Source organism: Roseburia intestinalis L1-82 (assembly GCF_900537995.1).
GTDB lineage: Bacteria > Bacillota > Clostridia > Lachnospirales > Lachnospiraceae > Roseburia > Roseburia intestinalis.
This window is the reverse complement of the sequence record NZ_LR027880.1, coordinates 1,634,388-1,692,058: the sequence shown is the minus strand read 5'-3', so window position 1 is coordinate 1,692,058 and position 57,671 is coordinate 1,634,388. Positions and strand designations below refer to the sequence as shown.

Here is a 57,671-nt window from a genome sequence, read left to right as displayed (position 1 = left end):
AGCGATTATTATAAATTCTTTCCAGTTTTCCGTCAAATAAATTTCTGTGTAAACATCTCTTTACTGATCCATTGAATCTCGCATTTTGTACATTTTTTGGCACATACTGACAATATATATCCACTTGCGGGATCATAGCTTTGCAGATACCATTCTCCCGTCTGCCCCGCTTTTAAAAATTTAACCTGATCCTGCAGTACACAAAACGATGCAAGATCCAATGCTATCCCTTTTCCAACCGCTTTGATATAACTTTCTTTTCTTGTCCATAACTCTGTAAAATAACAGTCTGCTTTTTTCATTTTTCCCTTTTGTAATGCCAGATATTCCTCCGGACAGAAAAAACGTTCTGCCACTTTCATCTGTCCTTTCCGGATCTGTTCCACATCAATTCCAACTTCTTCATCTGAAAAAACACCTGCCACATATCTTCCCGAATGTGACAGGTTAAAATGTATACCGGTTTTTCCATTTAATACCGGTTTTCCTTTCTCTCCGAATCTAAGATACATCTGCTGCATTTTCCCTGGTAACAGACTGATTCCATATTCCCTCAGGGCATACTCTAACAATAATCCTGCTGCTAAAGATCTGCACCGGTCTTCTTTTTTTTTCAATTGCATTATTTTATTTTTCCGGTCTTCCGTGATAAAAGGCAGCATCTGTGCAAATATCTTTTCATCCCCAAATGGAACAATATCCGTCATATAAATCTTCACGCGTCTTATTCTCCCTCGATCCGGATAATGCTTCTAAGATGTTCTCTTTCCCTGGACAATTCCTCATATACCGGCATCAGTCCATCATTTATTCCGGCACGAAGCGGCTCTACAATTTTTTCGACCGTATCAAACATCGGTGTGATTCCCATATTGGCAAAGACACCTTTTAAAGTATGTGCACAGTCAAACGCCTTTTTTCTCTCATCTTCTGCAAGTGCCTCTTTTAATCCATCAAAAGCCTCGTCCTCTGCCACCATCGGAAGGCAGCTTTTATATAATTCCTCATCTCCTAAAAAACGCTCTAAAGCTCCATCTAAATCGCATCCCCATGCTCTTAATTTTTCCAATACCTCACACATTTTTCTATCATTCCTCCGATTGTTCTTTTTCCTGTTCCATCTCCCTGTCTTTCGTTTTTCCGGATAATAACAGCCTGTATTTTTCTAATTCCCATTCCAGTTGTTTTGGTTCTGTCACATTTAAGAAAACACCATATATGATATGTTTATTTCCTACAATTCCTACATCATACAGCTTTAATGATATAAAAATTTCTTCTCCTGCTTCATTCTTCCTGGAAAATTCACATTGTGTTTCACGTCCTTTATCTGCTGTATAAAAAAAGGCATCCAGAATACGTTTATGATATCGTTTTGGAATTCCCTGAAAAATATCTTTTTTCTGACTGATATTCTGATATCCAAACACCTCATAATACGCATTATTTACGCGTATTATCTCAATCTGTTCTTTGCCGTACTCATAGACAGCCACACCCTGTTTCGCATTTAAAAAGAGTGACTCCAGCTGGGAGGCCGGCGTCCACAGGCTATCTATGTCAACTAAGCGTTCTGTCTCTTTCTTTCTCTCCGCATGCGGCCTGTCAAACTGCAGTTTTTCGTATTCTTCCACAGGCATCGGTTTTGCAAAATAATATCCCTGTACATATTCACAGCCAATACTCCGCAAAAATTCCACCTGTTCGATCCGTTCCACGCCTTCCGCAACAACCGGCATATTCAGCCATTTTGCCATACGGATCACTGCCGCCATGATATTTTCTCCGCGTCCTTCCCTGTCATCACCGGCAAAAAACTTCATGTCCATCTTTAAAACATCAACCACAATATCCTTTAAAACATTTAAAGAAGAATAACCACTTCCAAAATCGTCCATCAGAATGTAAAATCCCTCTTCGCGCAAACGCTGCATCATATCCTGCACTGCTTTGGGATTTGTATTGTATGCGCTCTCTGTCAGTTCTACCTGAAACAGTCTGCGTGGAATCCGGTAACTGTCCACCAGATTGCAGATCACATTCACGATATCTTTGTTGTAAAGACTGACCCTCGAAAGATTGACGGATATCGGAAGCGGATTCTTTCCTTCATCCATCCACTTTCTAAGCTGGATGCAGGTCTGCTCCCACACATAATAATCCAGCTTTGTGATAAATCCATTCCGTTCAAATACCGGTATAAACTCTCCCGGTGAAATCATTCCCCGTTCCGGATGTTTCCAGCGAACCAGCGCCTCCGCTCCTGCGATCTGATTATCGCTGAGCCCGTATTTTGGCTGATAGAATACAACAAATTCATGATTTTCCAGTGCACTTTTCATGCTGTTTACGATCCGCTGTTCCTTCTCGATCTCCTGGCTCATCTGCCGTGTATAAAATGCATAGTTACGGATATAATTGCCTTTGCAGTGCTTTGCCGCAAGGTTGGCACGATCGTACATGTGATCCGGTGTTATTTTCTTTCCAGCGATCAGGTAAACACCAAATATCGGTACGATATCAAAATCAAGCGGGTATCTGCTTAAGATATCACGCATTTTATCAAAACTTTCGACCAGTTCTTTTGTATTTTCATAGGATACGCAGAAGCAGAATATATCCGCATCCATCCTGCCAAAGGTAACGTCACTGCGGTTTCTGACTGCACATATCAAAAGGTCTGCAATATATTTCAGCAGCATGTCCCCTGCACTCATTCCAAAGAAAGAATTGATCAGCTGGAACTTTTCAATATCCATCCGCACAAAAGCAAAATGCCGGTCCGGATATCGCTCTAACATAGCAGATGTCGCCTGAAACATATTGGTCTTATTATAGATGCCGGTAAGGATATCATATTCTGCACGGTACTTTAATGCTTTGCTGATATTCTGACTGCTGCTGCCAATCACATTCTTCAGCCGGAACCGGACAACATCCACATCATACGGTTTCCGGATAAAATCCCACGCTCCCATGCCCAGGCATTTAATCTCTGTCTCAATGTCAATCTCCATCGTAAGTACAATGACAGGTATTGCCTGATACATCTGCGCTTTATGATACCGTTCCAGAAAATAATACCCGTCATACTCCGGCATAACGATATCTAAAAGTACCGCCGTTATCTCCGTGCTTCGTTCATAAAGAATCTCAAATGCTTCCTTGCCATTTTCTGCCTCTATCACCTCGTACGTACCGCTCAAAATTCTTTTCATCATGACACGTTCGACCTGTTTATCATCTACGACTAATACCTTGCTCTTTTCAGACATATTCTCACCTATCCGCCCCCCAAAAAATCCCATAAAAAAAACCTGACTTTATCATAGCAAAGTCAGAGTTTCTTTTCAATAGTCATCATTTAACCTTCTGCAAAAAAAAGGTCTATTTTTCCACAAAGGCAGATATCTGTCGAAGATGCGCCAACCTGAATTTCATACGTTCCATTTACCGGAACCGGCATCTTTTTGTCTGTGTCATAACGGGAAAAATCTCTTTCCTCCAAAATAACACAGATCCTCTTTGTTTCCCCGGCATCAAGCCTGACTTTTTCAAACGCTTTCAGTTCATGAACCGGTCTGTCTTTTTTCTGTTCCGGTGCCACATAAATCTGAACGGTCTCTTTCCCTGCATGTTCTCCTGTATTGGTTACCGAACAGGAAACTTTCACGGTCTGTCTGCCATTTTCCTGCTGCCGTATAATTTCAAGATCATTATAGGTAAATGCCGTATAGGAAAGTCCATGACCAAACGGGAACAGGACATCTGTTTTTTTTGTGTCATAATAACGGTAACCGACCATCACACCTTCCCTGTACTCCACACGGTCTTTCTTTCCAAATGTTCCGATCGTATGTGCCGGACACTGCGACGCATCACGGATAAATGTTTCTGCCAGCTTTCCGGATGGATTTACTTTTCCAGACAAGATCTCTGCCAGGGCTGTTCCCCCTTCCATACCGGCATAGTAGCTCCAGAGGATTGCTTTTGCCTTTTCTGCCCACGGCATCTCAACCGGTGCACCTGCATACATGCAGACCACCGTATCCGGCACGGCCTTTAGCAGAGCATCGATTACTTCATCCTGCCCGTATGGCAGTTTCATGTTCACGCGGTCAAGTCCCTCCACATCAAAATCGTGGTTCAGTCCGCCCACAAAAATAACAATGTCACTTGCTTTTGCCAGCGCAACTGCTTCCGCTAAGGCTTCCTGCTGTTTTTCATCCAGTGTTCTTCCACTTACAGTGCTTTCCTTTTCGGTATTCTCTGCAGTCTCCGTGCTCGCCGCCTGCCAGTTGATCTCAGATGTCTCTTTCTTATCCGGAATCACATAGCCCGGTGCGTAAGAAACTTTCACATTTCCACCAAGTAACTTTTTGATTCCCATAAGCGGTGAAATCTCATACAGTGCCTTGATTTCTGCACTTCCTCCTCCGTTTGAATGGATTGCAGCGGCATTTACACCGATCACGGCAACCTTACAGCCGGATTCTGCCTGAAGCGGCAATACCTGATCTTCATTTTTCAGTAAAATCATGGACTCGCGCGCCACATCGAGCACTGCCCTGCGGTGTTCCTCCGTATTGTATGCGCCTGTCTTACGATGTTTTCTCTCCGGTCCGATCATTTTTAAACGCAGCATCATGCGGAGGATATTGCGCACTTTCTCATCCACCAGCGATTCTTCGATTTCTCCATCCTTCACTGCTTTTAACAGAGGATCTGCCATGTACTGTTCGTCGAACTGATACTTGACATCCATCTCAAGATCCAGCCCGGACTCTGCCGCCAGTTTCGTATCATGCACAGCACCCCAGTCGGAGATTACCACGCCGTCAAATGCCCAGTCTTTCCGCAGTTTTTCATTGAGCAGGGATTTACTCATACAGCAGTGCTCACCGTTTAACAGATTATAGGCTCCCATCAGAGCAAGGGTGTGTCCCTTTTCTACCGCCGCTTGAAATCCCGGAAAATAAATTTCTTCCAGTGCTGCCTCATCGATGATTGTATCCACCCAGAGTCTTTCAGTTTCCTGTGAGTTTGCCGCAAAATGCTTCACGCATGCCGCAACATCGTTTTCCTGGATTCCCTCGATCATCGGTACAACCAGTTCTTCGATGAGTCCCGGATCTTCGCTCATATATTCAAAATTCCTGCCACAGAGCGGACTTCGTTTGATGTTGATGCCTGGAGCTAAGATCACATCTTTGCCCCTGCCTCTTGCCTCCTCACCCAGCACTTTTCCGGCTTTCTTTGCCAGATCACGGTTCCAGGTGGATGCAATGGCGCTGTTGCACGGAAGATAAGTCACATAATCTTCCGTTGTCCCGACATTCCGCCATTCATTGTCCGCAAATTCTGCTCGCACTCCCATCGGTCCATCCGACATATAGAGCGGTGGGATGGAAAGCCGCTCCACTCCTTCGGTGCGGAATAAACCCGCACCGTGGATCATACCGATCTTTTCTTCTAAAGTCAGCTCTTTTAAAATTTCTTCAATGTATGTTTCCTGCATTAAAATACAACCTCAGCCTTGCCGTCCCCGTTGAACTCTACGATGACATTTTCTCCATCCTGTGTATAGGATGCACCATTTACCTGCTTTGGAACACCGACATTCATCAATGCCACTTTGGATGCCTTTTTGCTCTCCACTGTGATTTCATAAGAAGTTCCATTCTTCACAACGCCTGCAGATGCTTCCTTTTCATTTTCTGTTCCATAGACAACAGTCTCCGCTTTAATGCCATCCTTCAATGCATAAGCACGGAATGTCACTCCGTCCGCATAATCATAAACCGCATTGTCATTTCTTGCACCCATAGCCACGATGCTGCCCTCTTTGACATAGAGAGGAATGCTTAAATAACCATGTTTTTCTGTATACCATTTACCGCCCTCTTTGACTTCTCCGGTCAGTAAGGATGTCCAGGTTCCCTCCGGCAGATAGTACTCTGCGATGCTGTCATCACGGAAGATTGGTGCAGCCAGTAAGGAATCACCTAACATATACTGGGTTGCCAGGTAAGCACAGTTCTTGTCCTCGGTAAATTCAAGCACCATGCTCCGCATCATCGGGATACCGGTCTTTGATGTCTCGATCGCATTGCGGTACAGATACGGCATTAAGGATGCCTTAAGCTGTGCGAAATAACGTACCACATCTACTGCTTCCTCATCATATGCCCACGGCACACGGTAAGAAGTAGATCCGTGCAGTCTTGAATGGGAAGAAAGCAGTCCGAATGCACACCATCTCTTATAGACGTCCGGTGTGGATGTACTCTCAAATCCTCCGATATCATGGCTCCAGTATCCAAAACCGGAACTTGTCAGTGACAGGCCTCCGCGAAGGCTCTCCTCCATGGATTCATAATCAGACCAGCAGTCACCGCCCCAGTGAACCGGGAACTTCTGTCCGCCTGCAGTTGCAGAACGTGCAAAAAGAACAGCCTCTTTTTCACCTTTTTTCTTCTTTAATACGTTAAATACCACCTTATTGTAAAGGTATGTATAGTAGTTGTGCATCTTGACCGGATCAGAACCGTCGTAATATACCGCATCTGTCGGGATTCTCTCACCAAAGTCGGTCTTGAAGCAGTCAACACCCATATCGAGCAGTGCCTCTAACTTTTTGCTGTACCACTCGCAGGCTGCAGGGTTAGTAAAGTCCACAATGGCAAGTCCCGGCTGCCACATATCCCACTGCCATACATCGCCATTTGGACGTTTTAAGAAGTAACCGCCCTCGACACCCTCTTTGAACATGGAGGACTCCTGTCCCACATAGCTGTTGATCCAGACACAGATCTTTAATCCTTTTGCTTTCAGACGTTTTAACATGCCCTCCGGGTCCGGGAATACTCTTGAATCCCAGGTAAAATCACACCAGTTGAAATCTTTCATCCAGAAGCAGTCAAAATGGAATACGGATAACGGGATCTTGCGGTCAAACATTCCATCGACAAAACTGTTGACTGTCATTTCATCATAGTTTGTCGTAAAGGATGTGGACAGCCAGAGACCGAATGTCCACGGTGCCGGAAGTGACGGTTTTCCAGTAATGTCTGTATATCGCATCAGCACCTCTTTCATCGTCGGTCCGTTGATCAGGAAATAGTCAAGGTTTTCACCCGGCACGGAAAATTCAACCTTGGTTACCATCTCTGTTGCAACTTCAAAGGACACGCGCTCCGGATGGTTTACAAACACACCGTATCCTTTATTGGAAATATAAAACGGGATATTTTTATAAGACTGCTCTGTGGAAGTACCGCCGTCCTCGTTCCAGATATCCACGCTCTGTCCATTTTTTACAAACGCAGAAAAACGCTCGCCAAGTCCATAGATCAGCTCGCCAACGGAAAGTGATAACTGCTCTCTCATATAAGCATCTTCCGGTCCTTTATCATAGGCAAAACCTTTCCAGTCGGTCTTCATGTATGCAAGATCTCTCCATCCGCTTGCAGTGATTTTCTCCTCACCGCGGTAAAATGTGAGTGCTCCGTTCTCTTTCTGCACTTCCAGACGCAGTGTACCGCTTGAAATGACCAGTTTGTCCTCCGTATCTTCTGCCTTTAAATGTCCGCTCTCCGCAGGTGCGATCTCAAATGACGGTGCCTTTTTCTGCACGCCCATGTGATGATAAGTCTGAACCCTAAGCACTTCCTCATACGGTGCTGAAATCACGATCGTGAGGTTGATTCCGCCAAGGGTATCGCCGCGCTGTGTGATCTTGCTTGTCGGCGCACAGATCGTCACCTGATCTTTCTCGATTTTTGAAAAATATACTTCTGCCGGAGAAAAGCACTCGCAGCGCTCTTTCTGCAGCCAGCATCCATTACTGAATTTCATATGATAATCCTCCCTGTTTTCCGAAGGAAAATGCGACTGCTATCAGGCGCAGAGGATTTTCCTCCCTGTAATTATCTCATTTTGTCTCATCTTACTATACCCACCCTGCAAAAAATACCCTCTAAATTGTACATAAAACACTCGATAAATTTGACAAACAAAACGTTCGCATTTATACTTACGTTTAGTACTTTTATCATTGGAACAGGAAGGTTATTTTTATGTATCGCGTTTTAATTGCAGATGATGAATCCATTATCCGGGAAGGTATCAAATGTCTGTTCGACTGGGAATCTCTCGGCTATACGATCGCCGGAGAAGCTGCAAACGGTGAGACGGCCTATCAGCAGATTCTTGCCTTACAGCCGGATATCGTTCTCTTAGACATCCGCATGTCGGGAATGTTAGGGCTTGACGTTATCCGGGAGGCAAGAGCACAGGGTTTTACCGGAAAAGTCATTATCTTAAGCGGTTACTCTGATTTCAAATATGCGCAGGAAGCCATCCGTTACGGAGTGCAGTATTATCTGACAAAGCCGATCGACGAGGATGAACTTGAGGAGATTCTTCGTTCGATCAAAGAAAACTTAGACAAGGCTGCTGCAACTGCAAATACCCGGGAACATTACCGTGAAAAGGCAAGAGAGACCATCATCCGCGATCTTTTAACGAATGATATCGATCTTTCCCACATAAATACAACAGATCTCCATCTGACAGCAGACACCTATCAGGTTGTGATCTATGAGAAATACAGTCACAATACTGCAGATGCCTCCTATCGTTTTTCGGATCTTCTGCGCGTGACGAATCAGGATAATAACTCCTACGATAACATTACGCTGCAGTATCATGAGGTTATTTTGCTGAAAGGCACTTTTGCCATTCAAAAGTTTAACGATTTTCTGGAGCGTTACCAGAGAGAACGGCGTCCACAGGAGAATTCTCCTCTTGACAGTCTCTTTATTACATATGGTGCGCGCGTGTCAGACCTGTCGGAAGTCTATATTTCCTATATTCAGGCGAAACAGCTCTTAGAACGCCGTTTCTTCTGCGAGCAGGAACAGCACACGATCGGTTATGCCGAACTGCCGGACCCGGACAGTTTAAAATCCATCTTAAACGACGCTTTTTTAAACCGTTACGCTACCAGCCTGTTTGAATATCTTCAGGCATTCAACCGCAATATGTTAGCGGAGACTTTGACACAGCTTACCAATGAACTTTACCATGCTGCAGATTCGATTGATTCCATACGGCTTTTCCTGACAGACCTTTATCTGCAGATCAAGGAACAGGCAAACCGGCTTTACAATGGTGCAAATATCCCGTTTCCGAGCAATGCGGATATCATCCGTCTGATCGAAGAAAAATATTATCTCTACGAGATCATCCTGTACTTCACGGAACAGTTTGAGATGATCATGTCCTCGATCGGTAACTCTTCCCGTGAAAGCGTGCTGGATGATATTCTGCACTACATCAACCACAACTATGCAAGCAATATCACATTAGAAAATATTGCACCGCTGTTTGGTTACAACAGCTCCTATCTCGGAAAGATTTTCCGCAAAAAGATGGGTGAAAACTTCAACTCATACGTCGACCATGTCCGCATCAAACACTCGATGGAGCTTCTCTGTTCCTCAGAGTTAAAAGTTTATGCGATCGCAGAAAAAGTCGGTTACCGGAATGTCGATTATTTCCATATCAAGTTCAAAAAATACGTTGGAAAAAGCCCGGCAGAATACCGGAAAGAACATAAAAATGAATAAACTTTCATAAAAACTGCCGCCTCCGGGTGAATATATGTACCCTTTTCTCTGTAAGTTCAGAAAAAGGGGGACATATCACCGTGAGGCGGCAGTTTTTATTTATAAGATCCGGGTGTCAAATAGTGTTTTCCGGTTTTTCGATTGGCAAATGGCACCGCAGTGCCTGTCATTTTAAGAAATCATACTGTGACATATAAAGTTTGTAATACTCACCCTTCTGTTCCATCAGTGCGTCATGATTTCCACGCTCTAAAATATCGCCTTTGTCTACATATAAGATGCAGTCGGCATTTTTGATTGTGGAGAGCCTGTGTGCAATGATAAAGGACGTTCTTCCTTTCAAAAGCTCATTTAATCCCTTCTGTAAAAGCAGTTCCGTCTCGGTATCAATGCTTGACGTCGCCTCATCTAAAATCAGGATCTTCGGATCGGCAAGCAATGCCCGCGCAAAGGAAATGAGCTGCCGCTGTCCGGCGGATAGCCTGCTTCCTCTCTCATTGACTTGTGTCTTATATCCGTTTTCCATTTCCATAATAAAATCATGGGCGCAGACTGTTTTTGCGGCACGGATGACTTCCTCGTCCGTCGCACTGCGGTTGCCATAGCGGATATTATCCATGATCGTCCCCGCAAAAATAAAGCTGTCCTGCATCATGATTCCCATCTGGGTGCGCAGTGAATGAAGTGTCACCTTCGAGATATCAATGCCATCGATCGTGATTTTCCCGGAATCCACATTGTAAAAACGGCTGATGAGATTTACGATCGTGGATTTTCCTGCCCCGGTCGGACCGACGATCGCATAAGTTTCACCCGGTTCTGCCGTAAAATTAATATCTTCCAGAATCTTCTGCCCCGGCTCATAACCAAAGGACACATGGGAAAACTTCACTTCTCCTGCCACCTCCGGCATCGGGATTGCATCCGGCTCATCCCTGACACCCACCGGCTCATCGATCGTCTCAAAAATCCTCTCAAGATAAGAGATTGCTGTCAAAAGAGAATTGTAAAATCCGGCAAGTGTGTTGATTGGTGCCCAGAAACGCCCAATGTACGCGGTAAATGCGATCAGAACACCGACGGTCAGTGTCATATCCGGTGCTAAAATCCAACGGACACCCAGCACATAGATCAGTGCCGTCGTAAATGTCGAAATAATATCCACGCTCGGTCCCATCGTAAAGTTAAACATTACCGCACGCATCCAGGATTTCCGGTAATTTTTACTTAGGTTATTAAAGATTCCGGTATTCTCATTTTCCCTTACAAAAGACTGCGTCACACGGATTCCATTGATACTCTCCGCAATGTACGCATTTAAGTTTGACTGTTTGTTGCTCTGGATCTGCCATGCCCTGCGCTGTTTTTTCTTGATTAAGATAATCACAAATGCAAGAACCGGCAATCCGCACAGACAGATCAGCGTCAGCCGGACATCGAGTGCAAACATAAACATCAGGATAAAGATCAGGTTGCACAGATCTGTGAATGTGTTGACAATACCATTGCTCAAAAGATCACTTAGGCTGTTCACATAATTGACCACACGCACCTGAATTTTTCCATGTGGTCTGTCATCATAATAGGAAAATGGAAGTTCCTGCAGATGACAGAAAATATCATAGCGGATGTCATGTACGATATTCTGCCCGATCACACTCATGGTCTTGATCTTGATCCGCAGGGAAATACCCGAATAAAGTGCGATCAGCAATGTCGCAATACTGTAAAATGTGATCGATTTCATATCTTTTTCCGGGATGCTGTGATCCATCACATTCTGGAAAAAGATCGGGATCGCCATGGTAAGTGCCGAGGAAGAAAGCATCAGAAGAATAACGCCTGCCATCTTCTTTTTGTAGGGAGCAATGTAACCTGCAAGACGTTTGAGCTGGTTTACATCAAAACTGTCCTCTAATATCTCATCCATATCATATCTGTTTCTTGCCATCTTATTTCTCCCCCTTTCCGTTTAAAATTTCCTGTGGGATCTCACCATACTGGTTATGGAAAGCTGTCGCATAATAACCGCCTGCTGCCACCAATTCCTCATGGGTTCCCTGTTCAATGATACGTCCGTTATCCATGACAAGGATCAGATCTGCATCTCTAATGGAAGAAATGCGGTACGCAATGACAAAGATCGTGCACTTGTTATCTAATTTCTTCAACTGGCTCTGGATATAACTCTCCGTCTCCATATCGACCGCCGATGTCGTATCGTCAAGAATCAGAATCGACGGATCTTTCAGCAGTGCCCTCGCAAGGGAGATACGCTGTTTCTGTCCGCCGGAAAGTCCGACACCGCGCTCACCCACAATCGTATCATATCCATCCGAAAGTGCCTGGATAAAATGATTGGCATCCGCCATGATCGCAGCCTGTTTGACTTCTTCGAACGAACAATTCGGCCTTCCGTATGCGATATTTCCTTCGATCGTATCCGAAAAAAGGAACACATCCTGCATCGCCATGCCGATATTGTCACGCAGGTTATAAAGATCCATGTCGCGGACATTCACACCATCCACAAGCACTTCACCGGAAGTCGTATCATAAAACCGGCAGAGCAGATTCATGATCGTTGATTTTCCAGCTCCGGTAGAACCAATGATGCCGACGGTCTGCCCCGGTTTTACCTTAAAATTGACATCCATGACAATATCTTCGTCATCCGCACGGTAAGATACATTTTTAAACTCGATCTCACCTTTCAGATGTTTCTTCACTACTCCAGATACCGGTGTTTTTACATGCGGCTCTTCACTGTAAGTCGCATAGATTTTCTCCACGGACGTTGTAAAGTTACTGATATCGTTGACCAGCCATCCTGCCTGGCGCAGCGGGTTGTTTAACATCCACAGATAGCCGTTCACCGTCACGAGCTGTCCTAACGTGATCTCTCCCTGAATGACCATATAGCCGCCGTAGAGGATCAGGATGATCGTCAGCGCATAGGAAAGCACCTCAAATATCGGCACATATTTCATCCAGATCTTTGACGCATCGATCTGCGCCGCACGGAATTTATCATTTTCCTTATTGAATTTTTCAATCTCAAAATCTTCTTTTGCAAATGCTTTTACCACACGGTTTCCACTGACATTTTCCTGCACAAACGCATTGAGTGAGGAAAAACAGTCACGGTTACGCTTGAATGCCGGACGTACCTCTTTCGTCTGACGGCAGGTTGCAAACGCCGTAAACGGCAGCACCACAAGCATGGCAAGCGCAAGTTTTGTGTTGACCGTAAAGATCATAAGCAGTGCAAACACGAACATCAGCACACTCTGGTAAACCATATAGACCACATATGCCACAAAGTGACGGATTGCATCCATATCTCCGGTCTGGCGGCTCATCAGATCTCCGGTACGTTTCTTATTGTAAAATGCAAAATCTTCCTCTAATAATTTCCGGTAGACTTTGTCTCTCATATCGTACAAAACGCCCTGCGACGCCGTCTCAAATGCGACCTGAAACAGAAAACGCAAGACTCCCATCACGATCGTGATTCCGATCAGACATCCGATAAACGGCATCAGTCTGTCATATTTTCCACCGCTTATGACCTGATCTACGATCTGCCCGGATATGTACGGATTTACCACCGAAAGCACTGATACCGCTGTGGTCAGCAAAATTCCAACTATCATTAATCCCCGGTACTTTTTCAGAAATGAAAAGAACCACTTCATTGGTGTCATAATAACCCTCCTACTCCATTTTCGTTTTTCCTTTCGGATTTTCAGTATAGTACTTTTGGGGTAAAAAGGAATGTAATATCTTGCACCGTTCATGTTATTTTTTGCACCGGAAGGGATGGTTTCTGGTGGAGAATATGTTATACTGTGATGTGGATCACAAAAAGTGTATTTAGACTTTGAAACTGGAAATTTGCGCGAAGCTGGTTTTCATTTTGTTCCATTGTCCGAAAATAAGAAAAACTAAGTATGCCTGCTTTATGCTCTTTCAAAGTGACGTGTACGTCTTAAACGTGCCCTCCATGGCACGTTAAGACTTGCGCTGCCATCCGTGGCAGCACAACACTGTGTATTTACAGGCATACTAAGATTTTCTAATTTTCTCCCAAGTCACAAAAAGATCTCCAGCTTCGCGCAAATTCCCATATTTCACATTTTGACACACTTTTTATGATCCACATCGCATTGTATTTTAAATATAGACAATAAGTTTTTATCGACGATAAAATGAAGAAATGGAGACCTTACTATGTGCTGTGACAACCGGGAACAACTGCTTGACCAACTGAATCCAACTTTTCTATTTACCTGGAAAGGCACACGTTTGAAAGATGAAGCACGCTATCACAGCCACGATTTTATCGAGATGGCATTTATTTTGTCCGGCCACGGCAAATACAAGATTGCGGACAGGCTCTATGATGTGTCCGAAGGAGATATCATTATTTTAAATCCGGGGCAGAAGCATCAGGCACTCTGCACAGACCCTTCCAATCCGGCTACGGAATTTTTTGTTGGATTATGTGACGTCCGTTTTGGGGATTTCCCGGAAAATTATCTGCCGCTGCATTTAAAAGATCTGACATCCGATCCAGCCACACAGTCTCCTATTTTACATACCTCCGGCGAACTGCGCCAGAAGCTGTTTAAGATCTGCACAGCCATGAGCGTAGAAAATGACGTCTGCCGCAGCGGACGTTATATCATGTTGAAAAGTTATCTGATGCAGATGCTGATCCTGCTGCTGCGGGAACAGAGTGAACCGGTAAAAATCAATACCGGCTGCTCTTTTGAATCTACCAGCAAAAAATATGTAGTTGACCAGATCGTAAATTATTTTGAGGATCATTACAGTGAAAAGATTTCTTTAGATCAGATTGCAGAAAATATGTACTTAAGTCCTTTTTATATCTCACGTATTTTTAAAAGTGAGACAGGCGATACACCGATCCGCCACCTGATCAATATCCGCCTTGAAAAAGCAAAAGAATTGTTGGAAAACGGCTTTGACGGCAGCATTCAGGAAGTCGCAGCCAAAGTTGGCTATGATGACGTCTATCATTTCAGTAAACTGTTTAAAAAACGGTTTGGTATGCCGCCGTCAAAAATCCGCAGATTATTATGATTCATTTAAAAATTTTTTCCAGAAATCTTTCGAGCCTGCGAATTCCAGTTCCTTGCCATTCTGGAATCTTTTACTGATAATGCCATCCTCTCCAAAACTTGGTGTGTATGTCAGATTTTTATATATTCATCGTCATATATGGGGGAATGCATATAATTCCATCTTTTACAATTAAATTTCTTGGATGAATAATATAACTTTCCCCTATGCGCTCCTTGTATTTTTCTCTGAAATTATTTAATGAGGTCGTTTTGTATTGCTTTCCTGACTTCACTTCAATCGGAAACATCTTATATTTTAATCTGCTGTTATTGGAAATGATAAAATCTATTTCCATATCATTTCGATGCTTATTTTCATTATAGTGTGTATAAAAATATAATTTATGTCCATTTGCCACCAGCATCTGAGCTATTGCATTTTCATAAAGCATTCCTTCATTAATCTGTAATTTGCCTGCCAATATCTGTTTATATACTTCATCTTCAAGTAATTCATTTTCATCAAATGCATGGCTTACCAAAAGTCCGGTATCACCCATATAACACTTTACATAGCTTCTTGTCTCATTTAATGATAAGCCAACATTCGGATCATTACACAAAAAGCACTCATTGGATATCATAGAATCCGACAGCCAGAAAAAAGTTTCTTCGTACTGGTCTGCGTAACTACCATCCTGCAGCTTTTTGAATACAACTCTTTTTTCATGCTGTGAAAGAAATCCCGGAATCTGATCATAAATTGCAAGTACCTTACTTCGATACTTTGCATCTATTTTCATAATATCTTCCCGATACAATTTAAGAATGTCCCTTTTTTCTCTATCCGCTTCTGTAAAATCTTTTTTGCTTTCAATAAATGTTACTACAGGCATAGGCATCCCACCAACAAGCATATACTGATGAAACAAAAGCATTGCCTGATTATGCATACTTCTTTCCAAAGGTTCTCTTTTTTCAAAACATTTTTTTATATATTCAACCAGCAAATCTTCTTCTAATGCTATTGCAAATTCTTCAAAATCCAATGGATACATATTGATATGTCTTTCTTCTGACGGTATGACGATGTTCTTTACATTTTCTCTGATAGATATCAATGAACCAGTTTCGATATAATCATATCTTCCATCTGCCACTAAATATTTTATTGCAGCTCTTGCCTGTGGAAACATCTGCACCTCATCAAAAATAATAAGAGAGTTTCTCTCTGTCAGTTTTGTTCCAAAATGTGTCTGTAATAACATAAAAAATGTATCCAGATCATTCAGATATTTCTCAAAATACCCCTCAACTTCCTTATCTTTTTTAGCAAAGTCAATCAGAAGAAAACTTTTGTATTCGCTTTTTCCAAATTCTTCGCAGATGGTAGACTTTCCAATACGTCTGGCACCTTCTATCAGTAAAGCTTTTTTCCCCTGACACTCCTTTTTCCATTCCAGTAGTTTTTTATATATTTTTCTTTTTAATATCATAGCTCCTCCAGATTATGCGCATATATATTTGTTCTATATTTTATGATTATACGCATATTGTAAATTGTTTTTTGATTATACGCAAGTATTATAACCATATTTTTTATGATTATACGCACATTCTATAAAGTCATATGTTCATGCTTTTCCTCATTTCCAATCATAAATCTTACCTAATTATATTGGGAAAAGCATTTTATATTATATACTGTGTTATTAATTTTCTGGAATTTGCGATGATATATTATATAGTACTGATTCTAAACGGATTTTGAATTTATTTGCAGGGAGGCTTTTATATGTCAATGAATATTAACGGTTTAGGTAATACCTATAATAGTATCAATACAAATAGTAAACAGTATAAGGCATTGAAAGAAAAAGGCTGGTTATCTGGAGTAATTGAAAATGAATCCATGATGTCTCCGGAAGAAAAGATGATATATGAAATATTCGGTGGAAGGGATACGATTATTAAAAATCTGATGAAGCAGTTTGATTCGGACGGAGATTTATTAAATTCAAATGGTGTTGCAGGTATGGATGTTACTGGAAAAGGTACATCATGGCAGAAACTTACAAATATATCCGAAGATCATCGTCAAAAAATGTTTGATAATGTGAAGCGGGAATTTATTCAGGAAAAAGGTCTTTCAAATGGTGACACAACGAAACGTTCCGATATTTTCAAAGATTATCAGTTAAGTGTCAGCAAAGATAAGCGTTTAAGTGGTACATGGACTTTAGAACAATATGAAGGACAGTATAGAGCTGCTATGTACGCAGCCGTAAAATCAGCCAATCCAAATTGGAAGCCCGGACAAGCATTTGATGCAAGCATTCTTGATAATGTCACAAGAGAATCCGTAGAAGCTACACTTGTCCAAAATGGTAATAGAATTGTTCGTAATTCTATTGATGTATCGGTATAAAGGAGAGAAATGTATATAGGCGGCAAATTATTAACTAATCTGCCGCCCAACTTTTAGCTTCCTTATTTCTGATATTTACACCATTGATTTCACAGCATTTGCTATTTCTGTACACTATTCTTCATTATTAAAGGTGTCATTTTTTCCATGAGTGCATCCGCGATACCTCTGTTGGCACACCACAGGTGCGAACCCCTTCACCGACGCCGCGCTCGGCGGAATATTGTCAAGTGTGTATGTAAGATTTTATGAAATTGCTTCTATTCTCATCTGAATAAACTAAACTGAAAAATCAAATCTTCCGCCGATTTTATTCTCCTCCGACTTGATGGAATCCCAGTCAACGTTTTTGATCTTATCCAAAAGTTCTTCTTTTGAATTTGCCTGAACCGTAGTTTTTCGTACTTCGATTTGCTTGGATTGTTCCTTTTTCTTTATCTCTTTCTTCTCAGCAGCTTTCTTTTCCTGAATTTTTTCAAGATATTCTTTCTGACTGGCTGATGATTTTTCTAACTCTGCATAGAATGTTGTAATTCCGTCACTATTAAAAGAGATGCCAAATTTTGTAATTTTTGTATCAGTATCTGCATTGCCGTTAGTCTTACCGAATACTCTTTCAAATCCGAACTGGGCATTGATTTCATCTGACATACGCAAGGCTCCCTCAATGCTATGCATTTTTTCTGCATAATACTTCGAATCTGATTATTTACACCTTCAAATCAACCTTGTTCTTTTTTATAACTTCTTTATGCTTTTTCATCGAGAATACTTCTTTTTTCTTCCTTTGTATCCTTTGCTTTTTCCAACTGCTTCTGTGGGATTTCTTCGGCTTTTTCACTCATATTCTGGAGAAAGGATTTTACTTTTGAATCTTTATGTCCTATTGCCCATGAACTAATATTTCCATCTTTATCTATTGCCCATCCCTGTTCAACTCTCCATCCAATATCTGCTTGTTGCTTTGCAAACTGCTCATCTATTTTTTTCATGTTACCAATTTCTTTTATGTACTCATCTTCTAAGTCTGAATCATTTGCCATTTTTGTTAAAAACTGAGGAAAAATCGCTACATTCGTGGTAGTTGATTTACCATATTTCATCCCCGGACTATAATTTGCTGATACAAAACTATAATTGTCATTTTTTTGGAAAGATAGGAAAGTTCATCCGCTGCAGTTTTTCGGGTTGTCCCTGTCTTTACATCTTCTGTTTGCTCCACAACCTGCTTTTCTGTGGTTTCCTTAGCATTATTTTTCCATATATTACCGGTATAAGCATTTGTGTAAATATTAGAGTAATTGTTTACACCTGTAACTGCCATACTAACATCTCCTTTCGTATTACAAAGCTTTCATTACCTTTTATTAGCATAATAATCCCAAATACCATTAAGCATTTTCCGATCACCATCTGATACATTCAGATTTAGCCTTAAATCTTTCCAGTCACCCGAATACTGCTGCGATAATTTCTGGTTATCCGACTGGATGGCGGATAAAAATGCCTGATATGCCGAATTTTGGATAACCCCCTTTTCTTTAGATTTTGCAGTATTCTCCTGGTTCTCACCTATGTTCTGTTCATTTGCTGTCTGTTCACTTCCTTTATGGTAAACTACCGATGGGGTAAAATCCTGTAATTCTGACCATATTTCTGTTGAAGTTGCCATAAAATTACTGTGATTTTCATATGCCTGATTCAGCATATCCAGTTCTTTTTCTTTGGTTAATTCCTCAATTTTGCCCGATTCTGTCACATAATACTCCGGCTCATAATCTTGTTCCGCATATTTTTCTTCAATGCTGTTTTTCATTTTGTTATATGCTTCTGCCATTCTGTTTACATGATGTTCAAAGGAATCAGTTTTTACACTCTCTGTATCTTCTTTGACAAATATATCCGTCACTTCCTTCTCAAAACGGTTCTGATAATCCATAGAACTGACAGAAGATAAATGTCGAAAGCTCTCCTGCCCTGTTTTGGAAATGGAAAGTGTATCTGTATACTGTGTCATTTTCCTTTCTAAATCTGCCGGAACATTTTGCTTTGTATTTTTCCTGCTGTTATGTTCGATTGCAGAATATGTAATATTTGTATTATTGTAAATCTTCATAGCTGTTTCCTTCCCAGATAAATACCATCAGACTCTAATATCAATCGGCACATACCTTTTAATTGTGTCTGTTTGTACCATTTCTGCTGCCTCTAAACTATCTGTAGCAAGCTGCTCCTGCAAAACCTCGTCTGGAAGTTCTTCCATATTCTCCACAGTTTTTTCCGTCATCTGCTCTGTCATTTCTTCGGTTGTCTCCGAAAGTTCGTCCATGATTTCAGACATCATGCCCTTGTTTTCCTCTGTTCCAAGAGCTTCATCCACCATTTCTTCCTTTCGTTCTTCTTCTGTTTTAGGCTTATTCCTCTCAGCAGCTTCCGCAATCTTTTCGCCATGTTCTTCTGCCTCGTCCATGACATGAAACATCTGTGAATTATTATACTCCTGATTTGCTGCCGCAATTTCATCCTCATAATTATGAAACATTTCCAGCTTTTCAGAGATTTCTTCCAAACTGTCAGCCTTTCGGTTTTTCAAATTTTCTTTTTGTGCTTCAAAAAAAGCCACCTTATTATCCCGTTCCTGCTGTCGCTGCAATTTTTCCTGTGTACTTTTCAACATATTAGAACTATTAAATCTATTTATCAGTAAACCTCCACCGGATAAATTGACTGTAAAACTCATCTGGTTCCTCCTTCCCGACAAATTAATACAAAAGATTTTTCTTCTTGTCATTTAGGCTTAACATACTATACTTCCTTATCTATCTTACTTGACGTTAGAGAGGAATCCTTTTTCGAATATGTACCATTGTTTGTATAAGTCGCACTTGCCCGGTTCGCAGCATTTGATATACCAGTTGCTTTCTGGGCTGTTTTGCCTGCAAAGGAATTGTAACCTGTAAAAACCGTTTTCAATGAACTGATATCTGCTTTCTTCAATTCATCTTCATCCAGCTCCAGCTTGTTACCCTTTCCTATGGTAATACCTATTTTAGAAAGTAAATGACTGGTTTTGTCTGTCATGCCTGTCATCCATGAAGCATTTCTAAGGACATCTTTTGTATTGGATTCTCCTGCCTCCTTAACAACATCATTATAATCATCAATAAAAGATTTCACTTTTTTGGTAATTGCATCCCAGTCATAATCCTCTACCTCTGTTTCTTCCCCGGTCTTTTCATCCTTCTTTTTTATTTTCTTTTTTTCCCAGAGTGACGCATCGTTTAGTGCATCTGCTGATTTTTTCAGGTAATCCGCACTTGTTTTCATCAGTGTAAGCTTCTGTGAAGTATCGCCTTTCCCCGATAATTTTTCTGCATCCTGCTTTGCATAATATGCTTTCATAAGTTTTCCATAGCTTCCGTTTTTAATCGCAGCATAATCAGAAAGCATATTGGTGTTTCCTACGGATGAACTGTCGGAAGTTCCTCCAAATAATGCGGAATAATCTACATTGCTGTTATATTTACTTGTGTAATCACTAAAACTCTTAATCTCTGACATAATACCATTCTCCTTTACCAACTATAAACGAATATCAATCGGTGTATACACTGCCTGCTGTGTTGCATTCTGTGCATTTTCCAGAGTCGGTGTTTCTACTGTCACCTGCGTTTCCCCTTTGATATCCGTATTCTTTACGCTGTCTGTCTCCTCTGCCGCAGCCCCCGCAGATTCCTGTGTTTTCTCGGATTTATCAGTATTGTTCTTTGTTGCAGTGTCTTCTGTATTGCTGTTCTCCGCTTTTGCAGCTTCTTCTACTGATTTATTTGCATCTGCAAGTGTAGACATCTGTGCTGCTGTCGCAGACTGTGCCTTTGCCTGCAGCTCTGCCAGTTCTTCTTCCTTCTTCTCAGTATTTCCTTTTCCGGCATCCTGTTTGATTTCAGATTCAAGCACACTGGCACGTCCCTGTATCTGTGTTGCCATACTTCCCTGCACCTTTGCCTGTTTCATGGAAGAATCTGCACAGATCATCGCCTGCATACTTGCCTGTGACAATCCGGTGTCTTTCTTTTTAGAAGTGTTACTTGTTCCAGCCACCATATCATCCATAGATGACGAATTTTTACTCTGCTGTTCCTTTCTCTGCTCGATCTGGTGCTGTCTTAACTGCTGATTGAGATTGTTAATCTCCTGCTGTATCTCCTGACGCTTTTTCATCTTATCCTCTAATGACATTTCTTCATTCGAAGATAAATCCTGTAGCTTCTGCTGTGCATTTGCAATCTGATTCTGAATATTTTTACTTACAGAATCATTCCCCTGTGTCATTCCCATTGTTCCTGTCTGCGTATTTGTCCCACTAAATCCATTGATTCTCATTTTAATCCTCCTTGTTTTGCGAAGCAAAATCCGAACCCTTTGGTGAGGAGAGGATTTAGCCTCCTTGTTTTGCGAAGCAAAATCCGAGCCCCATGGCGAGGAGAGGATTTAGCCTCCTTGTTTTGCGAAGCAAAATCCGAACCCTTTGGTGAGGAGAGGATTTGGCCTCCTTGAGCTTAAATTCTGAAATCCGTTTCCTTAAAAATCTGTACAACATGATTTCTCTTTACTGATTCTTTCGGCATATCTTTCTTTACAATAAACAGCGATGTTGTGAACCGCCCTTTTTTTGTTGTGAAGCAAATAAAAAGCACCTTGAAGGTGCTTTTTGTCCTTATTCTACCTGTAACATAATACTTAGAACCACTTCCTGATTCTCCTGCTCTAAAGATATATCTCCCATATACATCCTTGCAACCCTCCGGATATTATGCAGTCCAATTCCATGCTCCTTCCCTGATTTCGTTGTTTCTGGCAGATCACTGTCCTTATAATTTAACTCTCCCTCATATCTGTTCTTTATGGTTATCATAAAAATACTGTTTTTCCGAAAAGAAGAGATACTGATATAAGGATTTTCTCCACTTACATTTTCCATGCAATTATCCAGTGCATTGTTTAAGATCACGCTTAAATCAAATGCATTTAATTTCGTATCCCCCGGATAATGAAAATCTGATATAAAACGAATCTGCTTTTCCTTTGCTTCTCTTAACTTTTCCATCAGAATCACATCAATGACAGGACTCCCCGTTTTAATCTCAGGAGATATTTCATTCCACTCCTTTTTCAAATGCTCCATATATTCTGCTGCATCATCCATATGATTCTCTGCCACAAGATGTTCCAGCATCTGTATATGATTCCCCATGTCATGACGCAGACTGCGGATATCCTGATACAGTTTTTCCACTTCCCCGATATGCTTTTTCATATCACTGACCTGATTTAATACCAGCTCCTGCCCTGTCTGTTCTTCCTGTGCCACCTTCCAGTTTTGAAACATCGTAGTCATAACAAGAATTGCTATGATAGAAATAAAATAATGCACAAAGCTTAAAGCTCCATAAAATCCATAGGTATCTGTCAGGCTCTTTCCTGTATCTTTTTCATAAATATTCAGATAATATTGCAGAATGCCATATCCTGTAACTCCCACAAGAGAAGGAATGATAAGCATTACCAGCTCTTTAACGTTCATTTCATCATTTTTGTATACATATGCTTTATTGATCAGACCGATTGCAACTGCAAGGAAAACGATACAAAGCACAATATCCAGAATTCTCGTTCCAGCATAAAGTCCATATTGCAGCCATTGTCTTCCTGCAATCGTATTCCCAAAAACCAGAGCTTTTGTGATAAAATCATCCAGTCTGTCTGCCATTGCAACCGCAAGCCAACGGATAGAAAAAAATGTCACTGCAAGAAATATTTTCTGATAGATGTTTCTTCTGTCCTGTACATACATCACAAGAAATGCAGCCACAACCCCCAGCATATATGCAGAAAAATTGCCAATCTGCTGCGGTATCAGATACAGCACAGACATAATTCCAATATAAACAATACTGACCAGAGCAGCTTCCCTTTTCTTTTTCATATATGGATATACAAAAACACCAAAACAGATTCCTGTAATAATCAAAATTGCAATAACAGAAAACTTCGATGTGATCATCCAACATCTTTCCACTAAACTCATCTGACTTCATTTCCTTTCCTCTGGTTATACTTCAGATACCTCCTCACAAACTCCGGATAATTCTTTTTTGCAATCAATGCAGTTCCATTTTTCATAGTTACACAAGTTGCATCATATTTTTCTACATATTTAAAATGTACAAGATAGGCTCTGTGTGTTCGGAAAAAATCTGTTCCTGCCATATCACTTAATTCCTGTAATTTACCATAGTATTCAATATCCGTACTTCGTGTATGGATAATAACTTTCCGGTTATACACCTCGGCATACACAATATCACGCAGGAAAATTTTTATATGACTTCCGGCGGTCTGTACCATAATATACTTTTCGTCTTTTTCAAGTCTGGAACTCCTTTTTATGTTATGGACTGCCTTTGTCACAACCTCTTTCAATTTCTCATCGGAAAATGGCTTAACCAGATAATGAAATGCTCCGACATCAAATGCCTGAAAAACATACTCCTCTGCTGCTGTCACAAAAATGAGTATCATATCCTCATTGTCCTGACGAAGCATCTTTGCCGTTTCCATCCCATCCATTCCCGGCATCTGAATATCCAGAAAAAGAATATCCGGCTTACTGCCACTTGCGATCAGTTCATCACCCGATAAATATTTATCTATAACCGCATCCGGCAATAACTTTTTTATCTTTTCTTCCAGTATCTGAACCATAGATACTTCATCATCACAGATAGCTATTTGCATTTTGCCACTTCCTTTTTGTCTGATAAATATATTTATTATATCGGACGAACAGATTATATCTGCCACAGTTGTTGTGAAATGACCTTTTTTTGTTGTGAAAAGAGCAGTAAACCATTATTGGTTCACTGCCCTGTCTTTTAGTCATGTCTGCACTATTAAAGAAATGAAATAAACTCCTTCATTGGTATACGCTGGGATTCGTGTCTATTTGCATCTGCTTTATCTTTTAACTTATCGGAATACTACTTTTATCTAGAGTAGTAGTAATTTATGAACTCAATGCCGCTACCAGCGATGAATATCTTTCCGTTTTTTATCTACTATTTACTAAAACGCAATCAACAATCTAAATCTGCAAATCAATAGTATTTCCTTCATTATTGTTCTTTTCCTTTGATTCCTCTGCGGATATATCTACCTTTATTTTGCTATAAGAAACATTTCCTTTCGCTTTTTCGCCATACTCTTCCTTCAAACGAGCTAACTCATCATTATAAATTGATGTAAACACTCTTGCTCTTGCAAATTCTTCATCTGTACTTATAGCTTTCCAGTTTCTTGACTCTGGATTATAAGAAAGCGTTTTATTACCTTTTGAATCCCAAAACATACATGCAGCATTCATTTTGCCACCAGTTTTTTTCATGCTTGATTCATATATAGCCTTTCTATCAGGAGATACTGTTTCTCCATGCTGCATACACAATTTTCGATAAGCATCATCATCCCTTTTTCCAGTAGCAAACTCTTTTCTTGCAAGTTCTTTTATTGCTTCGTCAAATTCTTCCTCTGACATCGCTGGTTTATCTCGTTTTGTCATGATAGTATCCCAGTTTGGTTTGGTAAAATTAATGTCCACAGGCTTAAATCTTAATGAGAAATTACCATAATCACATTGTGCTAACGGATCATTTGAACTTGCTCTTTTTCTGAACATCTGCTGAACCATTTGAGCATATTGCGAATAATTATCTCTTGTTATCTGCATAATATATTCCTCCATATTGGCATATATTTCATCTGTTCCAAATTCACTAGTGTACTGACATATTGATATTTAGTTAAATATTTCTGGCTGTTATTGCCGTTTTATGGTACAATAAAAGAAACGGCGGTGATATCCTATGGCAAGACCAAAAAAGTACAAAATCAAACTTACGGATGATGAATTAAAAGAATTTAAATCTGTCATCCGAAAAAATAAAACATCCAAAACAATCCGATGCAGATGCCAGATTATTATTGACCTGGATGAGTCCCACGGAAAAGTATTGACTCATGAGCAGTCTGCAAAATCAAATGGTGTATGTCTGGCAACAGTAACCAATACTGTGAAAAAATATTTTGAGGGTGGTATTGATGCAGTAACTGAGTTTAAGCGTAATGTTAATTCTGATAATGCAAGGCGTGTGCTCGATGGACGTGCTGAAGCCCGTATCATTGAACTTGCCTGTGGTCCGGTGCCGGAAGGACATTCAAGGTGGACCATCCGGCTGCTGGAAGAGAAATCAAAAATTGTTCTTGATACTCCGGTCAGCCGTGAGGCAATCCGAAGAGCCTTAAAAAAAACAAACTTCGACCTCACAAAAACGACTACTGGTGCATCCCCAAAAAAGATGATGCCGAATTTATAGCATGTATGGAAGATGTCCTTGATGTATATGAACTCCCATACAATCCTGAAAGACCAGTTGTATGCATGGACGAAAAGCCTTACCAGTTACTGGGCGATGCAAGGAAACCACTGCCCATGCGTCCGGGTGACAATCAGAAAACAGATTCGGAATATGTCAGGAATGGTACCTGCAGCATATTTGCTTTTGTCGAACCGCTTGGAGGCACTCATCATGTCAGCGTGCGAGAACAACGTACTGCCTTTGACTGGGCAGAAGAGATAAAATATCTCGTTGATGTCATGTATCCTGATGCAGAAAAAGTAATTCTTGTTATGGATAACCTTAACACCCATAAAACGGCGTCCTTGTATAAAAGGTATCCAGCAGATGAGGCAAGACGAATTATCAAGCGTTTGGAAATTCACTATACACCCAAACATGGAAGCTGGCTTGACATTGCAGAAATAGAACTGAATGTAATGACCAGACAGTGTTTGTCACGAAGGATTGAAAACATTGCAAAACTTCGTGGAGAGTTAGCTGCGTGGGAAGTCGAGCGTAATACAGTCGCAGCAAAAGTTAATTGGCAGTTCCGAACTGCCGATGCAAGAGTGAAGTTGAGTTCATTGTATCCTAGGTTTACAACAGCTTCCGAATAGGAAGTTGTTGTAATGCTAAAAATCAATGTGCCAATACACTAGATTGAAAAATCAAACCTTCCACCGATTTTATTCTCCTCCGGTTTGATAGAATCCCAGTCAATGTTTTTGATCTTATCCAAAAGTTCTTCTTTTGAATTTGCCTGAACCATAGTTTTTCTTACTTCGGTTTGCTTTGACTGTTCCTTTTTCTTTGCCTCTTTCTTCTCAGCAGCTTTCTTTTCCTGAATCTTTTCAAGATATTCTTTCTGACTGGCTGATGATTTTTCCAATTGTGCAAAGAAGGTTGTAGTTCCGTCACTATTAAAAGAGATGCCAAATTTTGTTATTTTTGTATCAGCATCTGCATTGCCGTTAGTCTTACCGAATGTTCTTTCAAATCCGAACTGGGCATTGATTTCATCTGACATACGCAAAGCTCCCTCAATGCTATGCATTTTTTCTGCATAATATTTCGGATCAGACGCCATCTTCTCCATTTCTTCCTTTGAGAAAATAACCGTATACTCCTTATCACTTTGGGCTAAAATATCTTTGGCATTATCACCATTTTCAAAATCGGCAACCATAAAATCCATGTCGTTTCTTGATCCACGCAAATTCTCCAGCATTTTTTGTGCCGCTTTACTGAGATTTTTTTCAGCGATGCTTTCAGTTGTATTTTCCTTTAATTTCGTATTTTCTGTTGTTTGTGCTGTTTCTTTTTTCTTATTTGCTGTACCAGTCTTGTAGTTGTTCTGGTAATTTGCATAAGCAGCCGTGGTTGTGCTTACATTCATTGACATATCCGTTGTCCTCCTTGTACATATCACATCGTAAATCTGTTTACCTGTTCTTTTCTATATATCGGCATAATTGTTTCGATTATGAATCTTATCATAAAGTTCTGGACTTCACTTAAAAAATCAAAAGTGCCACCTGGCACTACTCCTATGCTCATTTTTTCTTGCGTACAATATTTATTTTATGCTCTGGCTTCAAAAGAAGGTCTATCCTGATCCAAATAATCCGGCATCTCTCTCAATTCTGAACTTCCATTCTCTTTTACGAAATTATATTCGCTCCAATAAATAGAATAAAATTCATCTTTTTTTGCAAGTTCCGCTGGTGTCATCTCATAGCCCCAGCCATTTCCGAGATTAGATAATACCGTTACTCCCTGATACTGAATTTCAGCACCATAACCACCAGTAGTTAGAATTGGACAATTCAATGTTCCTCCTACCGCCAGTGCAAACTTCTTTTCAGCAAAATTACTGCTTTTTCCTTCTGCCTTCTCCAAAAAATCCAATAATGATAATTCTCCACATCCTTTGCATTTCGGATTGCCAGTTTGTTTTTTTATAGTATTTTTAGCCTGTTCATATAATTGTTTTCTATCAGGTGCAACATCTGATAGATATTCTGCCCGTAAACCAAGAACCTGTCTGGAAATATATTCGTACTCTGTCTTATTTGCTGTCGTAGCTGCTCGTCGTGCCAGTTCTTTAATTTCACTAACAAATTCCGCATGCGTTTTTGAACTTTTCCCTTTTGTTGGAATATAAAGCCAATTCGGTTCTCCGTTACTGCATGAGGAAATTAATTGCTCTTTTCCAACAGTTCCTATACCTGACAATGATATACCCATTAACTCAACTCCTTATGTGACACTTCATAATCACCAAATATGTCATTAATTCTTGTTTCATATGCATACCACCGTGTAAATACAGACATATTCCCCAGGAAATTTTTAACTTTAGAGGTATCTTCTGACTTCGGATAATAATCTTCCATCAAATCCCAGACATTACAAATTTCCCCTTCCGATCCGGTGCGTAACGTCTGAAATGGAACCTTTAAATCGTAATTATTCTCTCCGATTGTTATTTTCAGATTTCCATTAAATTTATTGTCCTCTGTAAAAGATGTTACCTGTTCCTTGAAAAACATCTTAAAATTCTCAGGCGGTATCGCTGATTCCTTTGCCAGACTACTCCTGCCAGCCTGATTTCTAAACTCAAAATTCCATGTGCTGTTAAAATCAAAACCACCATCTAATGTAAGACTGGAATTTGCTTCGATTTTATCACAGTCAATCTCATCCAAATCCCATTTTTCGATCATTTGCTTGACAGATTCCCTCAATGCCGCATTGGTTTCATTGCATTGATAGTAATAATCTGAATTATAATAAGTCCAGTCACTGTGACTATCAGAATAGTATTTCTCATTCAATGCTTTTCCTTCCTGATAGTTTGCCTGACTTGCTGCCCTTGCATTTTCTTTTGCAAATACCTCATACATCTCACTTACGATTTGTGTATTATCTGCTTCATTGGTTCCGGATGTCTGATGCTGACTTGTCCGATAGGTACGCATGGAAGTACAACATTCCTCAAAATAGGAATTAAGTTCATCCCTGCTCACCTTTCCGGCATAAAAATCGGTCATATGACTGGATATATCTTTCTGCATATCATAACCAAAGGAATCTCCGAAGGTACTCTTGGGCATCCCTGTCACTACATTAAATTTTTGATAACAGTCACATACATATACCAGTGGTTCTGCCATATATTGATTTATATTTTCATTTTCCTGAACCGCACATTCCGTACTAAATTGAGGGATATTATTCTGCTTACGTTTATTATCATACGGCACGCCATTCACAGAATAATTAGCATTAATCTGCATAGTGCAAGTCCTCCTTATTAATCACGTGACACTTTATAATTAACATAATCACCGTCACTTTCATAATGACTCATTAGATTTTTTGTTCCCTGAACATTGCCATACATTGCTCATTCCCATATAAGACACATTATTAAATCACACATTTTACGCTTTCATATCGAAGTTGCCTTGTGATATTATGTCTTCGTTTATACTGCCAGCCTTTTCTTCACTATTTAATGCTTTTCTCGCCTCACTAAATGCCTCATAATATGTCATTTTTAATGCTGAATGAACCTGTGACTCTGCTTTTGTTTCTTTTTCCTGCCAGCCTACTCCCCCTGTATAGGTCAAAACTTCTTCGCCATCTTCATTGTATACATGAATTGCCGAGCCTGTCCCTGTTCCCTGATATTTTGCCTCATAAGGTATTCCAAACAACATACAGAGCCATTTTTTGTCTGCTTCCTCAACTTCTTTCATTGCTGACATATTACCTGAATTCATTGATTGACTAAACTTTCCAATTAAAGCAGCTCTATTCGGGGCTACTTTGCTTACTTCCGTCTTTCTCAAATTCATAAATGCATTTCCCATATATACATTGTCCTGTGCATCTTTTTTTGCCAGATCAACAATCTTCTCTTTTAAAGAATCCGTTAATTTCCATTTGCTTTTTTTAGAAGATTTAGAAACATTTTTATTCGATGTGTTCCACACTTTTGCTGTGCTATAATTATTTGATATTTCCATTTAATTGAATCACCTCTCTGTTCTGTCATTTATGTAATCATACAATTCCTTATATGACAGATAACCTGATAAGTTGTTCGAATCATATTGTAACTGCATAAATTCTTTAATCATGCTCACATAGTCTTTCTTTTCATTTATGCTGTCAGAATCATAAGTGATGTTGCCATTCACACCACCAGCCGCATTCATGAAATCTCCAAAAGCATTTTTCGTAAAGCCTTCTACATCACTATATGTTGTATATGCAAGCATTTCCAAATAACTTGCATTTCTTGGATCAACATCATTTATCTGTACATTTGTATCTGTGTAATTTCCTTCTTTGTCCCAATATCTTACCCTGTATTCTAGGTTTGCCGAATCATATGCATCTGATTTATATACAGATGCACTACTGCCATCCGGAAATCCTACTGCTGTTAATGCATTTCCACTATCTTCTGTTCCCGACATATGTAATGTAATATTAGAAGATGTACTACTTACATTTGATAACAAACCGGAATTCATACCGTTTGCTTTCGCAGTGTTTCTTTTTGTTCCTGTATAATAATTTGAATAATTATAACCGTTAATTCCTGCTATACTCATTTTCGTTTCCTCCAATTATTTTCATTCCTCTGTCATTCGGAATCTATTCACTCTCCATAGCATAATAATCCCAAATACCATTAAGCATTTTCCGATCACCATCTGATACATTCAGATTTAGCCTTAAATCTTTCCAATCACCCGAATACTGCTGCGATAATTTCTGGTTATCCGACTGGATGGCGGATAAAAATGCCTGATATGCCGAATTTTGGATAACCCCATTTTCTTTAGATCTTGCAGTATTCTCCTGGTTCTCACCTATGTTCTGTTCATTTGCTGTCTGTTCACTTCCTTTATGGTAAACTACCGATGGTGTAAAATCCTGTAATTCTGACCAGATTTCTGTGGAAGTTGCCATAAAATTACTGTGATTTTCATATGCCTGATTTAGCATATCCAGTTCTTTTTCTTTGGTTAATTCCTCAATTTTGCCCGATTCCGTCACATAATACTCTTGCTCATAATCTTGTGCCGCATATTTTTCTTCAATGCTGTTTTTCATTTTGTTATATGCTGTTGCCATTCTGTTTACATGATGTTCAAAAGTATCTGACTTCACCCCCTGTGTCGTATCTTCCTTTGCAAATACCTCTGTTACTTCATTTTCAAACCGATTGACATAATCCATAAAACTAACTGATGATAAATGCTTAAAGATTTCCTGCCCTGTCTTTGAAATAGAAAGTGTATCTGTGTACTGTGTCATTTTCTTTTCTAAATCTGCCGGAATATTTTGCTTTGTATTTTTTCTGCTGTTTTGTTCGATTGCAGAATATGTAATATTCATATTATTATAAATCTTCATAGCTGTCTTGTATGATAATTAGGAAGTTAATTATCACATATTTCCTTTCTTTTAATATCGTGGTTCAATACAATTCAGATACTATGGACTTTTGATTTGTTTTCTGTAGCTTGACTACTCAACTGGAGTGTATTGCCACTACATTTATCTGAATTGTTTATTAGCTGGATGTTGCCGGAGTGTTTTTCACTCAGAGTACTTATTTCTATCAAGTCTACGATGATAATCGTTGGTGGACATCATGGTATCAGACTTTAGGAAAGGGAGGTACAACCTCATGAAAATTTACGTAGGCATTGATATTGCCAAACTTAATCATTTCGCCGCTGCGATTTCTTCCGACGGTGAAATAATCATTGAGCCGTTCAAATTCACAAATGACGCTGATGGCTTCCAACTGCTGGTCTCTAAACTCGAATCATTCGATAAGAACAGCCTCATCATCGGTCTTGAGTCAACGGCACACTACGGTGACAACCTTGTTCGATACCTTGTTACTGAGCTTTACCAAGTGTGTGTGTTGAACCCCATCAAAACCTGTCAAATGCGAAAAAATAACGTTCGCAAAACTAAGACAGATAAGGTCGACACTTACGTGATTGCTAAAACTCTTATGATGCAGGACAACCTCAGATTCGTCAGCTTCTTCGATCTCGATATGATGGATCTTAAGGCATTGGGACGTTTCCGTCAGAAAACCATAAAGCAACGTACCCGATTGAAAATTCAACTGACAACCTATGTTGATCAGGTCTTTCCGGAGATTCAATACTTTTTCAAATCCGGTCTGCATCAACACGCTGTCTATGCTTTATTAAAAGAAGCACCTTCTCCAAAAGAGATTGCTTCCATGCATATGACTCATCTGGCAAATCTGCTCAAAGTGAACTCACACGGACACTTTACCAAAGAACAGGCCAAAGAATTAAGAGTTCTCGCACAGAAGTCTGTCGGTGCTAACGACAGCGCTATATCTATTCAGATAACTCAAACCATTCAACAAATCGAGTTACTGGATAGCCAATTAGAAAAGATTGAAGCTGAGATGACGGATATCATGAAATTCAACGATTCTGTCATCATGACCATTCCTGGTATCGGTTATATCAATGGTGGAATGATTCTTGGTGAAATAGGTGATATTCACCGTTTCTCCAATCCTAACAAGCTGCTTGCTTTTGCCGGTTTGGATCCTTCTGTTTATCAGTCTGGTAACTTTCAGGCTAAGACAACAAGGATGTCCAAACGTGGCTCTCGTGTTTTACGATATGCCCTTGTAAATGCAGCTTGGAACGTTGTCAGAAACAACGCAACCTTCAAGGCTTATTATGATGCCAAGAGGGCTGAAGGCCGGTCTCACTACAATGCACTTGGGCACTGTGCCGGCAAGCTTGTCAGAGTCATCTGGAAGATGCTCACTGGCGAAGTAGAATTCAACCTCGAATAAGAGGTCTGTATACCAATATCGATAGATTTTGAAAAAGCACCCTAAGGGAGCTCTATTAAAGTTACCCTTTTTTACCACCGATATGAAAAAGAAATTTTTTGCTAATTTATGGTTGACTTTTCATAGCTGGTCTCCCCTAAAAGCCTTACCTGTACTCATATATTCACTTGTTTTCGCATTAATCTGTGTCCCTGCATTATCAATTATTTTTTGATTTGTTTTTTGGGCTGAAGCTATATAGGATTTCAAATCAATACTTTTGTCAACATTTGTATTATGTGTTCTTCCTTTCGTATTTTTTACAAGCTTTTCCTTTCCTGATGCGCTTATCGTTAAAGTATCTCTTGTACCGCTGCAACCAGCATCTTGACTTCTTGTAGTCTTTTGTTGTTTTCCAAACAGCGCATTAACGAATGACTGATTGGTATAAATTCGGCTGTTAAAAAAAATATTCATAATATCACCTATATCCTTAATATGACTTATATCATGTTCCATTCTTTTATAATTTCATCGGCACTATTCTTCACATATTTTATACGCTCTGCACCAACTACGATTTTTTTGCACCAACTACGATTTTTTTGCACCAACTACGATTTGAGCACAAAAAAAGGACGAAACCGCCCTTTTCATGAATTCAGAAACAAATCTGCTACAAATCTGTTTCCATCCTGTTTTAATTGTAAATCCCCATCATACTTATCTATGCTCTGTTTCACATTTAAGAGTCCTATCCCTCTGCCTTTTCCCTTATCTGATACCGGCATACGTTTTTTCCATTTTACCTTTCCACAACTGTTTTCTATATGAACTACCGTCATCTTATGATAGGCACTGATTTTAATAAAAATGTATTTGTCTCCGTCAGCATTTGCGGCAGCTTCAATCGCATTGTCCAGCAGATTGCCGAAAATAGTTGTTATGTCTATCGGCTCTATGTAAGATAAGTCTACATTGTCTATCTTAATGTCCGAATGTATCCCTTTCTCCTGCATGACAGCATTTTTATCTGTCAGCAAAATGTTCAATATCGGATTCTCTGTGTAAGATATAGGAATCAGTGGTGCCAGTGTACTTCTGATTGCCTCTGCATATTCGCCAGCCGTATGCTCCCTCTCTGTTCCATACAAATTCTCGATAGCCCTGATATGCTTATCCACATCATGTAATATCCGTACTGTCTGACTATATTTTTCAGTCTGTGCAAGATAATACTCATACTGCATTTTTGCCTGTTGCTCCAATGCCTTTACGCGGTTTTCATAGTATCTCTTTTCGTCTGCCATTTTGACATAATACAAAAGATACAGGTCAGCCAAAACGATGCAGCCCATATTTACCGCTGACAGATAGCTTTTCTGCCCATCCCTGAAATTCTGCACAATCACAAGCATATTGACCAGACTGTAAAAAAACAGGATTCCATATATGATATATTGTTCTCTGGAACAGGCTGCTTCTGTCCTTTTTATCAATCTGTTTATCAAAACATAGTATAGGAATATCATTATTAGTTTTGAAAATGTCACTTCCAGACAATATTGCATGACAACATCAATATTTGATATTCCACAAATCTGCAAAAAACAGTGTAACAGAAGCACTCCCAGCGTTTCACATACAGACATACATAAAACCAGTACTTCACACTCAGTGATTCTACGGATTGGTCTGTCTGCATCTTCGTAATACAGAAAATATACCGTTACACCAACTCCAACAAACCATATCAGCAGATTCAATATTGCAAAGTTCAGCATATTTATGCCAAATGCAGTGATTCCCATCGCTATCTCTGCCGCTATGTACAAAGTTTTATTGCTGTAACTTTTCTTATATCTTTCATTCATAAATTGAAAAAGAATTGTACAGATAATAAAACAGGAAAGTCCATTACATATCGCAAGTAAAATCTTATCCATCTTCTATTCTCTCCTCTGGGTTTTCTGCAAAAATTTATTCATTTCTTCCCGGAAATCAGAGCTTCTTTTTTGTGCAAGGGACAGTTCTTTCCCATTGTCCAGATAAATATGAAATCCCTGTATCTTCTCAATATGTCTCAGATTTACAAGACAGCCTCTGTGATTTACCGCAAAATCATATGGTTGTAATTCTTCCACAAGGTTTTCAAATGTACATTCACATTCATATCTGCAATCTTCCAGAATAATTGCTGCTTTTCTGGATCTTTTTATGTACTCAAAATATAATATCTCGTTTAATTTCAAACGCACACAACCTGCTTTTGTTCCTGATTCATCTAGTATTTCAAATTCCTTTTCTATTTCCGGACATTTCTCCTGCCCCAGAATTTCCATAATCTGCGTTTTCATTTCTTCTTCATTGATCGGTTTACACAAAAAAGAAAACGCATGTACCTTATTAATCGCCTGTGCCATGTATTCTTCATAACTGGTAATGTATATAATTTTTATATCATGATTTTTTTCTTTCAGCTTTCTTCCGAGCGTAATTCCGCCCAGTTCTTCCATGGAAATATCCAGTATTCCGATATCAATCTTGTCATTATTGTTCAGCAGCTCATTCGCCGATAGAAATGACCGAATCTGATATTGAACCTGATATTCTGAAAGAATTTTATCCAGCATCAGCGCCGCTTTGTCAAGATCTTCCTTATCATCATCGCATATTGCTACTTCTAACAATCCATTCTCCTCCCTGTAATAACTTTTGTTTTTCTATTATACCATATCGGCACTTTTTATAATTGCCGATATGGTATGGTCATCAAAATTATTTTTACCTTCCCTCTCTGCCTCGTTTCCTTGTACCCTGTCTGCCATATGCCTTCGTTCTGCTGTTGGGAAAATCCCGGTATCAACATATACTTTGTTTTCCCCGGCAACTACCTCTGCGATATGTGCATCATTATCTGCCATAAGCAGTTTTCCGCTTTTGCACTCGCATTCTCCAAAGTTTCTTTTATCTCAGCCTCCTGCACCTTCGCACGGATTGCTTTTGTTTTTGGCATGAACTTTGCCCTGCGCCGTCTCTGGTACATGGCATTGCGCTCACGAAGTCTTTGTTTTTCCTTTATTTCAGCCAGTTCTTCTTCCGTCAGTTCCTGTGCCGGAAGTTCCACTTTACCGATGAAGTTAAGGTAAATCTCTATCTCCATCACACGCTCGCCATCAATCTTTTCCGCTTTGTGGACAAGTATCTTATCCACAAATTCATTGATGATGACAGGTGTTAATTCCGTGATATCCGTGTATTTATGGACTAATGCCAGAAATTCCTCCGTCCGGTCTGTATCCTCGTCATACTGCGTAAGCTGCTCCCTGCATGCCTTAATGGACTGTTCCAGTTCTGCCTGTTCTTTTTCATACCCTGCCGATAGCATTTCATATCTTTTGTCAGGCAGTCTGCCAAGGGCATTGTCCTCATACACTTTTTTAAGAAGGATATCAAGCTCTGCATACCGCTTCTCCTGATGCTTTAACGCAGCCTTCAGCTTCTTCGCCTCACTCTGTTCCCGGATTTCTGATGCACTGCGGATGCTTTCGACAAATGCTCTCTCATCCATCCTTACACTTTTACACGCATACTGAATGGTTTCAAGCACAAACTGGTCAATCACCTTTGCCTGTATATTGTGCGAACAGCAGACCTTTCCTGACTGGTCATGGCTGTTATTATAATTGCCGCAGTTATAACAGGCTGGAGTTGTTCTGACACTGCCATCCGGCAGTCCTCTCCATTTTCTTCCGGCACGCTTTCCCTCATTACGATAATGCATCTTTCCACCGCAGTCCGCACAGAAAATCTTACCCACAAACGGATTTGACTCGCCCTCTGTGTTTATCCTGCGTTTGGTCTTTCTAAGCTCCTGCACCATATACCATGTTTTTCTGTCAATGATCGCCTCATGGGTATCCGTAAAGACCACTATCTCGTCACTGTCATTCTTTACAGCAACCTTATCCTTATAGGAAAGCTTCTTTGTACGGAAATTCACAGTATCTCCCATATACTCCGGTTTTTCAAGCATTCTTACGACACTTACTCCTGCCCATTCATATGGCTTTGACATATCACACCGGTTCTTATCTTCCGGATCTTTGATATATCCGTATGGCGGATTGTTGGTAATTGGTTTCCCGTCCCTGCCCTTTGCCTGCAATACCGCCTTTATCTTGCGGCTGCAGTCACGCAGATACCATTCATTCATGATATTTAAAAAAGGGGCGAATTCGCTGCTGGTGTTAATATCACTGTCAACACCATTAGAGATAGCAACGAAATGGACACCTTTTTCCCGAAAGAATACCTCCGTGTAAAATCCTACCTGTAGGTAATCCCTGCCGACTCGGCTCATATCCTTTACAATGACTGCGCCAATGCTTCCGTCCTCAATCTGCCGGAGCATTTCTTTCCATCCCGGTCTGTCAAAATTCCCACCGGAATATCCGTCATCTGTAAAATGCACCAAATCGGTATATCCATTACTCTTTGCATAGTCCTCCAGCATTTTCTTCTGGTTCACTATACTGTTGCTGTCTCCCGCAAGCTCATCGTCCCTTGAGAGTCGCTCATAAAGAGCAGTTATTCTGTTTTTCGATTTGTCAGTTGTCTGTCTGGTTCTGTTCATGCCGAACTCCCTTCCGGCAACTGACTTATTTGTGGTAGCTCTATCTTATCATAATCCGCTTTCTCTGTCAGCACCTCTCTTGAAATAATGTGGGAAATCTTGTCCGAAAAGGTATCTATACTGTTTTCACTCGTTAATACCCTGATTTTGTAAACTGTCCCACCAATCCTGCGATAAGAAAATCCAGCTTCACATGAGCCGGACTTTCTATCGCCATTATTTAGTTTTTCTGCCTCCATAATCAATCCTTGCCTTTCTCTCTGATAAAAATTATAATTGTTTCATGCTTCCGCTTCGTGTAACCGAAGCTTTTGTTTATCCATACTTCATAGCCTTTTTGCTCCTTTCTGTAATTACTTTAGTGATAAAAAGGATTACTCTCTTCACTAATAGGAGAAATACGGCTACAAAATCGGAAGTGTTTTGAAATTATTTTTGAAAAAATTTTTAAGGACTGATTAAATTGCCAAAATATGAGGAACTAAAAGCTTTCCGCAAACAAAACTTAATACCGGCATACAACGATTCTTCCAGTGAGAAAACTATGCTGCACAGGGAAGCCCGTGCATTGGCAATCAGCCGTCTTGAAGAAAGTGCACGAACCGAGGAAGAATTTGCAAATTGGGCATTTACCTTTACCACAAGTTTCTTATATTATATGGACTACGACAGTCTTGATGAACAGACAAAAAACCTGTATCGTCAGGGTATGTCTGCATTTGGCGGAATATCCCCGACTTACCATATCTCATTAGCGGAAAATGCCCCGGTCATCGTATGGAACTTCCATTCCCTGCTCGTCATGATCCAGATGTGCTTTTCTTTTATGCTTACGGATTCTGACTGCGATATGAAGCTGTGTAAGCACTGTGGCAGGGCATTTATCGCAAGCCGTAAGGGAAATGAGTTCTGCTCTCCGAAATGCAAGAATCAGTATAATGTCTATAAGACAAGGGCTAAGAAAAAAGAGGAATAGCCCCTATATACAAACAAAGACGGCAAATCATCAACAACTTGTTGACGATTTGCCGTCTTATTTTTAGATCTTTTTGGTTAATAAAGCTTACGCCATTGCAGGCTCTTTTTTCTTAATAATCGCCTCAACTTCATCAACACTCACACCAACAGCATCTGCTATCTGATTTGGTGTATAACCTATTTTATACATATTCATCACAATTTTAGCAATTGCTTTATCTTCAATACCCTGACTCAGATTACACATAATGCTCACATCCTCTCTAAATTCTTGACTGATTGGAATATTATATTCATGTTCTATAATATCCAATTTTTCCTGTTCTTTCAGTTCACTCGAAAGCAAAGCCCCAATCAGGCGGTGCATTTCATATTTTTCATCATGTTCCGGAATCTCATTTGTGATTCCTATTAACACAATGTTTAACAGATCGAGATTACCTTTCCAGTTACATGGTTTTAACATCTCATCTTTTGTCAAATGGATATGGCTTAGGCTGTTATCATCCATGTTCATACATATCCATATGCTGAATACCTGCTTAATGTCATCGTAGTTAGTATTTACAAAATCTCTTTCCTTTTGTGACGAAATCAGCCTGCTCACATAAAAGATTGCCCGATTTAAAATTTTATATTCCGTCGGCTCATCCTTCTGAGCCTCAATATTCACAATAATCTGCGAAAGTCCATTTTTCCTGCCAACTATGGATGGCATGCGGACATAAAAAATAATATCAAATCTGACTAATCCTTCATTAATTTCAGCATTTTCTGTATTAAGACCTACAATACGCTGTCCTGTAGCATCTGTTTTTTCCATATTTGCTAATCCCGGCTCAACCGGAACAACGCTAATACTCGGTTCGCCTTCGATATATTTTACAACATCTTCCGGCTTCATTCCTTTAAATTCATCGACTGTTTTCACCAGAATATGTGCTAATATACTCTTCTGTGCCAGTAACCTTTTAACACGAGTATCATATTGTGCCTTATCTCCTGCTGCATTCACAGCATTTGCTATTTCTGTATTCAAGTCGGCATCCCTCCTTTTGTATTGTGCATAACACTTCTAAGATTCTGCAAAAGGCTCTCTGCCTCAATATCATTATAAGCGAGGAACTTTACGGAATCAACTGAATTTTCTATGAACTTTTTCATATGCCAAACAGCGGGAAACCAGTTAAGATTTCCCGCTATTTTTAATCCATATAAATCAGATCATGCAACACTACTTCCTCTGCTCTGCTCCGGATGTTATTCATCTTCCGCACCCATCCGAGCTGATCTACTGACTTCAGATGCTCCGTCACACCTTCACGCTCAGCCATTCTTACCGTAAGCATATCCATCATGTCATTGTATTCCATATCTACTTCTTCCAAATGTTTCCACAATTTTTCCGTAAGAACCAGATGTGTATACATGGCATGATGATTTTCAAACAAATACCTCTGTCGCATTTTGCCATATTTGCCAATCTGATAATTGCTTCCATCTTCCAATTCCAAATCTGGAATCACTACATCGCCTTCTCAATGATATGTTAACTCCATACGCTGCTCCTTCCTTTGTGCTAAATGTTTACAGTTTCGATTAAAAGAGTATCACCTTCTTAATACAACATCTGCAATCTATCATTTACCACAAATGAGCCAGCCGCCTATGTTGTGTTATATCCGCGAACAATGAGCCTAGCTGACACGCTGGCGTGTCAATTTGGCGAATGTCGCGAGAGTCAAATGCTTGCATTTGACTAGCAGATGGAGGTTTCCGCTAAACAACACTGTTTTGGGAAATCTGACATCTACACTTCACAACATATCACTTCATTTGCATATGCCTGTGCCGTGTCGACATGACGGTATCCTAAACGGATCGCTGTCTTCACCGGTTCCGCAACCTTATTATCATCAACAATCCATGTTCCAAGTGCAAGCTGTGGGATTTCCACACCATTATTTAATGTTATCATTTTTTCTGTCATCATGAACATTACCTCCTTTTTTCGAAGAGTATAGTCCATGAAGTGGACTTCAAGTCAAGAATTTTTTTAAATTTTTATTTTTCAGTTGAATTTCTGCCTGCATGTTTGCATGCATACATATTTCTGTCCGCCTCTGCAATCACATTTTTTAACTTTTCATGCTCGCCGATGGCATATCCAACCGCCGCTGAGATCGGTATCTCACAGTCCACCTGTACCGCTGCAAGTGTCTGTTTCCAGGTTTTTATCATCTTTTCCGCAGTTTCGCCGGTTCCTCCCGGAATGAGCGCAAGCATTTCATCTCCACCATACCGGAATGCCATCCCTGCATCTCCTAAAGCAATCCGTATTGACTGTGCCACTTTTACGATCATCTGATCTCCGGCAAAATGTCCGTATGTATCGTTTACATATTTCAAACGGTTAATGTCCCAGTAAACGATGGCAACCTGCTGGTAATCATATGTTTTTTTCTCAATGGTCGCAAGCAGCTTGTTTTTATTGTATAGCCCTGTCATCTCATCCGTCGCTGCCTTCTCTTCCATCTTCATCGCATTTTTCAGTGATTTTCGGATTACCTGATTTACAATGTTGGATACTTAGACAAACGCCATTGCCATCAGACAGCGCGGCAGCACATAATACAGTGCAAGCGTGACTCCCGGATTTTCATTTACCTGATTCAGTAAAAAAGTTCCATTTTCAACCAGATGATTCATAGAAGTAGTTGTCAGAAGCACCATATTGGCATCGCACACACCATAATAATATCCTGCATAGGTACTGATAATAATGGAAAGCACTGTAAGTACAAACGTATATATGGACAGTTGCTTTGACGTGTACATACCGGCTATGATGATCGGCATCATAATAATAATGATCATATGATAGGTTAAGGACACACTCGCAGCCATGATGATAAGGCTGACCGCCGTAATACTGACATACTTCGTCAGCGGATGCTCCAGTCCAAGATGCAGTAAAATCAAAACATATACAGCTGCAAACAGACATCCTGTAACATACCCTCTTGTAAAAATCGTCTTGTCAACGATAAAAATATCAACACTGTTTAACAGCATCTCAAATGAGTAAACGATAATGCAAAACAGTATAAACCGGAATACATAAATATTTTGCGTCACGTTCTCCTCTTCATCGTTTGGATCTTTACTGAATAACCTGTGTATGGTCATACTCCATTTTTCCACTGACTGCACCTTACCCTTTCGGCTGATACCTGATATCCGACACATGATACACTGTAATAAATGCTTTCGGATCTTCATGATTCATATAATTCATCAATTTCTGATACTCGTTCTTGTCCACGATGGTAATGATCTCGTTTCTTTTCTGCATATTATAAGCACCGATGGATTCATAGATCGTCGCCCCGCTATGAAGATCATTGAGGATAAAATTGCGGAGTTCCTCCTCTTTTTCCGTAATGATACACACACGGCGTTTGATATTATGATCAAAAATAAAATGATCTAAAACGATCCCATTAAAATAGGTTCCCAAAATACTGAGTACCACTGTTTTTTTATCATAAACGAAAGCTGCTGAAAGTGCAACACACATCCCCGATAAGGACATTGCACGCCCAAGATCCATATGCAGATATTTATTCATGATCTTCGCAACGATATCAAGTCCGCCGGAGGATGCATTGCGGTTAAATAAAATACTGAGTCCCACACTGACCACTAAAATATAACACAGCACATCTAACTCCTGGCTGTCCGTCAGTGATCCAAGATTCGGGAAAACCATTTCAAATATCCCTAAAAACACGGGGAGCATAATGCTGGTATAAACGGTCTTTACCCCAAATTCCCTTCCACAGGTAAAAAATCCGATGACCAGAAGCACCACATTTAAAATCATGGTGATTGCCGATAACGGCAGTGGAATAAAATTAGAAAGCACGATTCCAAGACCGGAAATACTGCTGACTGACGCATGGCTTGGCACCAAAAAGAAATACACTGCAGCCGCAATGACTGCCACCGCTGCCGTCAGTATCACGGTTTCTTTCGCAATCTCTATATAGTTCACTTGTTTTTTCATAATATTCCTCGTTTCTGAGCAACTTGCTGCTGAGATATATTCCCATGCGAATTGCTGTTTTTTCGATTCTACTGATGTTTTCTAAGCTGTCTTCTTTTGGTGAAATACAGGATTTTTTTTCAGCATGACAATTAACGGTATCACCATAATGATCCATGTAACCGGCTCTGTCCAGATGACGCCCCAGTAACCGAAATACCGGACGAATACCGCCGTGAACACGATCTTACATGCCAGTTCCAGAAAGCTGGAAAAGATCGGTGTCTTATAATCTCCGACTCCCTGCATCGTGTTGCGCAGGATCACGATCCACACACAGACCATCTCAAACAACATATCAACCCGCAGATACGTTGTTCCCCAGTATAGAATTTCTGCATTTTGCGTACTCGCTATAAAGCCAACCAGACAGGTAGAAATCGTATATGCCATGATCATGACCATCACCGCCCAGCCACAGCCAAGCATCAGCGCCGCCTTTAAGCCGGAAGTAATCCTGTCATATTTACCAGCGCCATAATTCTGTCCGCTGTAGGTTGCCATGGTCGCTCCCAGCACCGTGACCGGCAGTCCCCATATTTCAAAAACCTTTCGTGCTGCAGTATGTGCCACGATCACGGAAGTTCCAAGTGTATTGATTCCGGTCTGTAAGATCAGTGTACCAAGATTTACAAGACTTGACATCATTCCCATGGAAAGCCCGCCGGACAACATCGTACGCACTTCTGATTTTTCCAGTTTAAAATGTCTGCGTTCCACCTGAAGGATCGGGAAATGTCTTTTGATATGGATCACACAGAGCACCACGGATACCACCTGTGAGATCACAGTTGCCGCTGCGGCTCCGCCAACACCCATGGAAAATACCAGAATACAGACATAGTCCAGAATGACATTTAACACCGCCGCAAGGATCAGAAAAATAAGCGGTGTCATGGAATCTCCGATCGCACGCAATACATTTGCACACATATTATAGGCAAGTGTCACAAACATCCCAAGCACCAGGATGCTGATATAGGTATATGCCATCTCTTTCTGTTCTGCCGGCACATGCATGATGCTAAGGAGTGGACGTAAAAATACAAATACGCCGGTCACCAGTATCGCCGCCGTCACAAATCCTAAAAGAATCGTTCCCGCAACACTCTTTTTTAATTTTTCCGTGTCCCCTGCCCCAAAATATCTTGCCGTCACGACCGAAAAACCAAGCGTTAAACCGTTAAAAAATCCCGTCAGCAGATTATAAAGGATCGAGACGGAACCGACTGCCGCAAGCGCTCCCTCACCAAGGGTACTGCCTACAATCTTTGTGTCAATCAGCCCATAAAAAAGCTGGAACAGATTTCCCAAAAATACCGGGATTGCAAACTGCAGGATCAGTTTGACCGGCTTTCCTTCTGTCAGATTTGCACCATTTCGTTTCATTTCACTTTGTATCCCTTTCTCGTTTTCTGCTCTCAAAATAAATAAAATGATCGATTGCATCTAAAATATCGGAAAAATCTTTCCGCGGTGCAAGATCGATATAGCGTTTTAAGAGTTCCTCTTCCTGATCTTTGTATCTTCCATAAAAAATATCATACAGATTGTGTCCGCGCAAATAGATTTTTATTTCTTCCATATGTGCTTTGATATCAGAAATGCTCTGCATCTCAAATCCAAGCACCTCCGTCAGATGTTTCCCGCTGCTAAGGCGGTGTAAATACTCCTTCCATTTTTCAAACAGCGTCTCATAAAATGTCTCCTCAGATTCGACCACACCAAGTTCAGTCATCACTTTGGGGTTGAAAAAATAGTTTTCAAATGAGTAGTATTTTAAAATCAGGACATTTTCCGGCCGGACCTTTGGCAGAGTGTCAACATCCTCCAAATTCCGCTGCTCATAGTAACGACAGAGCTGCCGCCCTAATTCCATACGGTCTTTTCCATCCCCGTCGCGTATCATCAGAAACTGATCCCGCAGGTAGATCTGGTTCATATATTTCAGGTTTGCGTAAGTCTTGATGTTGGTACAGCTGTTTGTCGTGATGATCGCAATTCTTGAGAGTTTTCCACTCTCATCGTAAGTCTCCGAATAATATTTCCGGATCAGAAGCGGCAGGCGGCTCTTGTCCTGTTTCCCCTCCACAATAAATACAAAGTTCACATTCATCAGATCACTTGCCGTGTAACCGAGATCTTCGAGGATCGCACTCACATCCGTCTTTTCACACATCTTCGAATATCCTTCTCCGTCTAAAACAATCTGTCTGATCTGCCTGCTGTTAAAGTTCGCCAATAGATTTGGCGAGTGCGTGGAAAAGATCACCTGGTTCTTTCTGGACAGGCGGTATAAAATCTCCCCGGAAACTTTCTGTAATTTCGGATGCAGAAATATCTCCGGATCCTCGATCATAAGAATGCTCGGGATCCGACTTTCCGTTCCCGTATATGTTTCAAGCAGCGACAACATGTAAATACTGCGCATGCCTTTTCCCATCTTTGCCACCGGTCTGGTCAGGTTCTGCGCCGGATTGTGGATCTCGGTCGTAACTTTTAACATCCGCTCCACATCCCGGTTCATCGAGTATAAGATCTCATCCTGTCCGCCGTTCTTTTTATAATTCTGATTTACTTTTCTCGCAAACTCGTCCAGATTTAACTGGTATAACTTGTAGTCCAAAAGTTTCGCTGTCTCAAATGCATCCAGCTCTGCCGGTGCTTTCTTCTCGATCAGACCGATACACGAAAAGCAGTGCCCGCATTTTTTTGCCTGATTGAACATACAGGTGTCCGCACGCATTCGTTTTAACAGTTCATCCTCCTGCAGCATTAAAAGGTCGCCCTGCAGCTGGTTTAGATCACGCTCCGCATCCAGATAGTAGATCTTCGGAAACACCTGTGGGATACAGGAATTATTTTTGTGCTCCCCATCCTGATAGCGCACCCAGCCATCCCGGTGTGCGATAAAGGTAAACTGCAGTACACCGCCTGACTCTCCTTCGTTCACGGAAAATGATGGCAGCTTTTTACAGAAATCCTCAAGCCACGTCTCATATCTTTTATACTGGCTGACTATGCCGTTCTGATGCAGCCATTTTAAATCTTCAATGGAAAATTCTAATGACAGATCCATCTCAATGTTGGCACAGTCACCGTCAAAATCTTCCGCAGAAATATGATAATCTCCAAAAGCCGCACGGATCGCCTCTAAGATCGTTGTCTTTCCTGTATTGTTCTGTCCTACCAGAATCAATGCATTTTCGATACTGTCGATTTTCATCTCGTGGATCGCTTTAAAATTTTTTATATGGATACCGGTCAGCTTCATATGCTTCCTCCCACATTATTTTCATTCATATCATGTGCAAAATCGTCACATGAGCCAATTCGCCGTTTGCTTACGCCCATGATACCTTTTATTCTAACACTGAAATCCTGATCCGTCATCAGCCTTTACAGGAATCTGTTTTATCAGAAATATTTAAAAATACATCACAAAATATAAGTTCTTCTTTACAAAGCCTTATCAGTATGCTATAACAAAACTTGTCAAAACTAATATTTCATATTAGCAGAGTAGAACTCTGTGCGTTAAGTGCCATGTGAACAGGGAGTTGTCACACGGACGAAAAACAAAAGCGCTGCTTTTGTTTGCGGTACAGAATTCGCATCCCGCTGCTGCATAAAGGTATTTATGTCTCCTCTATGTGGTTTTAGGAAACTGCTAAGGAAGGAGGCTTTTTTTATGAAAAAATTAAAGGAACTGTATCAACAATCACTTCAGGAACTGTGCCACACAAAGACGGTCGTGCTCTGCGGACTCTTAGCTGCACTCGCCATCGTCTTAAGTATGGTCGCAAGCATCCAGCTCGGTCCTTACATCAAGATCGGCTTTTCCGGGCTGCCAAACCGCATCGTTGAATTTTTATTCGGTCCGGCGGTCGGATGCCTGTTCGGCGGTGCGCTCGATCTTTTAAAGTATGTCTTAAAGCCGGATGGTCCATTTTTCTTTGGATTCACCTTTAATGCCATGCTTTCCGGTCTGATTTACGGCACCCTGCTCTACCGCCGTCCGGTCTCAATCAAGCGTATCGTGATCGCCGAGTTTTTTGTAAAGCTAGTCATCAACTGCGGTCTGAATACGCTCTGGATCTCCATGCTTTACGGAAAAGGCTTTATTGCACTGCTTGGTCCGCGTGTCATCAAAAACGTGATCATGCTGCCAATTGACAGCTTTATCCTGTTCTTTGCACTGACTTATGCGAAAAAGATTGCGGCGCAGTTTGGATTTTTCACAGTAAAATCAGGTGCGAAGGAACGTGCCTGATGGGTAAAATCTGATAGTGGATTCTTTTTAGAATTGCAAGTCAAAGTTCAGAATCATAGATTGTATCCTGCGCAGGCATAGCTATAATCGTAAACAAAATGCAGAGATGTGTATCCGTAAATGAATATACATCTCTGCATTATTTTTTCTTTATTGAAACTGCTTAAACGCCTCTCTCTGGCAGTAATCATATCAGAAAGCCGATGTAATTGTAATGATTACATTTAATATTTCTCGCCATAATGCCATTTCATTGATTTTTGATCCATAAGCAGTACGATCAGCGTTCCACCCTGCACAATGGCATTCTGCCCCGACAAAAATCTCATTTTCACACTACCACATTTTTCGAAGTCCTTTCGGATAGTGGTTTTTCATGATTCCACCCGCCAGTTTTCCCCAGCCGCTGCTAAATCCGTCTGCCATGATCAGATACCATCCCTTTTCTCCCTCATAAGAAAAAGTTCCGCCATTTAAATAACCACGAATCACCTCTCCGTCCGAAGCCAGATCTGCCGTATAGCGCACCTGTTCTTTTTTTAGTGCCAGTGCAAGCGCATGTGACGGCTCCATGCGGTTCTTTTTTACCGTTCCAAGATGCAGTCCCGGTCGCAGGACTTTAAGACCTTTTACAGAAGGCATACCTTTCGGTGCAAGGTAAAGCTGATCTCCAAATTTCACATATGTACCATTTTTCTCCAGTCCGGCTAATGTCTGTGGATCTAATGTATCTTTCGCAAAATCCAGAAATTCCACGATTCCTTTGCCCGGTACTTTCAGATCTTTTGCAGGGATTCCTTTTTCTTCCCCATTCCGGCAATAACCCTGTCTTAGTGTTCCCTCTTTTTCAAGGACAGCCAGATAGTGGCCCTCTCCATTCAGATGCTGTGGCCAGAGACGGATCGTCTGTGCAATCTCAGGCAATACCTGTCCCATTTTTTCCCTGAAATAAGCCCATTCCGGTACTCCTGCCGACATGCCATCTGCCTTTTTTACTTCCACGATACGAAACTCCGGGTGCCGCAGCAGAAAGCGTGTCATGCTTCCCTCATTCTCTGCCGGGGCAAACGTACAGGTGGAATACACGATCCTGCCGCCCGGTGCAAGCATTGAAGCCGCACAGTCTAAAATTCCATCCTGCCTTTCGGCACAAAGGCTGACATTTTCAGGGCTCCACTCTTCACATGCCGCTTCATTTTTGCGGAACATGCCTTCCCCGGAACACGGCGCATCCACCAGAATACGGGTAAAATAATCCTCGAACACCTCCGCTAAACGCTGCGGCGACTCGTTCGTGACCATTGCATTTGCAATCCCCATCCGCTCCACGTTCTCCGATAAAATCTTCGCGCGTGCCGGATGGATTTCATTGCAGATGAGAAGTCCCTGCTCCTTCCACTTCCCGGATGTGTACATTTCATGCATTCTTGCCGCGATCTGTGTGCTTTTTCCGCCAGGAGCCGCGCACAAATCTAAGATCCGTTCCTGACAGTCTGCCGCTTCTTTTTGCACCACATCATAATCTTCCATCAGATAGGAAACCGGCGCCATGGCACTCGGCTCCTGGATATAATACACGCCCGCCTCATGAAGCGGATGCTTGCCCGGAGTGTCATCTTTTTCATAGTAAAATCCATCTTTCGCCCAGGCTACCGGCTGCAGGGAAAAAGGTACTTTTTCCTTCATCTGCGCAGTATCTCCCTTGATACTGTTTAACCGCAGTGCCTGATATTTATCCTTGTCATAACTTTCTAAAAATGCCGGATATTCATTTCCGAGCATTGATTCCATTCTGTTTAAAAACGCTTGTGGAAGCATTTTAATCCTCCTTGTTTTGCGGAGCAAAATGCGACTGCCCATGCAGGAGCAGAGGATTTCCCTCCTTGTTTTGCGGAGCAAAATGCGACTGCCCATGCAGGAGCAGAGGATTTTCCTCCTTGTTTTGCTTTTCCGTTTCTTTCTGCTGTAAATAAAAAACCGCCTTTTGTGCTTCTATTTCTTCACGCAGTTCTTCTTCCGTAGGCAGATATAATTTATATTTGCTGGCAAATAGCTGTTCATTTCCATGCAATATAGAATACCTTGCAATATCCTCATCTGTTTCCGAACACAAAACAATGCCTAACGTAGGGTTGTCATCCGGTGACTTTTTTAATTCATCATACATGCGAATGTACATATCCATCTGCCCTACATCCTGATGGGTAATTCTGGTTGTTTTCAGATCAATCAATACAAAACATTTTAAAATATAATTATAGAACACCAAATCTATAAAATAATCCTGTTTCTCAGTGTGAATATGCTGTTGTCTTGCAACAAACGCATAGCCTTTTCCCATTTCCATAAGAAATTTCTGCAAATTTGAGATAATGCTCGATTCTAATTTTGTCTCATTAAAAGAAGCGTCCAATGTCAATCCTAAGAATTCTACCACAACTGGATTTTTTATAAATTCTAACTTGTCCTGCTGATACTCAAACGTCTTTTCCTGCATCTCATGCTCTACAGCATCTTTATCTTTCGACTGCAGTAATCTGTAATAATATTGTGTATCTATATTCCGCTGTAAAGTACGCACACTCCAGGTTTGCTCATATGCTTCTTTTTCATACCAATCACGCGCTGTCTTATCATGCACCTGTAATAAAGTTCTATAATGAGACCATGAAAGTCTAATATTAGATTGTCGACACAGTGTGTCGACAATCTCTGGAAAAGCTTTATAAAATCGTACACAATGATAAAGATTACTTCTGTCATAACCTTTTCCATATTTATCTGTAAGTTCTTTTGACAATTTTTTGATAATCTCTACCCCATACTCTGCACGATCTTCACCCGCCAGTTCTTCCTCTGCGATCCGATACCCGATCAGCCAGTTTCTCTGTGACAATATTGTATTAACTGCACGATAGGCTTCTTTCTGTGAAACTTCTATGATATTTTGAACATCATTTAAGATATTTTCCGTTTTTTGAAATTTGTTCATAATATCATTATTTTCAATTTTCAATGCATCATTCATCTGCCAGTCTCCTTTCCGGGAGATAATATCTGCCTTATTTTTCTGTATAGACCTGACCTGTACTAGATCTGGTTGTATATTTGTTCTTAATCTTTCAATACCCGTTTATTGTACCATATCCCCACCGTATTTACACCAGTTTTCTCCCCTCTCATAATCTAATCGTAAAATCAGTACATTCCCAGATGCACGCAAAAAGCTGGCATTCTCATCTATAGAACACCAGCCTTTTATTCTCATTTACCATTCTTTCCAGACTTTCAACATCCGGTTATATGCTTCATCCAATACCTTCCTTGGTGATGCCAGATTCAGCCTTATACATCCTCTTCCATCTTCCCCAAATACACTTCCCATATAAACTGACACATTTGCTTTTTTCAAAAACCACTCTTCTAATTTCTGCTCGGTTAGTCCGGTTTTCTGATAATCTATCCAGAGCAGATATGTTCCTTCTCTCGGATAAACATGAAATTCTGGAAAATGTTTTGCGAAAAAATCTCTTGTAAACACTTCATTCGCATCTATATATTTTTTGACAGCCTCATACCAGTCATCACATTCTGTATATGCCTTTTCTACCGCAGTTACTGCAAAAATTGTCGGATTATGCATCCCAATACGATCAATAGTAACCTCTATCTCTTTTCTTAATTTTTCGTTTGGAATTATCATATAGGAAACAATAACTCCAGGAATGTTAAATGTCTTTGTCGGCGAACTTGCTAAAATCAGTCTGTCATTCATCTCTTCTGTAACATCCAACGCTGTCTGATGTCTCACTCCCGCTTTCATCAGATCACCATGAATCTCATCCGTAAATAAAATCAGATCGTGTTCTCTACAGAAGTCTGCAACTTGCACCAATTCATCTTTCGTCCATGCCCGTCCTGTTGGATTATGCGGATTGCACAAGATCATCATTTTAGTATGTTCATCCACCATTGACTCCATTTGCGCAAAATCCATTTCATAGTGTTCCCCATTTTTTTTAAGCGGACTGGACAGCATTTTTCTGTTATTTTTTAAAATTGAATTCTGCAATGGACCATATGCAGGTGTATGCATAATAATACCGTCACCTTTTTCTGTATATGTTTCCACACATATACTGGATGCAATATTGATTCTTGGACAAAAAACGATCCATTCTCTAGGGATATCCATATTGTATTGTTTTTTATACCATCTTTGAATACTGAGAAAAAATTTATCACTTAAATCGGTATATCCCAAAACACCCATATCCAAAATTTTATGCAGACTATCTCTGATTTCAACAGGTGCCCGAAAATCCATATCAGCAACACCCAAATGAATCATATCTCTTGTTCCATATTTTTTATCCATGGTATCCCATCTGCCACAATTTGTATTTCTACGATTCACTATATCATCAAAATCATACTGTGTTTCCATATACAATCTCCTCGTCATATTGGTTATACTGTTTCATTTTCCTTCTGAAGTGCCAGATACTCATCATAATACTCATCCCCAGGTTTTATCTTTGCAATACCAAAGCCTGTAAATCCCCATATAATCGCAAATATAACACCTGTGTAACAAATAACAGCCCAAGGAAGATAGGATAATGTAGGCACTCCAAGTGTTGTTGCCATATAAACACCTGCTGCTGTCCACGGAACAATCGGTTCTACAACTGTTGCAGAATCTTCCAGAGTTCTTGATAAATTCTTAGGCTGTAATCCCTTTTTGATATAGGTTTTTGCAAACATTTCTCCCGGTATTAAAATGGATAACTGACCGTTACTCGTCACAAAAACAGCCGTAATACATGAAACAATCGTTGCAACAATCAATCCTCCAGTCGTTTTTACTGTTTTCATCAACTTGTTTAAAACAATATCTAATGATCCCGTTACTGCCAGCGTTCCTGCAAATCCATACGCACAGAATGCAATCAAAACCGTGTTTAACATGGAAAGCATACCACCACGCTCTAAAAGTCTTGGAATATCTGGTATCAATGCTGCTGCATCAAACCCTGTCTTTGTTACCATGTCAAGACTGAATCCACTGATTGCTGCCGTAAAACACTGCTGTAAGGAAAATCCTTGAAAAACAGTCGCATTAAAAAACGCAACAACGCTTGATATCAACATGACTGGGATCGTCGGTTTCTTTCGAATTGAACCATATAAAACAATGAGTGGCGGTAATATTACAAGCGGATTAAACCGAAACAGGCTCTCTAATGTTGTCAATATTGTTTCTACTTTTTCCGGTGTTGCCACAGTACCTCCACCTGCTGCTGAAAAACCGGCTATTGTATATACAATAATACAAATGATACATCCCGGAATTGTCGTATAAAACATATGCCCTATATGATCATACAATTTCGAACCTGCTGCAATCGGTGCAAGATTCGTTGTATCTGACAACGGAGACATTTTATCTCCGAAATATGCTCCTGATACCACTGCACCTGCTACCATCGGAAGTGGAGCCCCCATACCTGCTGCTACTCCCATCAAAGCTACTCCTATCGTTCCGGCTGAACCCCACGATGTGCCTGTACAAACTGATACAACCGCTGTAACAAGAAATGATGTAACCGCTATGTACCGGGGACTTATAATTTTAAGTCCATAATATACCATCATCGGGATTGTTCCACCAATCATCCACGAACCAATCAAAAAACCAACAATGATTAAAATAAATATTGCCGGCATTGTTTTTGAAAGTTTACCAACAATAGAATCCATGATATCATCCCATGTATATCCCAACGCGATAGCAATGACTGCCGCCACTGCCGCCGAAACCAGCATCAGTACCTCTGGACTCAGTCCCATAACTGCATAACCAACTCCGAGCAGTAAAATCATCGCTAAAATAGGAAGTACTGCCAGAAAAAATGTTGGTTTTTTCTTTTCTCTCACTTTTTGATTACCCATAGATAAATCCTCCTCATGGCTGGATACATTTTTTCCAGCTAATCTTCATTTGTTTTTCTCTATTTCACCACCGCAATTACTTCTACTTCACATAATACATTTTTCGGAAGTGTTTTTACTGCTACACAAGATCTTGCCGGTTTGTCTGTGAAATATTTTGCATATACCTCATTAAAAGCAGCAAAATCATTCATGTCATTCAAGAAACATGTTGTTTTTAAAACCGAACGATAGTCCGTTCCGGCCTCTTTTAAAATAGCCCCAATATTTTCCATAACCTGTTCTGCCTGAGGAACAATACCTCCAGAAACAATTTCCCCATTTTCCGGATTTACAGGAATTTGTCCTGAACTGAACAAAAGTTTATCGTATTGTACAGCCTGTGAATAACATCCAATTGCCTCCGGAGCATTTTTTGTAAAAATTTGTTTTATCATTTCATCCATCTCCTTTATTTTTTGATAATTTGATTATAGCAATAAAATATATTTTAGTCAATAGAATTTTATTCATTCAATAAACTTTTATTCATTTTTTCTTGCACATTATTTCTTTTTTACTTATAATGATTAAGGTAGTATCAAACTTTACTTTATGATAAAATATATTTTAGTTCATGCATGATTGTATGAACCAGTAAACACAAATGATATGAACTATGAAGAAAGAGGTATTTATTATGGATAATCCTTTTTTAAAACTTACTGTAACAGACCGACAAATTCTTAACTCTTATGCTCTCATGTTAAACGGACTTGGTGCATACCTTGGTGACGGATACGAATTAGTACTTCACAGCTTAGAAAGTCTTGATCACTCTGTCATAAAAATCATCAACGGACATTTTACTGGAAGGAAAGAAGGCTCTCCCATTACCGATCTCGCTTTAAAAATGTTAGGGGAGCTTGAACAGGATCCTTCACGTACTGTTTCTCCTTATTTCAATAAAAGCAGTTCTGATTCAATGCTTCGCTCTTGTACAATTCCTATTACAGGCGAACACGGCCGGATTATCGGTTTACTTTGCATAAATTTTCATATGGAAATGCCACTCTCCGAATTTCTGCAAGGAATGCTTCCTTCACAGGACTCCTCTTCTGTAACACAGGCTTCCTCTGAAACTTTTTCAGACAATATTGATGACCTGATACTTTTTTCACTTACAGAAACCAAAGAATCCGTATACAATGATCCCGGCATTTCTTCTTCCAATAAAAATAAAGAAATTATTTTCCGTCTGTATCAACAAGGCATATTTAATCTTAAAGATGCTGTGATCAAAGTTGCCAACCAGTTAAATATTTCAAAAAATACTGTCTATATGCACATTCGAAATTTCAAAGTTTCATCTCCATCCAATTAGAAAGAATCCCAATCGGATTTTTCTGATTGTTCATACTATAATCTGCTTCTTCACAAAAGAATCGCATAAGTTCTTCTTGTCCAGCACAATAGTTTCACAAAACAAATGCCAAAATCCTGCATAAATACAGGATTTTGGCATTTTGGTCCGTTATTTTAAATCCACTTCATCAGTCACAGATCGCTATATGGTATTTCACCTTGCGGAAAATCTTCCACACCAGAATTATCGGCATAGCCAAAACAAGATAAGCCGTGGACAAAAGTCCTGCGGCACCACCAACGATCATCATAACCCAAATAAGAATCTGCATTTTTTCTACCTCTCATAAAATAATATTTTTATTTTTTATTTCATGAGAGCTAAAATGCCATTCTTTTTTCCGTCCGCCCTCCTCACAAACTTCACTAAGAGCAGTCCACGCGGCACGATCTCATCAGCCCTGCGGTACCAGATGCTCCAAAACTGCAAAATCAGCGCTGGGAGTATGACAAGCAGAATCCTTATTGTAACGCCTGCCATTCTGCGCCAGTTTACGGATGCAAACTCTTTTACCCTCCCACTCTCTAATGTTTCGCTGCGTCCTCTGGCTGTCTCTAACAGTGCATCATACGTTTTTGCCAGCCGCTCGCCTGAGAGCATTGTCTGACCGGATGCCTTTTCTGTAGATTTCATTCGTAAAACATCCGACTGACTGCCAGCACAGGTCGTAAGCAGGATCATCCATGCGAATAATAATGGAAATATTCTTTTATAGTAAGTTGGTAAATTTACCAATTTCCTTCGCTTTTTTGTAGATCTCATCACAGTTCATCTCCAGATAGATTTCTAATCCTGCTACTTCCTTATCGGAAAATCCATGATTCTTTGTGATTTTTCCCGGCGGAAGCATGCCCTCTGCAATATCACTTCCACGTTCAAATCGAACCGAAACTCTTTTTTTCCCATCAATTTTTAAAAAGCCGGACTGTGTAAATTTTACTTCTTCCTGTTTATTCATGAAAATCCGCCTTTCTGACTGCTTCTGCCACCTCATCCGGAATGCGCTCTGCCATGTGCACCTTCTTTTCCGGTTCACGTTTTGCCTGATATGTTTCTAACATTTCCCCGCGTTTGCGTGTGATCTCTTTTTCCAATTCTCTTGCAGAGATCAGTCCGCATCCGGCTCCCCGGATAATGATCTGCTCTAATCCATCCGATGTTGCAACCGTCACACGGTATTTTCTTCCATTTTCATGTGCAAACTTCTCAATGTACTGATCCGCAGTCTCTGCCTCCCGCGTGTAAACCACATGAATATTATGGTAATCATACATTTCAGTCTTGTGTCCCTGTACGCGGTATGCATCAAACACCACGATCAGTTCACATCCACGCATTCCCTGATAATCACATAAAATATCGAGAAGCCTTCCACGCGCTCCATCCACATTGTCACGGGCAAGCTCGTTTAACTCATCCCATGCAAATATCACATTGTAACCGTCCACGAGCAGATATTCTTTGTTCGATAATGGCGGTGTGTAAGTCCGTGTTACCGGTAATATATTCGTGCTGCTTCCGCCTGACCGTTTCCAGACATTGCGCCCCGGAGCAGATTTTTCCCGTTTATTAGCATTGTATGTCTGATTTAAAATTCTGTCAATCTCATCTGTGCCGATCCACGCTTCTTCCCTGCTCTGCTGCTGCATATAGATCTGTTTGGGCTGCCATTCATCCGCTTGTTTTGTCGGTTTTAATACGCTTTCCAAATGCATATAATCCATGACCTGATCCCACGGGACCACAAATCCTGCGCCATGCGCACAGAATACGGAGCCGGTTGGATTTGCCAGATCACGTTCCGAATCATAACCGATAATTTCCACAACCTCCTCCGTATTATGGCAGGGCAGATAACCGTGAAGTGTACAGGTAAGGCTTCCATGTCCCTTGGTGTATGCCGTCACATCTTTTGCATAGTCACGCATCGATGCAACCGGAACAATTCCTGTCAACACTGCCATCTCCCCGTTTCTGTCCGGAGCATCAAATTTACCGGACATTCCCTCAATGTCGTTCATGGCACGTCCAATACATTCATTCGGTATCTCCAGCCGGAAATCATACCACGGCTCTAACAGCACGGACTGTGCCTGCTTTAATCCCTGTCGGAACGCACGGTAAGTCGCCTGCCTGAAATCGCCGCCTTCCGTATGTTTTATATGTGCACGTCCGGCGACCAATGTGACTTTCATATCTGTGACCGGCGATCCTGTCAACACACCGACATGCTCCTTTTCTTCCAGATGTGTAAGCACCAGTCTCTGCCAGTTTCTTGAGAACATATCCTCACTGACATCCGCCGCAAAGGTAAGTCCGCTTCCGGTCTCTCCCGGCTCTAATAAAAGATGAACCTCCGCATAATGGCGCAGCGGTTCAAAATGCCCCACTCCCTCCACGGTATCTGCAATCGTCTCGCGGTAGAGAATTTTTCCGGTGCCAAATTCCACCTCCACACCAAAGCGATCTGAGATCAGTGCTTTTAAGATTTCGATCTGCACCTCCCCCATAATCTGTATCCTGATCTCCTGCAGTTCTTCATTCCACACAATGTGAAGTTCCGGCTCTTCTTCCTCTAACATCGCAAGTTTCGGCATCATCGCCTGTGGCTGCACACCGTCAGGCAAAATCAGTTCATAGGTCAGCACCGGCTCTAAGATCGGCAGTTCGGACTCCTCCTGGCTTCCCAATCCCTCACCCGGATAGGTGTAGGATAATCCGGTCACGGCACAGATGGTTCCCGCTTCCACCTCATCTTTTGTCTCATATTTTTCACCGGAATAGATACGGATCTGGTTTACCTTTTCCTCCCAGATATCCTCTGCTTTATTCTGCTTATGTCCTGACAGCAGATTTCTCGCCTTCAGCACACCGCCTGTAACTTTTAAATGTGTAAGACGGCTGCCCTGCGCATCACGTGTGATCTTAAATACGGTGGCACCAAACTCTCCCGGATACTCCGGCATTTTCGTATATTCGGAAAGTGCAAAAAGCAGCTCCTCGATCCCTTCCATTTTCAGTGCAGAACCGAAGAAACATGGAAATAACTCCCTTTTCTGTATCATTTCACGGACAGATTCATCTTCGATACTGCCGCCTTCTAAGTACGCTTCTAACACTTTTTCATTGCAGACCGCCACATTTTCATAAAAATCCTTATCCTGGTAAGTTCCGTCTTCATTTTTTGAGAAATCCACACAGGCACTGCTCAATGTATCCTTGATCTGATCTAATAATTTTTCGTGATCCGTCCCCAGCTGATCCATCTTATTGACAAAAATAAATGTCGGAATATCATAGCGCGCCAGAAGACGCCAGAGAGTCCTCGTATGTCCCTGCACACCGTCCGCACCGCTTATGATCAGCACAGCATAGTCAAGCACCTGCAAGGTACGCTCCATTTCCGCAGAAAAATCCACATGTCCCGGTGTATCTAACAGTGTAAATTCACATCCTCCATACGAAAAAACAGCCTGTTTGGAGAAAATTGTGATTCCACGGTTTCTCTCCATTTCATTGGTATCTAAAAACGCATCTTTATTGTCCACACGTCCGGCTTTCCGGATGCTGCCGCTTTTATATAATAACGCTTCCGACAATGTTGTCTTTCCTGCATCAACATGTGCTAACATTGCAATATTTATATGAGTCTGTGTCATAAAACAATCCCTCTTGCTTTCTTTCACCTGCACTCATGATAACACAAAATTTGCATTAATGCCTTGCTTTTTTCTCTTCTCCCGGTATTGTTTTATGACACAAAAATATCTCAACGGATATCTCTCCCTCAAAGCCTTCCTCCATTGCTTCTAACTGACATACCCTGTTTTTGTATCCCATCGGTCCAA

The 57,671-nt window shown here is 40.7% G+C and carries 59 protein-coding genes, 1 pseudogene and 1 riboswitch (1 of these 61 only partly in view); of the genes and pseudogenes, 9 read left to right on the top strand and 51 right to left on the bottom strand.

The genetic code is table 11. The features are described 5' to 3' along the window. Positions 1-32: 32 nt before the first annotated feature. The 5 genes from RIL182_RS07865 to yicI form a co-directional block, all read right to left on the bottom strand. The gene (locus tag RIL182_RS07865; protein WP_242655671.1) at positions 33-719 is read right to left on the bottom strand and encodes a 4'-phosphopantetheinyl transferase family protein; all 687 of its coding nucleotides are present in this window, start codon (positions 717-719) and stop codon (positions 33-35) included. Between the two features lie 5 nt (positions 720-724). Then, positions 725-1,081, bottom strand: coding sequence for an Hpt domain-containing protein (locus RIL182_RS07860; protein ID WP_006859634.1), 357 nt, complete (start codon positions 1,079-1,081; stop codon positions 725-727). Positions 1,082-1,088: 7 nt separating this feature from the next. Beyond that, positions 1,089-3,275, bottom strand: a complete 2,187-nt coding sequence (locus tag RIL182_RS07855) for an EAL domain-containing response regulator (RefSeq protein ID WP_134523218.1) — start codon at positions 3,273-3,275, stop codon at positions 1,089-1,091. An 89-nt stretch (positions 3,276-3,364) separates the two neighbouring features. Next, a complete protein-coding gene (locus RIL182_RS07850) occupies positions 3,365-5,518 on the bottom strand; it encodes a beta-glucosidase (protein ID WP_134523216.1) in 2,154 nt (717 codons plus the stop codon). Continuing rightward, positions 5,518-7,857, bottom strand: a complete 2,340-nt coding sequence (yicI, locus tag RIL182_RS07845; RefSeq protein ID WP_134523214.1) for an alpha-xylosidase — start codon at positions 7,855-7,857, stop codon at positions 5,518-5,520. Before yicI ends, RIL182_RS07850 begins: the two co-directional genes overlap by 1 nt. A gap of 221 nt (positions 7,858-8,078) precedes the next feature. Between yicI and RIL182_RS07840 the strand changes: the two genes are divergently transcribed. Continuing rightward, positions 8,079-9,632 carry a response regulator transcription factor gene (locus tag RIL182_RS07840; RefSeq protein WP_006859425.1) on the top strand — a complete coding sequence of 518 codons (1,554 nt, stop codon included), beginning with the start codon at positions 8,079-8,081 and terminating at the stop codon, positions 9,630-9,632. Between the two features lie 166 nt (positions 9,633-9,798). On the opposite strand, the gene RIL182_RS07835 is transcribed toward RIL182_RS07840, so the two are convergent. Next, positions 9,799-11,583 (bottom strand): ABC transporter ATP-binding protein, encoded by a 1,785-nt coding sequence (locus RIL182_RS07835; RefSeq protein ID WP_006859426.1) that lies wholly within the window; start codon positions 11,581-11,583, stop codon positions 9,799-9,801. A 1-nt stretch (position 11,584) separates the two neighbouring features. Beyond that, positions 11,585-13,339, bottom strand: a complete 1,755-nt coding sequence (locus RIL182_RS07830) for an ABC transporter ATP-binding protein (protein ID WP_006859427.1) — start codon at positions 13,337-13,339, stop codon at positions 11,585-11,587. Positions 13,340-13,865: 526 nt separating this feature from the next. Here RIL182_RS07830 and RIL182_RS07825 point away from each other — a divergent pair. Beyond that, positions 13,866-14,741 carry an AraC family transcriptional regulator gene (locus tag RIL182_RS07825; protein WP_006859428.1) on the top strand — a complete coding sequence of 292 codons (876 nt, stop codon included), beginning with the start codon at positions 13,866-13,868 and terminating at the stop codon, positions 14,739-14,741. A gap of 118 nt (positions 14,742-14,859) precedes the next feature. On the opposite strand, the gene RIL182_RS07820 is transcribed toward RIL182_RS07825, so the two are convergent. Then, a complete protein-coding gene (locus RIL182_RS07820; RefSeq protein WP_006859429.1) occupies positions 14,860-16,218 on the bottom strand; it encodes an ATP-binding protein in 1,359 nt (452 codons plus the stop codon). Between the two features lie 305 nt (positions 16,219-16,523). On the opposite strand from RIL182_RS07820, the gene RIL182_RS07815 reads away from it, so the two are divergent. After that, a complete protein-coding gene (locus RIL182_RS07815) occupies positions 16,524-17,150 on the top strand; it encodes a DUF3879 family protein (RefSeq protein WP_006859430.1) in 627 nt (208 codons plus the stop codon). Between the two features lie 279 nt (positions 17,151-17,429). On the opposite strand, the pseudogene RIL182_RS07810 reads toward RIL182_RS07815, so the two are convergent. From RIL182_RS07810 to RIL182_RS07765, 10 genes and pseudogenes are all read right to left on the bottom strand, one after another. After that, positions 17,430-17,843: pseudogene (locus tag RIL182_RS07810) on the bottom strand (DUF6033 family protein); the annotation flags it as partial. A gap of 56 nt (positions 17,844-17,899) precedes the next feature. Further along, positions 17,900-18,253: a DUF6033 family protein gene (locus RIL182_RS07805; protein WP_006859432.1), complete on the bottom strand. Its 354-nt coding sequence runs from the start codon at positions 18,251-18,253 to the stop codon at positions 17,900-17,902. Continuing rightward, on the bottom strand, positions 18,250-18,474 hold the full coding sequence (locus tag RIL182_RS07800) for a hypothetical protein (protein ID WP_006859433.1): 225 nt from the start codon (positions 18,472-18,474) through the stop codon (positions 18,250-18,252). The genes RIL182_RS07805 and RIL182_RS07800 overlap by 4 nt, the downstream gene beginning before the upstream one ends. 33 nt (positions 18,475-18,507) lie before the next feature. Further along, entirely contained in the window at positions 18,508-19,266 is a 759-nt protein-coding gene (locus tag RIL182_RS07795; protein WP_006859434.1) for a hypothetical protein, read from the bottom strand. A gap of 27 nt (positions 19,267-19,293) precedes the next feature. Beyond that, positions 19,294-19,890 carry a hypothetical protein gene (locus RIL182_RS07790; RefSeq protein ID WP_006859435.1) on the bottom strand — a complete coding sequence of 199 codons (597 nt, stop codon included), beginning with the start codon at positions 19,888-19,890 and terminating at the stop codon, positions 19,294-19,296. Between the two features lie 65 nt (positions 19,891-19,955). Continuing rightward, positions 19,956-20,711 (bottom strand): hypothetical protein, encoded by a 756-nt coding sequence (locus RIL182_RS07785; RefSeq protein ID WP_242655655.1) that lies wholly within the window; start codon positions 20,709-20,711, stop codon positions 19,956-19,958. A gap of 21 nt (positions 20,712-20,732) precedes the next feature. Next, positions 20,733-21,533, bottom strand: coding sequence for a FlxA-like family protein (locus RIL182_RS07780; protein WP_006859437.1), 801 nt, complete (start codon positions 21,531-21,533; stop codon positions 20,733-20,735). A 334-nt stretch (positions 21,534-21,867) separates the two neighbouring features. Continuing rightward, complete coding sequence (locus tag RIL182_RS07775; protein WP_006859439.1) at positions 21,868-23,238, bottom strand: GHKL domain-containing protein; 1,371 nt, start codon at positions 23,236-23,238, stop codon at positions 21,868-21,870. After that, the gene (locus RIL182_RS07770; RefSeq protein ID WP_044999605.1) at positions 23,235-23,948 is read right to left on the bottom strand and encodes a LytR/AlgR family response regulator transcription factor; all 714 of its coding nucleotides are present in this window, start codon (positions 23,946-23,948) and stop codon (positions 23,235-23,237) included. Before RIL182_RS07770 ends, RIL182_RS07775 begins: the two co-directional genes overlap by 4 nt. A gap of 346 nt (positions 23,949-24,294) precedes the next feature. Next, positions 24,295-24,936 (bottom strand): hypothetical protein, encoded by a 642-nt coding sequence (locus RIL182_RS07765; protein ID WP_242655656.1) that lies wholly within the window; start codon positions 24,934-24,936, stop codon positions 24,295-24,297. Positions 24,937-25,072: 136 nt separating this feature from the next. Here RIL182_RS07765 and RIL182_RS07760 point away from each other — a divergent pair, with 136 nt between their 5' ends. Further along, positions 25,073-25,582 carry a helix-turn-helix domain-containing protein gene (locus RIL182_RS07760; protein ID WP_006855777.1) on the top strand — a complete coding sequence of 170 codons (510 nt, stop codon included), beginning with the start codon at positions 25,073-25,075 and terminating at the stop codon, positions 25,580-25,582. Beyond that, positions 25,552-26,223, top strand: coding sequence for an IS630 family transposase (locus tag RIL182_RS07755; RefSeq protein ID WP_134523031.1), 672 nt, complete (start codon positions 25,552-25,554; stop codon positions 26,221-26,223). The genes RIL182_RS07760 and RIL182_RS07755 overlap by 31 nt, the downstream gene beginning before the upstream one ends. 38 nt (positions 26,224-26,261) lie before the next feature. Here RIL182_RS07755 and RIL182_RS07750 read toward each other — a convergent pair whose 3' ends face one another. From RIL182_RS07750 to RIL182_RS07720, 7 genes are all read right to left on the bottom strand, one after another. Next, positions 26,262-27,008, bottom strand: coding sequence for a DUF6033 family protein (locus tag RIL182_RS07750; protein WP_015560776.1), 747 nt, complete (start codon positions 27,006-27,008; stop codon positions 26,262-26,264). A gap of 179 nt (positions 27,009-27,187) precedes the next feature. After that, positions 27,188-27,853, bottom strand: a complete 666-nt coding sequence (locus tag RIL182_RS07745; RefSeq protein ID WP_006859447.1) for a hypothetical protein — start codon at positions 27,851-27,853, stop codon at positions 27,188-27,190. Beyond that, positions 27,853-28,905, bottom strand: a complete 1,053-nt coding sequence (locus RIL182_RS07740; protein ID WP_006859448.1) for a hypothetical protein — start codon at positions 28,903-28,905, stop codon at positions 27,853-27,855. Before RIL182_RS07740 ends, RIL182_RS07745 begins: the two co-directional genes overlap by 1 nt. Before the next feature lie 17 nt (positions 28,906-28,922). Then, positions 28,923-29,012 (bottom strand): DUF3879 family protein, encoded by a 90-nt coding sequence (locus tag RIL182_RS22290; RefSeq protein WP_118096728.1) that lies wholly within the window; start codon positions 29,010-29,012, stop codon positions 28,923-28,925. 40 nt (positions 29,013-29,052) lie between these two features. Continuing rightward, positions 29,053-29,640, bottom strand: a complete 588-nt coding sequence (locus RIL182_RS07730) for a hypothetical protein (protein WP_006859449.1) — start codon at positions 29,638-29,640, stop codon at positions 29,053-29,055. A 9-nt stretch (positions 29,641-29,649) separates the two neighbouring features. Next, a complete protein-coding gene (locus RIL182_RS07725; protein WP_134523212.1) occupies positions 29,650-30,234 on the bottom strand; it encodes a hypothetical protein in 585 nt (194 codons plus the stop codon). A 43-nt stretch (positions 30,235-30,277) separates the two neighbouring features. Then, positions 30,278-31,042 carry a hypothetical protein gene (locus RIL182_RS07720; RefSeq protein WP_055231197.1) on the bottom strand — a complete coding sequence of 255 codons (765 nt, stop codon included), beginning with the start codon at positions 31,040-31,042 and terminating at the stop codon, positions 30,278-30,280. Between the two features lie 277 nt (positions 31,043-31,319). On the opposite strand from RIL182_RS07720, the gene RIL182_RS07715 reads away from it, so the two are divergent. Continuing rightward, positions 31,320-32,489, top strand: coding sequence for an IS110 family RNA-guided transposase (locus RIL182_RS07715; RefSeq protein ID WP_118592507.1), 1,170 nt, complete (start codon positions 31,320-31,322; stop codon positions 32,487-32,489). A gap of 120 nt (positions 32,490-32,609) precedes the next feature. Here RIL182_RS07715 and RIL182_RS07710 read toward each other — a convergent pair whose 3' ends face one another. The 6 genes from RIL182_RS07710 to RIL182_RS07685 form a co-directional block, all read right to left on the bottom strand. After that, complete coding sequence (locus tag RIL182_RS07710) at positions 32,610-32,987, bottom strand: hypothetical protein (RefSeq protein WP_243096639.1); 378 nt, start codon at positions 32,985-32,987, stop codon at positions 32,610-32,612. A 134-nt stretch (positions 32,988-33,121) separates the two neighbouring features. Continuing rightward, a complete protein-coding gene (locus tag RIL182_RS07705) occupies positions 33,122-34,414 on the bottom strand; it encodes a sensor histidine kinase (RefSeq protein ID WP_006859451.1) in 1,293 nt (430 codons plus the stop codon). Positions 34,415-34,417: 3 nt separating this feature from the next. Then, positions 34,418-35,158, bottom strand: a complete 741-nt coding sequence (locus RIL182_RS07700) for a LytR/AlgR family response regulator transcription factor (protein ID WP_006859452.1) — start codon at positions 35,156-35,158, stop codon at positions 34,418-34,420. Positions 35,159-35,194: 36 nt separating this feature from the next. Continuing rightward, positions 35,195-35,392 carry a hypothetical protein gene (locus RIL182_RS07695; protein ID WP_006859453.1) on the bottom strand — a complete coding sequence of 66 codons (198 nt, stop codon included), beginning with the start codon at positions 35,390-35,392 and terminating at the stop codon, positions 35,195-35,197. After that, the gene (locus RIL182_RS07690) at positions 35,359-37,104 is read right to left on the bottom strand and encodes a recombinase family protein (protein ID WP_134523209.1); all 1,746 of its coding nucleotides are present in this window, start codon (positions 37,102-37,104) and stop codon (positions 35,359-35,361) included. The genes RIL182_RS07695 and RIL182_RS07690 overlap by 34 nt, the downstream gene beginning before the upstream one ends. After that, on the bottom strand, positions 37,101-37,343 hold the full coding sequence (locus tag RIL182_RS07685) for a transposon-encoded TnpW family protein (protein ID WP_006859454.1): 243 nt from the start codon (positions 37,341-37,343) through the stop codon (positions 37,101-37,103). The genes RIL182_RS07690 and RIL182_RS07685 overlap by 4 nt, the downstream gene beginning before the upstream one ends. Before the next feature lie 224 nt (positions 37,344-37,567). Here RIL182_RS07685 and RIL182_RS07680 point away from each other — a divergent pair, with 224 nt between their 5' ends. Next, positions 37,568-38,080 carry a recombination protein NinG gene (locus RIL182_RS07680; protein WP_006859455.1) on the top strand — a complete coding sequence of 171 codons (513 nt, stop codon included), beginning with the start codon at positions 37,568-37,570 and terminating at the stop codon, positions 38,078-38,080. 87 nt (positions 38,081-38,167) lie between these two features. On the opposite strand, the gene RIL182_RS07675 is transcribed toward RIL182_RS07680, so the two are convergent. From RIL182_RS07675 to RIL182_RS07640, 9 genes are all read right to left on the bottom strand, one after another. Then, complete coding sequence (locus RIL182_RS07675; RefSeq protein ID WP_006859456.1) at positions 38,168-39,121, bottom strand: hypothetical protein; 954 nt, start codon at positions 39,119-39,121, stop codon at positions 38,168-38,170. Continuing rightward, the gene (locus RIL182_RS21960; RefSeq protein ID WP_006859469.1) at positions 39,118-39,246 is read right to left on the bottom strand and encodes a hypothetical protein; all 129 of its coding nucleotides are present in this window, start codon (positions 39,244-39,246) and stop codon (positions 39,118-39,120) included. Before RIL182_RS21960 ends, RIL182_RS07675 begins: the two co-directional genes overlap by 4 nt. 41 nt (positions 39,247-39,287) lie before the next feature. Further along, positions 39,288-39,608, bottom strand: coding sequence for a TnpV protein (locus RIL182_RS07670; RefSeq protein ID WP_006859457.1), 321 nt, complete (start codon positions 39,606-39,608; stop codon positions 39,288-39,290). Positions 39,609-39,892: 284 nt separating this feature from the next. After that, positions 39,893-40,075 carry a hypothetical protein gene (locus RIL182_RS07665; RefSeq protein WP_015560786.1) on the bottom strand — a complete coding sequence of 61 codons (183 nt, stop codon included), beginning with the start codon at positions 40,073-40,075 and terminating at the stop codon, positions 39,893-39,895. 71 nt (positions 40,076-40,146) lie between these two features. Next, positions 40,147-40,623, bottom strand: a complete 477-nt coding sequence (locus RIL182_RS07660) for a GGDEF domain-containing protein (protein WP_006859458.1) — start codon at positions 40,621-40,623, stop codon at positions 40,147-40,149. 48 nt (positions 40,624-40,671) lie between these two features. Beyond that, a complete protein-coding gene (locus tag RIL182_RS07655; RefSeq protein ID WP_243128744.1) occupies positions 40,672-41,286 on the bottom strand; it encodes a hypothetical protein in 615 nt (204 codons plus the stop codon). A gap of 10 nt (positions 41,287-41,296) precedes the next feature. After that, positions 41,297-42,151: a YitT family protein gene (locus RIL182_RS07650; protein ID WP_006859460.1), complete on the bottom strand. Its 855-nt coding sequence runs from the start codon at positions 42,149-42,151 to the stop codon at positions 41,297-41,299. An 81-nt stretch (positions 42,152-42,232) separates the two neighbouring features. Then, a complete protein-coding gene (locus RIL182_RS07645; RefSeq protein ID WP_015522330.1) occupies positions 42,233-43,579 on the bottom strand; it encodes an MATE family efflux transporter in 1,347 nt (448 codons plus the stop codon). Position 43,580: 1 nt separating this feature from the next. Then, positions 43,581-45,464: an ATP-dependent nuclease gene (locus tag RIL182_RS07640; protein WP_134523207.1), complete on the bottom strand. Its 1,884-nt coding sequence runs from the start codon at positions 45,462-45,464 to the stop codon at positions 43,581-43,583. A 242-nt stretch (positions 45,465-45,706) separates the two neighbouring features. Then, positions 45,707-45,816, top strand: a riboswitch (THF riboswitch). Between the two features lie 65 nt (positions 45,817-45,881). Between RIL182_RS07640 and RIL182_RS07635 the strand changes: the two genes are divergently transcribed. Then, positions 45,882-46,463 carry a folate family ECF transporter S component gene (locus RIL182_RS07635; RefSeq protein ID WP_015522327.1) on the top strand — a complete coding sequence of 194 codons (582 nt, stop codon included), beginning with the start codon at positions 45,882-45,884 and terminating at the stop codon, positions 46,461-46,463. A 336-nt stretch (positions 46,464-46,799) separates the two neighbouring features. Here RIL182_RS07635 and RIL182_RS07630 read toward each other — a convergent pair whose 3' ends face one another. From RIL182_RS07630 to RIL182_RS07610, 6 genes are all read right to left on the bottom strand, one after another. Continuing rightward, positions 46,800-48,281, bottom strand: coding sequence for an RsmF rRNA methyltransferase first C-terminal domain-containing protein (locus RIL182_RS07630; RefSeq protein ID WP_044999612.1), 1,482 nt, complete (start codon positions 48,279-48,281; stop codon positions 46,800-46,802). Position 48,282: 1 nt separating this feature from the next. Then, on the bottom strand, positions 48,283-49,491 hold the full coding sequence (locus RIL182_RS07625) for a PDDEXK nuclease domain-containing protein (RefSeq protein WP_134523205.1): 1,209 nt from the start codon (positions 49,489-49,491) through the stop codon (positions 48,283-48,285). Positions 49,492-49,596: 105 nt separating this feature from the next. Further along, positions 49,597-49,731 carry a hypothetical protein gene (locus RIL182_RS21955; RefSeq protein ID WP_006858626.1) on the bottom strand — a complete coding sequence of 45 codons (135 nt, stop codon included), beginning with the start codon at positions 49,729-49,731 and terminating at the stop codon, positions 49,597-49,599. After that, the gene (locus RIL182_RS07620; protein ID WP_006858595.1) at positions 49,732-50,910 is read right to left on the bottom strand and encodes a MalY/PatB family protein; all 1,179 of its coding nucleotides are present in this window, start codon (positions 50,908-50,910) and stop codon (positions 49,732-49,734) included. 23 nt (positions 50,911-50,933) lie between these two features. Then, on the bottom strand, positions 50,934-52,418 hold the full coding sequence (gene nhaC / locus RIL182_RS07615) for a Na+/H+ antiporter NhaC (protein ID WP_006858594.1): 1,485 nt from the start codon (positions 52,416-52,418) through the stop codon (positions 50,934-50,936). Positions 52,419-52,477: 59 nt separating this feature from the next. Then, positions 52,478-52,855 (bottom strand): RidA family protein, encoded by a 378-nt coding sequence (locus RIL182_RS07610; RefSeq protein WP_044999453.1) that lies wholly within the window; start codon positions 52,853-52,855, stop codon positions 52,478-52,480. Between the two features lie 221 nt (positions 52,856-53,076). Between RIL182_RS07610 and RIL182_RS07605 the strand changes: the two genes are divergently transcribed. Next, complete coding sequence (locus RIL182_RS07605) at positions 53,077-53,781, top strand: helix-turn-helix transcriptional regulator (RefSeq protein WP_006858624.1); 705 nt, start codon at positions 53,077-53,079, stop codon at positions 53,779-53,781. Between the two features lie 169 nt (positions 53,782-53,950). Here RIL182_RS07605 and RIL182_RS21200 read toward each other — a convergent pair whose 3' ends face one another. From RIL182_RS21200 to RIL182_RS07585, 5 genes are all read right to left on the bottom strand, one after another. After that, a complete protein-coding gene (locus RIL182_RS21200) occupies positions 53,951-54,094 on the bottom strand; it encodes a hypothetical protein (protein WP_006858593.1) in 144 nt (47 codons plus the stop codon). Positions 54,095-54,129: 35 nt separating this feature from the next. Further along, positions 54,130-54,456, bottom strand: coding sequence for a hypothetical protein (locus tag RIL182_RS07600; RefSeq protein ID WP_242655624.1), 327 nt, complete (start codon positions 54,454-54,456; stop codon positions 54,130-54,132). Between the two features lie 76 nt (positions 54,457-54,532). Then, on the bottom strand, positions 54,533-54,781 hold the full coding sequence (locus tag RIL182_RS07595) for a hypothetical protein (protein WP_006858592.1): 249 nt from the start codon (positions 54,779-54,781) through the stop codon (positions 54,533-54,535). Continuing rightward, complete coding sequence (locus tag RIL182_RS07590) at positions 54,774-57,482, bottom strand: translation factor GTPase family protein (protein WP_134523203.1); 2,709 nt, start codon at positions 57,480-57,482, stop codon at positions 54,774-54,776. The genes RIL182_RS07595 and RIL182_RS07590 overlap by 8 nt, the downstream gene beginning before the upstream one ends. Positions 57,483-57,537: 55 nt before the next feature. Then, positions 57,538-57,671, bottom strand: the 3' portion of a protein-coding gene (locus tag RIL182_RS07585; protein ID WP_006858591.1) for a hypothetical protein. Its footprint extends 898 nt past the window's final position; only the last 134 of its 1,032 coding nucleotides appear in the window; the start codon falls outside the window, past its right edge — the gene reads right to left on this strand; it ends in the stop codon at positions 57,538-57,540.

Excerpts from the sequence above, each read along its gene's own strand:
- RIL182_RS07790 (WP_006859435.1), bottom strand. The coding sequence starts at position 19,890 with ATGAGTTTTACAGTCAATTTATCCGGTGGAGGTTTACTGATAAATAGA.
- RIL182_RS07835 (WP_006859426.1), bottom strand. The coding sequence starts at position 11,583 with ATGGCAAGAAACAGATATGATATGGATGAGATATTAGAGGACAGTTTT.
- RIL182_RS07590 (WP_134523203.1), bottom strand. The coding sequence starts at position 57,482 with ATGACACAGACTCATATAAATATTGCAATGTTAGCACATGTTGATGCA.
- RIL182_RS07770 (WP_044999605.1), bottom strand. The coding sequence starts at position 23,948 with ATGCAAATAGCTATCTGTGATGATGAAGTATCTATGGTTCAGATACTG.
- RIL182_RS07595 (WP_006858592.1), bottom strand. The coding sequence starts at position 54,781 with ATGAATAAACAGGAAGAAGTAAAATTTACACAGTCCGGCTTTTTAAAA.
- RIL182_RS07805 (WP_006859432.1), bottom strand. The coding sequence starts at position 18,253 with ATGAAATATGGTAAATCAACTACCACGAATGTAGCGATTTTTCCTCAG.
- RIL182_RS07630 (WP_044999612.1), bottom strand. The coding sequence starts at position 48,281 with ATGCTTCCACAAGCGTTTTTAAACAGAATGGAATCAATGCTCGGAAAT.
- RIL182_RS07760 (WP_006855777.1), top strand. The coding sequence starts at position 25,073 with ATGGCAAGACCAAAAAAGTACAAAATCAAACTTACGGATGATGAATTA.
- nhaC (WP_006858594.1), bottom strand. The coding sequence starts at position 52,418 with ATGGGTAATCAAAAAGTGAGAGAAAAGAAAAAACCAACATTTTTTCTG.
- RIL182_RS07625 (WP_134523205.1), bottom strand. The coding sequence starts at position 49,491 with ATGAATGATGCATTGAAAATTGAAAATAATGATATTATGAACAAATTT.
- RIL182_RS07635 (WP_015522327.1), top strand. The coding sequence starts at position 45,882 with ATGAAAAAATTAAAGGAACTGTATCAACAATCACTTCAGGAACTGTGC.
- RIL182_RS07850 (WP_134523216.1), bottom strand. The coding sequence starts at position 5,518 with ATGCAGGAAACATACATTGAAGAAATTTTAAAAGAGCTGACTTTAGAA.
- RIL182_RS07605 (WP_006858624.1), top strand. The coding sequence starts at position 53,077 with ATGAAGAAAGAGGTATTTATTATGGATAATCCTTTTTTAAAACTTACT.
- RIL182_RS07650 (WP_006859460.1), bottom strand. The coding sequence starts at position 42,151 with ATGAAAAAACAAGTGAACTATATAGAGATTGCGAAAGAAACCGTGATA.
- RIL182_RS07610 (WP_044999453.1), bottom strand. The coding sequence starts at position 52,855 with ATGATAAAACAAATTTTTACAAAAAATGCTCCGGAGGCAATTGGATGT.
- RIL182_RS07600 (WP_242655624.1), bottom strand. The coding sequence starts at position 54,456 with ATGAAATCTACAGAAAAGGCATCCGGTCAGACAATGCTCTCAGGCGAG.
- RIL182_RS07840 (WP_006859425.1), top strand. The coding sequence starts at position 8,079 with ATGTATCGCGTTTTAATTGCAGATGATGAATCCATTATCCGGGAAGGT.
- RIL182_RS07660 (WP_006859458.1), bottom strand. The coding sequence starts at position 40,623 with ATGAAGATGGAAGAGAAGGCAGCGACGGATGAGATGACAGGGCTATAC.
- RIL182_RS07685 (WP_006859454.1), bottom strand. The coding sequence starts at position 37,343 with ATGGAGGCAGAAAAACTAAATAATGGCGATAGAAAGTCCGGCTCATGT.
- RIL182_RS07720 (WP_055231197.1), bottom strand. The coding sequence starts at position 31,042 with ATGAAGATTTATAATAATATGAATATTACATATTCTGCAATCGAACAA.
- RIL182_RS07645 (WP_015522330.1), bottom strand. The coding sequence starts at position 43,579 with ATGAAACGAAATGGTGCAAATCTGACAGAAGGAAAGCCGGTCAAACTG.
- RIL182_RS07780 (WP_006859437.1), bottom strand. The coding sequence starts at position 21,533 with ATGAGAATCAATGGATTTAGTGGGACAAATACGCAGACAGGAACAATG.
- RIL182_RS07750 (WP_015560776.1), bottom strand. The coding sequence starts at position 27,008 with ATGTCAATGAATGTAAGCACAACCACGGCTGCTTATGCAAATTACCAG.
- RIL182_RS07705 (WP_006859451.1), bottom strand. The coding sequence starts at position 34,414 with ATGGATAAGATTTTACTTGCGATATGTAATGGACTTTCCTGTTTTATT.
- RIL182_RS07815 (WP_006859430.1), top strand. The coding sequence starts at position 16,524 with ATGAATATTAACGGTTTAGGTAATACCTATAATAGTATCAATACAAAT.
- RIL182_RS07795 (WP_006859434.1), bottom strand. The coding sequence starts at position 19,266 with ATGAAGATTTACAATAATACAAATATTACATATTCTGCAATCGAACAT.
- RIL182_RS07725 (WP_134523212.1), bottom strand. The coding sequence starts at position 30,234 with ATGAGTATAGCAGGAATTAACGGTTATAATTATTCAAATTATTATACA.
- RIL182_RS21200 (WP_006858593.1), bottom strand. The coding sequence starts at position 54,094 with ATGCAGATTCTTATTTGGGTTATGATGATCGTTGGTGGTGCCGCAGGA.
- RIL182_RS07800 (WP_006859433.1), bottom strand. The coding sequence starts at position 18,474 with ATGGCAGTTACAGGTGTAAACAATTACTCTAATATTTACACAAATGCT.
- RIL182_RS07640 (WP_134523207.1), bottom strand. The coding sequence starts at position 45,464 with ATGAAGCTGACCGGTATCCATATAAAAAATTTTAAAGCGATCCACGAG.
- RIL182_RS07665 (WP_015560786.1), bottom strand. The coding sequence starts at position 40,075 with ATGATGACAGAAAAAATGATAACATTAAATAATGGTGTGGAAATCCCA.
- RIL182_RS07740 (WP_006859448.1), bottom strand. The coding sequence starts at position 28,905 with ATGCAGATTAATGCTAATTATTCTGTGAATGGCGTGCCGTATGATAAT.
- yicI (WP_134523214.1), bottom strand. The coding sequence starts at position 7,857 with ATGAAATTCAGTAATGGATGCTGGCTGCAGAAAGAGCGCTGCGAGTGC.
- RIL182_RS21955 (WP_006858626.1), bottom strand. The coding sequence starts at position 49,731 with ATGAGAATAAAAGGCTGGTGTTCTATAGATGAGAATGCCAGCTTTTTG.
- RIL182_RS07775 (WP_006859439.1), bottom strand. The coding sequence starts at position 23,238 with ATGAGTTTAGTGGAAAGATGTTGGATGATCACATCGAAGTTTTCTGTT.
- RIL182_RS07710 (WP_243096639.1), bottom strand. The coding sequence starts at position 32,987 with ATGGAACATGATATAAGTCATATTAAGGATATAGGTGATATTATGAAT.
- RIL182_RS07745 (WP_006859447.1), bottom strand. The coding sequence starts at position 27,853 with ATGGGTATATCATTGTCAGGTATAGGAACTGTTGGAAAAGAGCAATTA.
- RIL182_RS22290 (WP_118096728.1), bottom strand. The coding sequence starts at position 29,012 with ATGTATGGCAATGTTCAGGGAACAAAAAATCTAATGAGTCATTATGAA.
- RIL182_RS07620 (WP_006858595.1), bottom strand. The coding sequence starts at position 50,910 with ATGGAAACACAGTATGATTTTGATGATATAGTGAATCGTAGAAATACA.
- RIL182_RS07690 (WP_134523209.1), bottom strand. The coding sequence starts at position 37,104 with ATGAACAGAACCAGACAGACAACTGACAAATCGAAAAACAGAATAACT.
- RIL182_RS07715 (WP_118592507.1), top strand. The coding sequence starts at position 31,320 with ATGAAAATTTACGTAGGCATTGATATTGCCAAACTTAATCATTTCGCC.
- RIL182_RS07825 (WP_006859428.1), top strand. The coding sequence starts at position 13,866 with ATGTGCTGTGACAACCGGGAACAACTGCTTGACCAACTGAATCCAACT.
- RIL182_RS07820 (WP_006859429.1), bottom strand. The coding sequence starts at position 16,218 with ATGATATTAAAAAGAAAAATATATAAAAAACTACTGGAATGGAAAAAG.
- RIL182_RS07765 (WP_242655656.1), bottom strand. The coding sequence starts at position 24,936 with ATGCAGATAACAAGAGATAATTATTCGCAATATGCTCAAATGGTTCAG.
- RIL182_RS07855 (WP_134523218.1), bottom strand. The coding sequence starts at position 3,275 with ATGTCTGAAAAGAGCAAGGTATTAGTCGTAGATGATAAACAGGTCGAA.
- RIL182_RS07830 (WP_006859427.1), bottom strand. The coding sequence starts at position 13,339 with ATGACACCAATGAAGTGGTTCTTTTCATTTCTGAAAAAGTACCGGGGA.
- RIL182_RS07785 (WP_242655655.1), bottom strand. The coding sequence starts at position 20,711 with ATGTCAGAGATTAAGAGTTTTAGTGATTACACAAGTAAATATAACAGC.
- RIL182_RS07695 (WP_006859453.1), bottom strand. The coding sequence starts at position 35,392 with ATGGCAGATAATGATGCACATATCGCAGAGGTAGTTGCCGGGGAAAAC.
- RIL182_RS21960 (WP_006859469.1), bottom strand. The coding sequence starts at position 39,246 with ATGAAAAAGTTCATAGAAAATTCAGTTGATTCCGTAAAGTTCCTCGCT.
- RIL182_RS07730 (WP_006859449.1), bottom strand. The coding sequence starts at position 29,640 with ATGGAAATATCAAATAATTATAGCACAGCAAAAGTGTGGAACACATCG.
- RIL182_RS07860 (WP_006859634.1), bottom strand. The coding sequence starts at position 1,081 with ATGTGTGAGGTATTGGAAAAATTAAGAGCATGGGGATGCGATTTAGAT.